General features: G+C 59.3%; 50 protein-coding genes (2 of these 50 only partly in view). 38 read left to right on the top strand and 12 right to left on the bottom strand.

Going from position 1 to position 57,671, the window contains the following annotated elements; translation table 11 throughout:
• From QU667_RS10055 to QU667_RS10020, 8 genes are all read left to right on the top strand, one after another.
• Nucleotides 1-8 carry the end of an FkbM family methyltransferase gene (locus QU667_RS10055; protein WP_304987039.1) on the top strand. Its footprint begins 1,129 nt before the window's first position, so only the last 8 of its 1,137 coding nucleotides appear in the window; the start codon falls outside the window, past its left edge; it ends in the stop codon at nt 6-8.
• A gap of 22 nt (nt 9-30) precedes the next feature.
• Entirely contained in the window at nt 31-1,161 is a 1,131-nt protein-coding gene (locus QU667_RS10050) for a class I SAM-dependent methyltransferase (RefSeq protein WP_304987038.1), read from the top strand.
• Nucleotides 1,161-2,051 (top strand): NAD-dependent epimerase/dehydratase family protein, encoded by an 891-nt coding sequence (locus QU667_RS10045; RefSeq protein ID WP_304987037.1) that lies wholly within the window; start codon nt 1,161-1,163, stop codon nt 2,049-2,051. The genes QU667_RS10050 and QU667_RS10045 overlap by 1 nt, the downstream gene beginning before the upstream one ends.
• A gap of 80 nt (nt 2,052-2,131) precedes the next feature.
• Nucleotides 2,132-3,409, top strand: a complete 1,278-nt coding sequence (locus QU667_RS10040; RefSeq protein WP_304987036.1) for an AAA family ATPase — start codon at nt 2,132-2,134, stop codon at nt 3,407-3,409.
• Nucleotides 3,410-3,447: 38 nt separating this feature from the next.
• Nucleotides 3,448-4,137: a hypothetical protein gene (locus tag QU667_RS10035; RefSeq protein WP_304987035.1), complete on the top strand. Its 690-nt coding sequence runs from the start codon at nt 3,448-3,450 to the stop codon at nt 4,135-4,137.
• Between the two features lie 4 nt (nt 4,138-4,141).
• Nucleotides 4,142-5,473, top strand: coding sequence for a lipopolysaccharide biosynthesis protein RfbH (gene rfbH / locus QU667_RS10030; RefSeq protein WP_304987034.1), 1,332 nt, complete (start codon nt 4,142-4,144; stop codon nt 5,471-5,473).
• 26 nt (nt 5,474-5,499) lie between these two features.
• Nucleotides 5,500-7,356 (top strand): glycosyltransferase family 2 protein, encoded by a 1,857-nt coding sequence (locus tag QU667_RS10025; protein ID WP_304987033.1) that lies wholly within the window; start codon nt 5,500-5,502, stop codon nt 7,354-7,356.
• 12 nt (nt 7,357-7,368) lie between these two features.
• Nucleotides 7,369-9,684, top strand: a complete 2,316-nt coding sequence (locus QU667_RS10020) for a glycosyltransferase family 2 protein (protein ID WP_304987032.1) — start codon at nt 7,369-7,371, stop codon at nt 9,682-9,684.
• Nucleotides 9,685-9,753: 69 nt separating this feature from the next.
• On the opposite strand, the gene QU667_RS10015 is transcribed toward QU667_RS10020, so the two are convergent.
• A complete protein-coding gene (locus tag QU667_RS10015) occupies nt 9,754-10,893 on the bottom strand; it encodes a YibE/F family protein (protein WP_304987031.1) in 1,140 nt (379 codons plus the stop codon).
• Nucleotides 10,894-11,198: 305 nt separating this feature from the next.
• Here QU667_RS10015 and QU667_RS10010 point away from each other — a divergent pair, with 305 nt between their 5' ends.
• From QU667_RS10010 to QU667_RS09880, 27 genes are all read left to right on the top strand, one after another.
• On the top strand, nt 11,199-11,399 hold the full coding sequence (locus QU667_RS10010) for a hypothetical protein (RefSeq protein ID WP_006693097.1): 201 nt from the start codon (nt 11,199-11,201) through the stop codon (nt 11,397-11,399).
• 233 nt (nt 11,400-11,632) lie between these two features.
• The gene (locus tag QU667_RS10005; RefSeq protein WP_304987030.1) at nt 11,633-11,944 is read left to right on the top strand and encodes an HMA2 domain-containing protein; all 312 of its coding nucleotides are present in this window, start codon (nt 11,633-11,635) and stop codon (nt 11,942-11,944) included.
• Nucleotides 11,941-12,801, top strand: coding sequence for an HMA2 domain-containing protein (locus QU667_RS10000; RefSeq protein WP_425541889.1), 861 nt, complete (start codon nt 11,941-11,943; stop codon nt 12,799-12,801). The genes QU667_RS10005 and QU667_RS10000 overlap by 4 nt, the downstream gene beginning before the upstream one ends.
• Nucleotides 12,798-14,912 carry a heavy metal translocating P-type ATPase gene (locus QU667_RS09995; RefSeq protein ID WP_304987029.1) on the top strand — a complete coding sequence of 705 codons (2,115 nt, stop codon included), beginning with the start codon at nt 12,798-12,800 and terminating at the stop codon, nt 14,910-14,912. Before QU667_RS10000 ends, QU667_RS09995 begins: the two co-directional genes overlap by 4 nt.
• A gap of 135 nt (nt 14,913-15,047) precedes the next feature.
• Complete coding sequence (locus QU667_RS09990) at nt 15,048-15,449, top strand: flagellar protein (RefSeq protein WP_304987028.1); 402 nt, start codon at nt 15,048-15,050, stop codon at nt 15,447-15,449.
• 148 nt (nt 15,450-15,597) lie between these two features.
• Complete coding sequence (locus QU667_RS09985) at nt 15,598-15,879, top strand: flagellar biosynthesis anti-sigma factor FlgM (protein ID WP_304988449.1); 282 nt, start codon at nt 15,598-15,600, stop codon at nt 15,877-15,879.
• 12 nt (nt 15,880-15,891) lie between these two features.
• Nucleotides 15,892-16,380 carry a flagellar protein FlgN gene (locus tag QU667_RS09980; RefSeq protein WP_304987027.1) on the top strand — a complete coding sequence of 163 codons (489 nt, stop codon included), beginning with the start codon at nt 15,892-15,894 and terminating at the stop codon, nt 16,378-16,380.
• A 6-nt stretch (nt 16,381-16,386) separates the two neighbouring features.
• Nucleotides 16,387-16,878: a hypothetical protein gene (locus tag QU667_RS09975; RefSeq protein ID WP_304987026.1), complete on the top strand. Its 492-nt coding sequence runs from the start codon at nt 16,387-16,389 to the stop codon at nt 16,876-16,878.
• A 29-nt stretch (nt 16,879-16,907) separates the two neighbouring features.
• Nucleotides 16,908-18,656, top strand: coding sequence for a flagellar hook-associated protein FlgK (gene flgK / locus QU667_RS09970; RefSeq protein ID WP_304987025.1), 1,749 nt, complete (start codon nt 16,908-16,910; stop codon nt 18,654-18,656).
• A gap of 11 nt (nt 18,657-18,667) precedes the next feature.
• Nucleotides 18,668-19,990 (top strand): flagellin N-terminal helical domain-containing protein, encoded by a 1,323-nt coding sequence (locus tag QU667_RS09965; RefSeq protein WP_304987024.1) that lies wholly within the window; start codon nt 18,668-18,670, stop codon nt 19,988-19,990.
• Between the two features lie 26 nt (nt 19,991-20,016).
• A complete protein-coding gene (locus tag QU667_RS09960; RefSeq protein WP_304987023.1) occupies nt 20,017-20,601 on the top strand; it encodes a DUF6470 family protein in 585 nt (194 codons plus the stop codon).
• A gap of 12 nt (nt 20,602-20,613) precedes the next feature.
• On the top strand, nt 20,614-21,060 hold the full coding sequence (gene fliW / locus QU667_RS09955) for a flagellar assembly protein FliW (RefSeq protein ID WP_304987022.1): 447 nt from the start codon (nt 20,614-20,616) through the stop codon (nt 21,058-21,060).
• A complete protein-coding gene (gene csrA / locus QU667_RS09950) occupies nt 21,060-21,281 on the top strand; it encodes a carbon storage regulator CsrA (protein WP_304987021.1) in 222 nt (73 codons plus the stop codon). Before fliW ends, csrA begins: the two co-directional genes overlap by 1 nt.
• A gap of 134 nt (nt 21,282-21,415) precedes the next feature.
• On the top strand, nt 21,416-21,844 hold the full coding sequence (locus QU667_RS09945) for a flagellar protein FlaG (protein ID WP_304987020.1): 429 nt from the start codon (nt 21,416-21,418) through the stop codon (nt 21,842-21,844).
• An 18-nt stretch (nt 21,845-21,862) separates the two neighbouring features.
• Nucleotides 21,863-23,497, top strand: a complete 1,635-nt coding sequence (gene fliD / locus QU667_RS09940) for a flagellar filament capping protein FliD (protein ID WP_304987019.1) — start codon at nt 21,863-21,865, stop codon at nt 23,495-23,497.
• 18 nt (nt 23,498-23,515) lie between these two features.
• A complete protein-coding gene (gene fliS, locus QU667_RS09935) occupies nt 23,516-23,932 on the top strand; it encodes a flagellar export chaperone FliS (protein WP_304987018.1) in 417 nt (138 codons plus the stop codon).
• Nucleotides 23,922-24,266 (top strand): flagellar protein FliT, encoded by a 345-nt coding sequence (locus QU667_RS09930; RefSeq protein ID WP_304987017.1) that lies wholly within the window; start codon nt 23,922-23,924, stop codon nt 24,264-24,266. Before fliS ends, QU667_RS09930 begins: the two co-directional genes overlap by 11 nt.
• A 256-nt stretch (nt 24,267-24,522) precedes the next feature.
• Nucleotides 24,523-25,848 carry a flagellin N-terminal helical domain-containing protein gene (locus QU667_RS09925; protein ID WP_304987016.1) on the top strand — a complete coding sequence of 442 codons (1,326 nt, stop codon included), beginning with the start codon at nt 24,523-24,525 and terminating at the stop codon, nt 25,846-25,848.
• 128 nt (nt 25,849-25,976) lie between these two features.
• Nucleotides 25,977-29,891: a glycosyltransferase gene (locus QU667_RS09920; RefSeq protein ID WP_304987015.1), complete on the top strand. Its 3,915-nt coding sequence runs from the start codon at nt 25,977-25,979 to the stop codon at nt 29,889-29,891.
• Nucleotides 29,888-31,408, top strand: a complete 1,521-nt coding sequence (locus QU667_RS09915) for a glycosyltransferase family 2 protein (RefSeq protein WP_304987014.1) — start codon at nt 29,888-29,890, stop codon at nt 31,406-31,408. Before QU667_RS09920 ends, QU667_RS09915 begins: the two co-directional genes overlap by 4 nt.
• A gap of 38 nt (nt 31,409-31,446) precedes the next feature.
• Nucleotides 31,447-34,155, top strand: a complete 2,709-nt coding sequence (locus QU667_RS09910) for an O-linked N-acetylglucosamine transferase, SPINDLY family protein (RefSeq protein ID WP_304987013.1) — start codon at nt 31,447-31,449, stop codon at nt 34,153-34,155.
• Nucleotides 34,142-35,083: a tetratricopeptide repeat protein gene (locus QU667_RS09905; RefSeq protein ID WP_304987012.1), complete on the top strand. Its 942-nt coding sequence runs from the start codon at nt 34,142-34,144 to the stop codon at nt 35,081-35,083. The genes QU667_RS09910 and QU667_RS09905 overlap by 14 nt, the downstream gene beginning before the upstream one ends.
• Nucleotides 35,080-37,818 carry a glycosyltransferase gene (locus QU667_RS09900; protein WP_304987011.1) on the top strand — a complete coding sequence of 913 codons (2,739 nt, stop codon included), beginning with the start codon at nt 35,080-35,082 and terminating at the stop codon, nt 37,816-37,818. The genes QU667_RS09905 and QU667_RS09900 overlap by 4 nt, the downstream gene beginning before the upstream one ends.
• 137 nt (nt 37,819-37,955) lie before the next feature.
• The gene (locus QU667_RS09895; protein ID WP_304987010.1) at nt 37,956-38,156 is read left to right on the top strand and encodes a cold shock domain-containing protein; all 201 of its coding nucleotides are present in this window, start codon (nt 37,956-37,958) and stop codon (nt 38,154-38,156) included.
• Nucleotides 38,157-38,362: 206 nt separating this feature from the next.
• Nucleotides 38,363-38,908: a ribosome hibernation-promoting factor, HPF/YfiA family gene (gene hpf, locus QU667_RS09890; RefSeq protein ID WP_304987009.1), complete on the top strand. Its 546-nt coding sequence runs from the start codon at nt 38,363-38,365 to the stop codon at nt 38,906-38,908.
• A gap of 120 nt (nt 38,909-39,028) precedes the next feature.
• Nucleotides 39,029-40,321 carry a PepSY-associated TM helix domain-containing protein gene (locus tag QU667_RS09885; RefSeq protein WP_304987008.1) on the top strand — a complete coding sequence of 431 codons (1,293 nt, stop codon included), beginning with the start codon at nt 39,029-39,031 and terminating at the stop codon, nt 40,319-40,321.
• An 18-nt stretch (nt 40,322-40,339) separates the two neighbouring features.
• On the top strand, nt 40,340-43,003 hold the full coding sequence (locus QU667_RS09880; RefSeq protein WP_304987007.1) for a cation-translocating P-type ATPase: 2,664 nt from the start codon (nt 40,340-40,342) through the stop codon (nt 43,001-43,003).
• A 263-nt stretch (nt 43,004-43,266) separates the two neighbouring features.
• On the opposite strand, the gene QU667_RS09875 is transcribed toward QU667_RS09880, so the two are convergent.
• From QU667_RS09875 to QU667_RS09865, 3 genes are all read right to left on the bottom strand, one after another.
• Nucleotides 43,267-44,160, bottom strand: a complete 894-nt coding sequence (locus tag QU667_RS09875) for a radical SAM protein (protein ID WP_304987006.1) — start codon at nt 44,158-44,160, stop codon at nt 43,267-43,269.
• 95 nt (nt 44,161-44,255) lie between these two features.
• Nucleotides 44,256-45,023: a DeoR/GlpR family DNA-binding transcription regulator gene (locus QU667_RS09870; RefSeq protein WP_304987005.1), complete on the bottom strand. Its 768-nt coding sequence runs from the start codon at nt 45,021-45,023 to the stop codon at nt 44,256-44,258.
• A 382-nt stretch (nt 45,024-45,405) separates the two neighbouring features.
• On the bottom strand, nt 45,406-45,789 hold the full coding sequence (locus QU667_RS09865; RefSeq protein ID WP_304987004.1) for a GtrA family protein: 384 nt from the start codon (nt 45,787-45,789) through the stop codon (nt 45,406-45,408).
• Between QU667_RS09865 and QU667_RS09860 the strand changes: the two genes are divergently transcribed.
• Nucleotides 45,788-45,940 (top strand): hypothetical protein, encoded by a 153-nt coding sequence (locus QU667_RS09860; protein WP_304987003.1) that lies wholly within the window; start codon nt 45,788-45,790, stop codon nt 45,938-45,940. The genes QU667_RS09865 and QU667_RS09860 overlap by 2 nt on opposite strands.
• Nucleotides 45,912-46,946, top strand: coding sequence for an FAD:protein FMN transferase (locus tag QU667_RS09855; protein ID WP_304987002.1), 1,035 nt, complete (start codon nt 45,912-45,914; stop codon nt 46,944-46,946). Before QU667_RS09860 ends, QU667_RS09855 begins: the two co-directional genes overlap by 29 nt.
• A 79-nt stretch (nt 46,947-47,025) precedes the next feature.
• Here the strand turns inward: QU667_RS09855 and QU667_RS09850 are convergent, their stop codons facing one another.
• A complete protein-coding gene (locus tag QU667_RS09850; protein WP_304987001.1) occupies nt 47,026-47,670 on the bottom strand; it encodes a CBS domain-containing protein in 645 nt (214 codons plus the stop codon).
• A gap of 231 nt (nt 47,671-47,901) precedes the next feature.
• Here QU667_RS09850 and QU667_RS09845 point away from each other — a divergent pair, with 231 nt between their 5' ends.
• The gene (locus QU667_RS09845; protein ID WP_304987000.1) at nt 47,902-49,161 is read left to right on the top strand and encodes a diaminopimelate decarboxylase family protein; all 1,260 of its coding nucleotides are present in this window, start codon (nt 47,902-47,904) and stop codon (nt 49,159-49,161) included.
• 56 nt (nt 49,162-49,217) lie between these two features.
• On the opposite strand, the gene QU667_RS09840 is transcribed toward QU667_RS09845, so the two are convergent.
• From QU667_RS09840 to QU667_RS09810, 7 genes are all read right to left on the bottom strand, one after another.
• Nucleotides 49,218-49,454, bottom strand: a complete 237-nt coding sequence (locus QU667_RS09840; protein WP_304986999.1) for a glutaredoxin family protein — start codon at nt 49,452-49,454, stop codon at nt 49,218-49,220.
• Nucleotides 49,455-49,466: 12 nt separating this feature from the next.
• Nucleotides 49,467-49,697 (bottom strand): glutaredoxin family protein, encoded by a 231-nt coding sequence (locus QU667_RS09835; protein WP_304986998.1) that lies wholly within the window; start codon nt 49,695-49,697, stop codon nt 49,467-49,469.
• Nucleotides 49,698-49,716: 19 nt separating this feature from the next.
• Nucleotides 49,717-50,649 carry an NAD(P)/FAD-dependent oxidoreductase gene (locus QU667_RS09830; protein WP_304986997.1) on the bottom strand — a complete coding sequence of 311 codons (933 nt, stop codon included), beginning with the start codon at nt 50,647-50,649 and terminating at the stop codon, nt 49,717-49,719.
• A gap of 333 nt (nt 50,650-50,982) precedes the next feature.
• Entirely contained in the window at nt 50,983-56,001 is a 5,019-nt protein-coding gene (locus QU667_RS09825) for a TonB-dependent receptor plug domain-containing protein (protein ID WP_304986996.1), read from the bottom strand.
• Nucleotides 56,002-56,283: 282 nt separating this feature from the next.
• A complete protein-coding gene (gene tsaA / locus QU667_RS09820) occupies nt 56,284-56,685 on the bottom strand; it encodes a tRNA (N6-threonylcarbamoyladenosine(37)-N6)-methyltransferase TrmO (RefSeq protein ID WP_304986995.1) in 402 nt (133 codons plus the stop codon).
• Nucleotides 56,686-56,868: 183 nt separating this feature from the next.
• Complete coding sequence (locus tag QU667_RS09815) at nt 56,869-57,237, bottom strand: PBECR3 domain-containing polyvalent protein (RefSeq protein WP_304986994.1); 369 nt, start codon at nt 57,235-57,237, stop codon at nt 56,869-56,871.
• Between the two features lie 28 nt (nt 57,238-57,265).
• On the bottom strand, nt 57,266-57,671 hold the final stretch of the coding sequence (locus QU667_RS09810) for an asparaginase (RefSeq protein ID WP_304986993.1). The gene runs 527 nt beyond the window's last position; 406 of the gene's 933 nt are visible here — the last part of the coding sequence; its start codon lies beyond the right edge, outside the window; the stop codon is at nt 57,266-57,268.

The following is a 57,671-nucleotide window of genomic DNA, read 5'->3' as shown; positions in this document are numbered from 1 at the left end:
TGATTTGATTTGTCATAGGAGGGATTTGTGTTGCACTGCCGCGTCTGTGCGCAGGAGATTACGGGGACATCCCTGCTCGAATATCATAATATGCCGAAATCGGCGCAGTTCTTCCCCGCCCCGTCCGAGGTGGATACGGAGCGGGGCGTAGATCTGCGTCTTTTTATGTGCCCGTACTGCGGCATGATTCAGCTGGATGGGGAGCCTGTTCCCTACTACCGCGAGGTGATTCGTGCGACGCGTGTCTCTCCTGAGATGCGTGCTTTTCGCGTGCAGCAGTTCCGCGACTGGATGGATCGGTATGCTCTGCACGGAAAACGCATCGTCGAGATCGGCTGCGGCGGCGGCGAGTTCCTCTCCATGATGGAGGAGGCGGGGGCGGATGTGGCGGGCATCGAATTCTCCGAGGAGCTTGTGCGTCGGGCGCGTGCCGAGGGGCTGCGCGTTCATCGCCAATATTTGGAGGAGGGGACGGAGGAGATTCCGGGCGCGCCCTACGATGCGTTCTTCATTCTGAGCTTTCTTGAGCACAACCCCGAACCGTGCGCCTATCTGCGCCGTATCGCGCAGAATCTGACGGAGGGTGCCGTTGGCATTGTGGAGGTGCCGGATGTCGATATGATCCTGCGCGAGCATCTTTACTCGGAGTTCATACAGGATCATCTGCTCTACTTCACGGAGGATACGCTGCGCCGCACACTCGAACACTGCGGGTTTGAGGTGCTGTCCTGCGCCTCCATTTGGTATGGCTATGTGCTCTCTGCCGAGGTGCGAAAGCGACGGCGGATGGATGTGAGCGGTTTTCTCGCGCAGCAGGAAAAGGTGCGCCGGAGCGTCGATGAATTTCTGTCGGAGATGGAGGGACGCGGCCTTCGTACGGCGGTCTGGGGGGCGGGGCATCAGGCGCTCGCCGATCTCTCGCTGCTCGATATGGCAGGGCGCGTTGAGGTGGTGCTGGACTCGGCGGATTTCAAGCAGAACAAACTTACGCCTGCGACCCATATCCCCATCGTTTCTCCGTCTGTTCTCGCAGAGGGGGCGATTGGCGCGGTGCTCGTGATTGCGGGAAGCTACTCGGCGGAGATCGTGCGTCTGCTCGCGGCGCAGTATCCCGATGTTGTGCGCGCCGTGCTCGAACACGACGGTGTGCGGAGGGCATGATGGAGCGTGTTCTTGTTACAGGTGCAGCAGGGTTTCTGGGTTGGAATCTCGTGGAGTACCTTCTTTCGCATGATTTTTTTGTTGAGGCGGTGGTGCGCCCGAACTCGTCGAGCAATGTGCGCCTCCTCCCCCATCCACATCTGCGTATTGTGCCGCTTGCGATGGAGGAGGTTGTTCATCTGCCGGAGTATGTTACCGAACCGTGTGACTACGCCGTACATCTGGCATGGGATGCGCGCCGCATGGATTTTACGGCGCAGCGTGCAAGTCTTTCTTCGGCGTTGGATTTGGTCGGAGCACTGGGGGAGATCGGCTGCCGCCGTTTCCTCGGCATCGGTTCACAGGCGGAGTACGGCGTGACCAATGAGCTTATGGAGGAAACGCGTGCGCCGCAGCCCGTAACGCCCTACGGCGCGGCAAAGGTCGCCGCACTCCACATGACACGACAGCAGACGGCGCAGCTCGGCATGGACTGGGTCTGGGGGCGCGTGTTCAGCGTGTATGGGACGTATGAGCCGGAGACGACACTGCTCTCCTATCTTGCGCGTACGCTGCGCAGAGGAGAGACACCGCAAATGACCGAGGGCGCACAGCTCTGGGACTATCTTCACGCATCGGATGCGGCGGCGGCGATGGCTGCGCTCCTCCTGCGCGGCAGAAACGGAGAGGTCTATAACATCGCGCACGGCGGTGTGCGCCCCCTGCGCAGTTTTTCCGAGGAAATGCGGGCAGCACTCGCGCCGATGCAGCAGATTTCCTACGGCGCATCCGAGCGTCCTCCGACATCGATGCGCCCGTCGGTTGAGAAGATACAGACGCATACGGGATGGCGGGCGTGTGTGAAATTTGCAGATGGCGTGAAAATAATGTATCAAAATAGAAGATTATAGGGGGAAAATGCGTGATTCACGCAAATATGGTTGACAAATTGAATGAAAGACTCTATTCTCGTTGAGAGGAGGAATGATTTATGCTGTTGCAGTTTTCATGCAGTAACTACAAGTCGATCAAAGATAAAATAGATTTTTCGATGTGGGCTTCGAGTGACGCGACGATGTTAGAGCGCACAAAAGAATATAACGGAGCGCATATCCTGCGTATGGCGGCAATTTATGGGGCGAATGGTTCGGGGAAAAGCAATTTTATTTCTGCTATGGCATTTGTGCGGGGCATGATCGTCAACAGCCTTCATCATCAGCCGGGAGAGCCGATTCCTTTGCGTCCGCACAAACTAAGTCCGGAGGATAGGCCGAGCAGTTTTGATGTTCAATTTGTGATTGCGGGTGTTCGTTATGCCTATGGATTCTCGATTCTCAGGGGGGAGATAAGCGAGGAATATCTATATCATTTTCCCAAACAGAAACAATCAAGGATTTTTGAGCGTGAGGGCATGAACTTTACGTTCGGAAGAACGTATAAAAATTCATTTACTCTTGCAATGGATGCCTTAAAAGAGAATCGCCTGTTTCTGACGTGCGCCGCGAACTTCTCGCCCGTTGAAGAAGTGGTGAGCGCATTTCGCTTTTTTCGACAGGATATTGTCGTATATAGGACGCTCACGGATGATTCGAGCATGAATAACTGGATGAGACGTTCGATTGAGATGATGAATGAGAATCCTGCCACCAAAGAAAAATTCGTTCGTATCTTACAATCTTTGGGGGTTGGGATCACAGGGGTCGAAACAAAAATGGAGGAGATTTCTCTTGAGGATATGAAGCAGAATATTCCTCCGGAGCTTCATGTACTGTTTTCATCGCCGGAGGGGCGGGCGAGTAAATTTAAGTCGGTAGAGGTGCGTCTCCTCTACGAAAAGTTTGCGACAGATCTGATGGCAGAGGAATCCACAGGCATCAAAAAATTATTTCAGATCATGTATCCGCTGATTGACAGCATCAGTTCCGGCAAGATATTGATCTGTGACGAACTGGAAATGGGGCTGCATGAAAACATTGTATCAGAGCTGATACGTTTCTTTTCCAATGCAGAAGGAGAAAAATATTCTCAGCTTATTTTTACAACGCACGACACGAACTTGCTTGATTTGGAGGTGTTCCGAAGGGATCAGATTTGGTTCACGGAGCTGAACGAGGATCGTGCAACGGATCTCTATTCCCTCGTTGAGATAAGGAATGTACGGAAAAATGAGAATCTGTCTGCACGCTACATCGAGGGAAAATATGGGGCAATCCCCATGATGAATGAGAAGATGATTGAAAATCTTATTGAGAGCGATGTGACTGCATAATGACAATGAGGCGGGACTTGTCTTTAGCTGATCGAAAAGTGAATACCAAACCGAGCAAGAAGGTGGTTGTTTTTGATATTGACGATATTGACCGCCATTTTTGGGAAAGCATCGCGTTGATTCAAAAACAACTCGATTGTGTAGATGCCATCACCAAACTGGATGCAGTTGTTGCGGAAGAGATAATAAGATCACAGATTGTGGCGTTGGATAGTGCCTTTGATTTCTACCTCCATGAGATTATCAAATTCGGGATTGTGGAAATGTACCATCAGGAAGATGGTTTTCCACAGACAAAAAGCTACAAGAAATTACTTGTTCCGATGCGCGTTCTTGAGCAGGCTGTGATACAGAGAGATAAGGACGACTGGCTGAAGGAGTGGATCAATGAGGCATATTCATGGAAGCCGTATATGTCATATGAATCCTTTAAGGAAGTGTGTCATCTCATAGACATTGGTGTCGGGAGCATTTCTGCGACCCTTTATCCACGTGGAAACGGAATAGACCCCATGCAAGAGTTGAAAGCAAGGATTGATAATTTATACAATCATCGCAATCGTATTGCACACCAATCAGACCGAGAATCTGAAGATGCGACGCGCTGTACGATAACAAAAGAAGCCGTGGGAGATTATATCTGTAATATTAGACGCATCGTCGACGAGATGAGCAAGCAGATTAGAGAAAAGCAGTCAGACAAGGGAGAACCGACATCAAAGGAGTGATAAAATGAGCGAGCAGGAGATGCGCGGAGCGATTCTTGCCTTGGTGCGGGAATATTGCGAAAAATATCATGCACCGACAGAGGGCTTTGCGCCGGGGGATCGTCTGCCGTATGCGGCACGCGTCTACGATCACGAGGAGATGGAGAACCTTGTGGAGAGTGCGCTTGAGTTCTGGCTGACGGCGGGGCATTATACGGAGGAGTTCGAGCGCGGACTTGCGGCGTATCTTGGGATAAAGCACTGCTCCCTCGTCAACTCGGGTTCGTCGGCGAATCTTCTCGCCTTTATGGCGCTCACATCCCCACTCCTCGGGGAGCGGACTGTGCGGCGCGGCGATGAGGTCATTACCGTTGCGGCGGGGTTTCCGACGACGGTCGCGCCAATCATCCAGTACGGTGCGGTACCCGTGTTCGTGGATGTGACGCTGCCGACGTACAATGTGGATGTGCGTCTCCTTGAGGGAGCACGTTCAGAGCGGACAAAGGCGGTGATGCTCGCACATACGCTCGGCAATCCGTTCGATCTTGCGGCGGTCAAGGCGTTCTGTGACCGTCATCATCTCTGGCTTGTCGAGGACAACTGCGACGCACTCGGCTCGCAGTACACGATGAATGGCAAGATGCGCTATACGGGTACGGTCGGCGACATCGGCACGTCGAGCTTCTATCCGCCGCATCATATGACGATGGGCGAGGGCGGCGCGGTCTATACGAATGATGCGTTGCTGCACCGCATCGTGCGCTCCCTGCGCGACTGGGGGCGGGACTGCATCTGTGCGTCGGGACAGGACAATCTCTGCGGGCATCGCTTTGATCGACAGGATGGGGAACTGCCGCGCGGCTACGATCACAAATACGTCTATTCGCATTTCGGCTACAATCTGAAGGCGACGGATCTGCAGGCGGCAATCGGCGTGGCGCAGCTCAAGAAGCTGCCGTCCTTTGTGGAGCGGCGGCGGCACAACTTTGCGCGGCTGCGGGCGGCACTTGCGGATATGGAGGAGTTCTTTGTCCTGCCCGAGGCGACGGAGCACGCAGCGCCGAGCTGGTTCGGCTTCCTGCTGACCTGCCGCGAAGGTGTCCGCCGCGCAGAGATTGTCCGCTTTATCGAGGAGCACGGCATCCAGACGCGGATGCTCTTTGCGGGGAATCTGACGAAACATCCCTGCTTTGATGCGATGCGTGCATCGGGGGAGGGCTACCGCATTGCGGGCGCACTGACACAGACGGATCGTATTATGAACGATACGTTCTGGCTCGGGGTCTATCCCGGGCTGACGGATGCGAAGATTGACTATATGGCGCAGATGGTGAGGGATGCTGTGCATGCACAGTAAACTGCTGACGGACGAGGGGAGAAGCGATGACACAGGAACAGATGCGGGACGTTCTCGATCTTTCGGTTGAGGCGGCAGACTATCTCGTGGCGGCGGCAGAGCGCGGCGCGGGAGATCCGATGGTGGCGGAGGTTCTTGGGAATCTCAGAGAAATTGCCGTGCTTATCGAACGAGAGTTCATCAACACGCAGGGGGGACGGCGGCAGATTTATCTGTATGCTAAAAATGTGCAGGCATCCGTTGACGATCTCCTCGCGCATCCTGCACTCTGCCGTCGGATTGTTTCTTCGGAGATTCGTCCCTTTGTTATGGAGATGCAGCGTCTTTGGATGCTTGATACAGAGGTGCTTGCGACACCGGAGGGGCGGCGTTCCTATCGACAGGATGTGATGGAGCGCACCCGTGCACTGCATCAGGCTGCGCCGAAGGAGTACAAATATGACGTGTCCATTCAGTTGCTCGCCTACAATAAGCTGGACTATACAAAACGCGCGGCAGAAAGCATCCTGCAATATACGGATTTCTCCAAGGGGAACATCGAGCTGATTCTTATCAACAACGGCTCGGAGGATGGTACGCGGGAATATTTTGAGAGCCTGCCGTATACCAAGATCATAAATCTGAGGCATAATATCCTCGGAACGTTTTCCTATATTCACCTGTTGGAAGGGAAATATTACGTCGGCTTTTCCAATGACGTGGTTGCAACGCCGCATTGGCTCGATCATCTGCTCGCGTGTATGGAGTCCGATGACCGTATTGCCATAGCGGTTCCTACCTGTAATGAGGACAGTATATCGAACTATCAGGGGATTCCCGTTCCCTATCCCAATGCGTTTGAGGGGATGGCGGCGATGCAGGCGTTTGCGGCGGAGTACAATCATCTGAATCCCGCATTTTGGGAGGAGCGCAGTCAGCTCATGCCCTTTCTCGCTATCGTTCGGACGGAACTGCAGAACATGGCGGCTGCCGATCCCGTCTTTACGCGTGCGGAGTTCGTGGACGACGATCTGTCCACCACGCTGCGGCGCAGTGGCTGGCGGCAGGTGCTCCTGAAGGATACCTTTATGCATCATTTCGGCGGGGTGACACTCGGAGAAGGGCGTAAAAACGAAGCGGGGAACGCTCTTGTTGAAATGCGGCGGGTCTACTATGAGAAATGGGGTGTGGATGCGTGGAATTCGCGCGGAGGATTTTGCGGCACGGAGATCGTCGAACGGTGGCACGCAATTTCTGCGAATGAACGCGTGCTTGTATTGGAGCCTCGCTTTGGAGACCTCGCCTGCTGCCTCTTTAATACCTATCGGCGCAGCGGGCATACGCCGCATATGACTGCGGCAGTCTTTGATGAACGCTACCTTAGGGATACGGACTATCTGTTCGATGAAACCGTTGCCGTGCAGCATATCGGGGATATTCCTGCACAGGGGCGGTACGATGTGATCTCGGCGGGGTGTTATCTGGATGAACTGCCGCTCGGAAACGTGGTCGCCGATCTGGAACGGCTCTATGAGCTCCTTGCACCGAACGGCGTTTTGCTCCTCCCCGTCCGCAATCCATCCTGCGCTTATGATCTGGATGTTGTCATGCGCACGGGGATGCGGGATGTGTACAGCGGAGCGGGAGAGGTGAAGCCCTATGTCAGTATTTCCGATCTGCAGCTTTTGCAGGCGATCCATGAGCATCCGCGTATGAACCGATATAAAATACACACAATATCATTTCGGGAAGATGCCGCCATTGCAGAGCGGATGAAGCCACTTCTGCGCGGGGATGAAAAGGCAGTGTCGGATCAGCTTGCCCGTCTTTCCATTCATATGTTCTTTCTCGGGATCTTTTGTTCGGAACAGGGCGACGGAAACTTACAGCAATCAGGGAAGTAAGGCGGAGAAATTATGACGGAAGCGGACTATCGTTCCTCACTTCAAGAGATACGTGCACGGATTGCCGGCGGCACGGCGGAGGATCTGCGTCGTGCGGAGGACGGACTTGCAAAACTGCGCTCGGTCTATCCGAAACGGCTGTCCTACATTGCGGCGGAGGTGGCTCTTATGCTGGCAAAGGGCGCAGCTCCGGAGGACTGCCGCAGGGTGATTGACTACGCCGTGCAGGAGTTCTGCCCACAGGAGGGGCTCGACGATCTCCTGGCACTGAAAGCGCAGACCTATTCCGAGGGAACTCCCGAGCGGCGTCAGCTGGACTTCTTGACAGCTTTTTATGCGACGGGAGCATTCCCGCAGTGTGAATTGACTGCTCTGGCCGAGATGAAGGCGGAACTGCGTGCGGGGACAATGGATCTGAACGGCCTGTATGAGCTCGCCGTGCAGTATTATGTGACGCGCAACACCGTTATTTCCCTCGTGCTGATGACGGCGTGGTGCTGCCTGTCCGGGCATGGGACGGAGGTGGAACGCTACGTGCTTTGGGATGCGGGACAGCCATGCGAGCATCCCGGATATAGTGGGAATCACGGATTTTTGGTGCGGATGCTGACGGACGGAGAATCCTACAGCTTTTTGCTGACTGCAGGGGCGGATGATGACAATATGCCCGTGCTCGCGATGGCACTGCGTCTGCTCGGGCATAAGGTCATCCTCTTGCGGGAGAGTGATGAAATACATACGGCGAACGATACGGATACCTATGCACAACGGTGTGTGCAGGAGGCTGAGGCGGTCGGCGGGGAAATCCACATCGTTGTTGGGAAATGCCGTATGTTGACGGGGGATGCTGTGGATGCAGTACCTGCGGTTGTACGGCTGCTCACACGCAGCATCGAGCAGGAAGCGCCGCTGATTCTCTTTGCCTCGAATGCACGTATGTCGCAGCTGCATGAACGGACATCGCTTGGCGGTGCGATTCAGCGTCTCTCTCCATGTATGCCGTCGCAGTTTTCCTATGCGTGGGCATTTGCGTGGACAGGCAGCTATCTCTCCTACGTGAGCTATCTCTATGGGGAATCTGTGCAGGACCTGCTGTCTGCGCCGCCCACCTGTGACTTTTCCATTGTCATTCCCGTACGCAATGCAGCGGAAACGCTGCGTCACACGCTCACGACATGCCTTGCCATCGACTATGAGGGGAGTTACGAGATCGTCCTGAGCGACAACTCCGACGCGGACTTTGCAGCGGTACGTGAACTCTGTGAGGAATTCGCCGATCCGCGCATCCGCTATTACAAAACACCGCTCCCGCTCGCTCTCGATAAGAGTTTTGAGTTTGCCTATCTCCACGCGCGTGGGGCGTTCATTCTTTCCATCGGCGCGGACGACGGAGTTTGTCCATGGGCATTGAACTATCTGCGGCAGGCACTGACGGATCACCCGAACGAGGAGATCTTTAGCTGGGAGAAGGAGTTCTATACATGGCCGGACTTCACCCCGTACGAACATGGGATCGTTGGCATTGACCTGTACGATGCACAGCAGCCGGAGCGCTATGTGCGGCACGCTTTGGCGATGAATGTACGGGAGATTGTGCAGCAGATCGAGCAGGTTTTTTATGCGCTGCCGCTCCTCTATATCAACGCGGGCTTTCGCCGCAGTTATCTGACGAGCGTTTTGGAAAGAACCGGAAGGCTCTTGGATGGTGCCTCACAGGACAGCTATATGGGGGCGGTCAATCTCCTGTTGAACGACTACGTTGTACATATCCTTTGCCCGCTTACGGTTGCAGGAATGTCGGGTGCCTCTACCGGGGCGAATACTGTCCTCCAAAATGAGAATCTTATCGCAGAGGCGCAGATATGCGTCAAGCCGCACAGCCTGCACACGAACTATGGGGAGTATGTCATGCGTGATCGAGAGCTTCGGGTGCCGCATCTCGATACGGCTGACAAGGTCGGATTTCATATGTCGCTGGTGCGCCTCGCGGAGCTGAATGTGACGGATTTTAAGGCAGATGCGGAGGCTGTGCTTGATTACTGTGCACGGTATACCTTTCTGACAGATGCCGCGTTTGAGCGCTCTTACGGGATTCTGCTCCATGCCGCCTCCCTGTGTGGTGAGAGGCTGTATCGAACATATCGGAAGCGCTACGAGCAGCTCTGCGCAAACCCGGAGCACTTGGAGCGCCCCGTACAGGCATTTGTTACGATGGACAAGCGCGGCTACACAGCGGAAAATCATACGCTCACCCTCGATGCAGAGCGATTTGGCTGCCGAAATGTTGCGGACGCTGTGGAACTCACGGCGCGACTGTTGAACTTGTAGGCGGAACAGGTGGCGGATGTGCGCAGCTTCGTCCATGGACGAGGGGCTGTGGCATGAAGTCTTTGTGACTTATTCTGCAGCACGGTTTTTCTTTCGAGGCTGCGGACGGATGGTGATGAGGAAGGCGGTGGCGTAGGCGGTGATGGGGATGGCGCAGAGAAGCCCGATGCTGCCGATGAGGGAGCGTGCGATCTCGGTGGCGATCATGTTGAGGTTCATGACGTGCAGCAGAGGGAGGTCGGGCTGCGCCGAGATGAGGAGGAGGAGCGGGAGTGCGCCGCCGATGTAGGCGAGGACGAGGGTGTTCGCCATCGTGCCCATGACGTCGCGCCCGACACTGAGCCCCGAGGCGACGAGGGTCTGAAAGTTCGTGCGCGGGGCGAGCTGTTTCATTTCGTACTGGGCGGAGGCGATGGAGACGGCGACATCCATGACCGCGCCGAGTGCGCCGAGGACGATGCCCGCAAAGAGCAGATCGCGAAAGTCCACGTCCTTGAGGTAGAGTGCCTTGAGCATCCCCGCCTGTTCCTCGTCGATACCTGTGAGGTAGGCGCAGTGGATGACAAGGAGGGCGAGCAGTGCTGCGATGAGGATGCCGCCGACCGTGCCGATGATCGCACCGGCAGACTTTACATTGCGTCCGTTCACGATGAGCTGGGTCGCGAGCGTGATGGCGGCGCCGATGAGGATTGTCCAGAGGAGGATGTGTGCGGGCGCGAGGAGGATGAGCGCGATCAGCCCCTTTGCGATGAGGAGGACGGCAAAGAGGAGGACGAGGAGTGCCTTTGCGCCCGTCCTGCCCCCAAAGAGGATGAGGAGCGCGGAAAAGCCGAGCAGCAGAAGAAGGATGGCGGGCAGCCGGTCATAGTCGGAAATGGCGTAGCCCGCACCCTCCGCGCGCACGATGAGGCGGTCGCCCTCCTGCGGGTGGATGTCGAATGCGGGGTTGTTCAGCGTGCGATGGACGATCACTGCCTCTGTGCCGCTGTCCGCACCGGAGTTGAGGCGGATGCGTACGTCGTATTGCTTGCTGCCGGGGGCAAACGCCTTGATCTCGTTCTCCGTCTCCGTGACGTGCAGCACCTCGGCCTTGTACGTCGGCGGATCGCCGTCCTCGCCGGCGGGCAGGCAGGTGGCGGCGTAGAGCATGGCGGCGAGAGCGAGGCAGATGCCGAGGATGCGGGTGGAATGCTGCGGATGGATCTTCATGAGAGGTGCCTTTCTTTAGGTGGGTGAATGATGAAAATTATCATACACAGTGATAATGATATTTAGATGAGTATGATGTCAATAGTTATTCCTGATTACCGCGAAACTATTGACATTGCGCTTATTCTCACATATACTGAGAACAACAAGATGATTCCGGGGAGAACGGCGGCACGGCTGTGGTTTTCACGGCGCAGGAATTGTCATCGCCGCGTGTGCAGCGCGGCGGCGGTCACTCGATATGAGGCAAAGCGCCACGATGAGAAATGCCCTGATTTGGGCGATAGAACAGAGGAGGAATTATCATGTTCTCAAAGACAGATTTCTGGATTGGTCTTGCGGTGGGCGCGGTTGCCGGTATTTTCGGCTATCGTTTCATGCAGGAGCGCACGCAGCAGCTGGCGGCACTTGAGGCAGGTCAGGCGGATCTCTCGCTGGCGGAGCTTCAGCGTCAGAAGGAGGAGCTTGAGGATCTGATTGCGGCGCAGTCTGCATCGGAGAAGTAAGACGCTTATAATGCTGTGGGGCTGCAGCGCGGTTGCGCGCGCAGCCCTTTTTTGGAAAGCACTGATAAATTCGGTACAGCCGTTTTGACGTATCTTTTTCGCCCTCTCTGCGTCGACAAATCCTTCACACAGCCTTTGCTGTGCGTTCGGTTTGTCTCCTTGACCGAAAAAATCTACGCCAATCGGACGACCTTCATTTTATCAGCGATTCCCTGAAAGGCAAGAGGAATCCGATGGGTATTTTCGATACGATAAAAAGCGCAATTCCGCAGTCGGCGATGGAAGTGTTCGTCCGCACGACGGATGTTGCGTCCTATATGCCGGGGCGCGTGCGCCTCTACAGTAGGCAGCTCGTGAACAATGCGGCTCTGGAGGCACAGGTGCAGGCGCACCTCGGTGCGCTCGCGGAGATCGAGCACGTGGATACGAACATCGCCACGGGGTCGATTCTCATTACCTATGATCCGGAGCGGCTGCGTGCGAATGCGGAGCTGCGCCGCGTGGAGGACTATATGCGGACACATGCGAGGAGGAAGGCATCATGAATTATGTTTCGGGGCTGATGCTCGGTGCGTCGCTGGTCAATATGCTGCGGCAGTCGGTCGGCGGTGCGGGCGGTATGAATGCGGGGGCTGCGCAGGGCATGGGCGGCGGACGCTCCGCGCAGGGGGGTGGCGCTTCGTCCGGTTTTGCCTCTGCCGCAGGAGGTCTTGCACTCGGCGGCGCGGCTCTTACGGGGCTGCTTGGCGGCGGGCGCGGGGGCAGATCGTCTCCGCTCACCGGGCTCCTCGGCATGACGGGGCATTCGGGCGGGGCGCAGTCCGTGCTCCCGTCGGGGCTGTTCGGCGGGACGGGACGAGCCGGCGGCTCTGCGGGGCGTCTGCCGTCTGCGGGCGGCAGGGAGGGCGCGACATCCGCGCCGCCGCAGATGAAGAGCGTCGGGGAAAAGCCGTTTGTCTGCGTCCATGCCTCGGCAGGACGCAGGCGGTACCGTACGCCGTATCTGACGGAGGCGTTCGCTAAGGTGCTTGAGGAGAGCCTTGTGCGTCTGCCGTTCGTGACGGAGGTGCGTGCCAATGCGACGGCGGGCAGCATTCTCCTGACCTACGAGCCGGAGGACGAGGCGCATATCCTCGTGCTTGCGGAGGGCATGGAGGCGATCTTTGCACAGGGGCATACCGCGCCCCCTCCTGCGACGCTGGCGCAGAGCGTGCGCCGCTCGGTGCAGGATTTCAGCGGATGGATTCAGCGGCATACGGGCGGTGCGCTCGATCTCAGTTCGGTGGTTGCGGGCGTGTTCGTCCTGCGCGGGATTCGTCAGCTCGTGCTCACGAACAATACGCCGTCCGGTTCGCAGATGCTCTGGTGGGCGCTCACGCTGATGAGAGGGTGGAAGGTATGACAAAGCTCGTGCATACGCGCATCCGTCTGCGCAGCGCTCTGCCGCGTGCGGATGCGTTGCGTCTGGCGGCGCGGATGCGTCGCTTCCCCGCCGTGACGGCGGCATCCGTGCAGGGCGATTGTGTCGATGTCTGGCACGGGGGCTCGATCCCTGCCGCACGTATGCTTGCGGCGGCGGAGCGCGCCGTGCGTGAGGCGGCGGAGAAGACCGTGACCCCTGCGGAGGAACTTGCACAGTTCCGCCGCGATGCCGTGATCTCGCTTGCGAGCTTTGCGGCGATGGAACTGCTCAGGCGCGGTGCGCCCGAGCTCTTTGCCTCGGTGAAGGTGCTGCGCTCCCTGCTCGTCCTTGCGATTTCGCGCAATTTTATCAAGACGGGGCTCGGCGGTCTGATCAGGGATCGTCAGCCGAATGCGGACACGCTGACGACGACGGCGGTCGTCGCCTCGGTGCTCGCGGGCAAGCCGGAGTCGAGCCTTATGCTGCTCGCTCTCAGCAACGGTGCGGAGATGCTGACGAGCTATGCGGCGGAGAAGGCGCGTACGCACATCTCGGGACTGCTCTCGCTCGATCAGCGTGATGTCTGGCTGGTCGAGGAGACGCCGGACGGCGAGGTCGAGCGCAAAGTACCCGTGGAGGAGATCCGTCCCGGCGACACAGTCGCCGTACACGCGGGTGAGAAAATTGTGATCGACGGCCGCGTGCTGCGCGGCGATGCGGCGGTGACACAGGCATCCATCACGGGCGAGTCCGCACCCGCGATGAAGCACGAGGGCGCGGCGGTCTATGCCGGGAGCGTGGTCGAGGCGGGCGAGATCGTCGTTGCGGTGGAGAAGGTGGGCGGCGATACCTCGCTCGCGCACATCGTCCACCTCGTCGAGGAGGCGCAGACGCGCCGCGCCCCCGTGCAGAACTTTGCCGACCAGATGGCGAACTATCTCGTCCCCGTTTCCTTCATCGGGGCGGCGATTGTCTACGGCGCGACACGCGACTGGGGACGCGTGCTGAACCTGCTCTTTATCGACTTCTCCTGCGGGCTGAAGCTCTCGACGGCGACGGCGATGTCCGCCTCCATCGCTGCGGCGGCGAAGCGCGGCATCCTCGTCAAGGGCGGCAACTACATCGAGGCGCTTGCACGTACGGATACGGTCGTCCTCGACAAGACGGGGACGCTGACGGTCGGCATCCCGGAGATTACGTTCATCCACACGGCGGCGGGGGTGGAGGAGAAGGAAGTCATACTCCTCGCCGCATCGGCGGAGGAGCACTCCGTCCATCCGCTCGCGGTGGCGATTCAGAAATATGTGGAGGAGCAGGCGTGGACAGCGCCGCAGCACCGCTCGTCCAAGACCATCGTCGCACGCGGTATGCTCGCCGAGGTGCCGGACTTTGAGGGCTATACGGGCGGCACGGTGCGTGTCGGCAGCCGCCGCTTCCTCCGGGAAAACGGCATCACCGACGCGGAGGATCTGATCGGCACGGTCAAGGGCAAGAACATCCTCTATGTGGCACGCGACACGAAGCTCATCGGCATCATCGGCATCGAGGATCCGATCCGTCCGAAGATGAAAAAGACGCTCAACCGTCTGCGCCGCTGCGGCGTGGATGAGATCGTCATGCTCACGGGGGATGCGAAGGCGGTCGCGGCGGATGTGGCACGCGAGATGGACGTGGACTCCTATCATGCGGAGATCCTGCCCGAGGACAAGTCGCGCTATGTCAATGAGCTGCGCCAGCGCGGCACGGTCATGATGGTGGGCGACGGCATCAACGATGCGCCCGCACTCGCGTTTGCGGATGTGGGGGTCTCGCTCGGCGGACGGCAGACAGACATCGCGGCGGAGTCCTCGGCGGTGACGATCCACTCCGAGGATCCGACGCGCCTCGTGGACGCGCTGCGCCTCGGACAGCGGACGATGCATCTCGTACACCAGAACTTCAAGGTGACGCTGCTCATCAACTCGGCGGCGATGCTGCTCGGTGCGCTCGGCTCGATCAGCCCGCTCGCGGCGGCGGCGATCCACAACACGGCGACGCTCGGCGTGGTGCTGAACAGCTGCCGCATCCTGACCCCCGAGGGCAGCATCTTCGCGCGGCGCACACAGGCGTGAACGGGCAGACGTATGCTTCTATGTTGACGTATTGCATTTTTTGCTGTCCTGTTGTAAAATACAGACATTACAGCGCAAAAAACTAGGTTCGGGGAACACAATACCGATCCGCTATTCGAGAGGAGAGTTTTGCCAATGGCAGGAAAGATGAAGAACTGCTCAAGCTGCGGGAAGGTATTCGTCTCGATCAACAACGCCCGTATCTGCATGGACTGCCGCGAGAAGGAAGAACAGTGGGAGCGCACGATTGTCGAGTTTGTACGCGACCATCCGAAGAGCACGATCGCGGAGATCGTGGAGGCGACCGGCGTACAGGAGCCTGTGATCCGCCGCATGATCCGCGAGGGGCGCTTCGTCTCGACGGGGATCGAGCTCTACTATCCGTGCGAGAAGTGCGGATCGCCCATCGACAAGGGACAGTACTGCGACAAGTGCCAGAAGGAGATGCGCGACGAGCTGACTGCAGCGATTGCGAAAAAGAGCAGCGCGGGCGACGGATCGTCGAGCCGGCGCAGCTATCTTACGATCGACAAATAAGAAACAGGACGATTTTCCCCGGCAATTTTTCGTCTGACATGGGATGCGTACTTAGGAAAATATTCTTAAGTACGTGTCTTTTTTTTTCGATAAAGAATTTGAAAGGACTCCGACCATTTTTGGAGCCAAACTACAGGTGGTGAAGATTATGTGGATCAGCAATCATACAGTCTCGGCGGTGAGCCGTATCTATGCGGGCAGCCCGGCAGTGGGGACGCACCGCACGGAGCCGGCGGGTGCTTTGCAGCGTCCGGATGCGCTCGAACTCTCGGGCGAGGCACAGAGCTTTGGCGATATTCTGCAAAAACTGCGCGGTATGGACGATGTGCGTCCGGCACGCGTGGAGGCGCTTCGTGCGCACACGGAGGACGGCAGCTATGCGCCGGCCTCTGCGGACATTGCGGCAAAAATGCTCGCGATGCGCTACTGATCGGAGCATATCATGTGGAACTCGTTCACGGCGACGCTGCAGCAGCTTCAACAGCAGTACGAAAAGATTCGTGCGCTTCAGGACAAGAAGCGCGGCGTTCTTGTCGCGCTCGATATGGTGGGGCTTGAGGCGCTGACGGCACAGGAGGAACTTCTGGCGACCTCCGTACAGGCGTTGGAGCAGCAGCGTCTTGCCCTGCTCGCACGGATCGCCGAGACGACCCCCGGGGTCACGGTGCAGACGACGATGGAGGAGCTTGCCCTCCTCGCCCCGACCGAGGCGGTTCATCGCAGCGTTCTTGGCGCGAGCCGGAGCCTCAGTCGGATCGTCAAGGAGACGAAGGAGCGGAGCGAGGCAAACGCCCTCCTCATGGAGGGGCTGCTCCGCGCGGTGAACCGCCAGCTTGGCAAAATCGGCGGCGCGGTCGTCGATCCCGTCTACGGGAACACAGGCGGCGAGCAGGTGCGGCACCTTAGAAAAAATCTCGACTATAAGGCGTGAACGGCGATGACGAATGAAACGCGCGAAGCGCTTGTCCTCCTCAAGGCGCAGCTGAGTGCCGCAGAGGAGGCGGCGCTTCGCTTTACCGCACTTCGGGAGGTGCTCTGCGGGAGCGCGTCGGGCGGCGGACTGCCGCAGGCGACGGCGGAGGCGGAGCACAGTCTGGCGGCGGTGCGTGCGCTCGCGCGGCGGCAGACGGAACTCCTGACACAGACGCAGACGGAATGTCTTGCGGATCTCGTCGGGCGTGAGCCGAACCTGCGTGAACGGCTTGCCGCAGAGCGCGTCCTGCGTACCGTATCCCTGCGGCAGGAACAGCTGCAGGAGCGCGTGCGGATCTGCGGCGAACTCCTGCAAAAGAGTGCGGCGTTCGTCAGCTATCAGCTCAACGTCGTTTCGGGCACGGTCGCCGACGATACCTACGGGAACCCGCAGCCGGTCGCGGGACCCGCACCGGGCGTGAACCGTGCGGTTGCGATGTTTGATGCGGATGTATAGGAAGCAAATAGGGAAAGAGTGAGGGATCTATGCGGTCAACATTTGCCGGACTCAATACCATGGTGCGGGGCATCCAGAACAATCAGCTCTCGCTCGACACCACGGGTCACAACATCACGAACGCCTCGACGGAGGGCTACTCGCGTCAGCGCGTGGACTCGGCGGCGACGAACTACCAGGAGCGCCCGTCGCTCTACGGCGGGGTCTACGTCGGCGGCGGCGTGGATGTCGTCGCGCTGAACCGCGCACGCAACATCTATGCGGACAAGCAATACTGGTCGGAGAACTCGGCGCAGAACCTCTACAAGACGTACAAGACGAACTTCGACAAGGTGGAGACGATCTTCAACGACTCGAAGAAAACGGGTATTTTGGACGCGATGCAGCAGTTCTACTCCTCCTGGGTCAACCTCTCGGACTACGCGAGCGATGCCGCTTCGCGCACCTCGGTTCTCACGAAGGGCAACAACCTCGTTGACCGCATCAAGACGGCGGCAAAGCAGCTGCAGGGGCAGATCGAGGCGCAGTACAACGAGATCGGCATCCAGCTCGGCAAACTCAACAACCTCACGAAGGAAATCGCACAGCTCAACAAGAACATCACCCTCGCCGAGACGAACGGCGGCAAGGCGAACGATCTGCGCGACCAGCGCGACCTCCTCGTTGACAAGCTCTCCGAGATCACGAACGTCAATGTTTACGAGGAGGCGAACGGGCAGTACACCGTCGTTTCGAACGGGATGTCGCTCGTGCAGCGCGAGAACTCGCTGACGCTCGAACTGAGCGAGCCGATGAACAATATGCAGTACGGCATCTCCGATTTTTCCATCCGCGTGCGGGAGGCGGGCGGCATCGGCTACGTCCCGCAGAGCGGCATCCTCAAGGCACTGTCCGATACGATTGTGCAGGACAAGGGGCATATCGACCAGCTTGCGGACATCTCCGCGACCCTTCTTACCACATTCAACGACGTGCACAAGCTCGGCGTCGGCATCGACAAGGAACAGACTTCGTGGATGAACTTCTTCGGACAGAATGCGTTCACTTCCCCGACGGGCACGGCCTACGACCAGATGCAGTACACATGGCACGTGGACAACAATACGGGCGAGCGTTGGATGGAGGCGGTCGGCGCGACCGTGACCCGCACCAAGACGCCGGGACCGCCCGCGCAGACCACGGTGACGACGGCGGCGTCTGCGGCGACCCCGCAGGATCGGCTGCGCTCCATGCAGATCATCAACGCGCTCAAGGTGAGCGACGAGCTGACCGCCCCCGGCGGGCAGAACCTCGTCGCCGCGCGGCAGATCGTGAACAAGACGACGGGGAACAGGGTCACTCCGAGCCTGAGCGCCTCCGGCTCGACCTACACCTACAATGACGAATGGGTCAACGGCACGGGCGACGGCACGATGGCAGTCGAGTTGAGCAAGCTGTTCAACATCGACCAGGCGACTGCGGAGAACCCGCGCGGATCGCTGAACCCGCGCGGCACGACGCGCCCCGTCAGCACAATCTCGATCAACCAGTACTACAACGGCATGATGAGCAAGCTCGGCGCGAATGCCGAGAACATCGACAAGACGATGAAACAGCAGGACGATCTCATGACGCAGATCTCCCAGTGGCGCCAGTCCACCTCGGGCGTGGACTGGAACGAGGAACTGACGAATATGCTCAAGTTCCAGACGGGCTACGGCGCGTGCTCGCGCGTTCTGACGTCGATGGATGAGATGCTCGACAAGCTGATCAACGGCACTGGCATGGTCGGAAGGTAAGAGGTGACATCATGATACGCATCAGCAGCAACTACTCCGTACAGCGTTACCAGCGCGATCTGAACGCGCTCGACTACGCGAAAACGCGCCTCATGGAGCAGGGCGACGGCAGCAAGCTCCACCGTCCCTCCGACGACTCCGTCGGCTACTCGCGCTACCTGCGCTACAGCGTCTCCGAGGGGGAGAACGACCGCTATCAGGACAGCGTCAAGGCGGGCGTTTCGTGGATGAACTCGACGGAGAGCTCGCTCACGGCGATGGAGGACATCCAAAAGACCTTCAAGGCAAAGACCCTCCAAGCGGCGAACGACGACAAGGACGAAAAGGGCGGCGACTGGCCCGCGATCGCACGCGAGATGAAGGCGGGCATCGAGCAGATCGTATCGCTCGCCAACACCCAGCTCGGCGACCGTTACATCTTCGGCGGGCAGGCGGATCTGCGCGAACCGTTCAAGCTATCGAACCCGAACGATCTGAAGTACCGCGGTGTGGCAAAGACCCTCGACGACCGTCAGGCGGCATTTTTCAACGATGCGAGCAACAACAAGAGCGCCGACTTCCTGCACCAGATGCTCTCGCTCGACGGGGACGACGGCAAGACCTACTATCTGAACACCCTCACGGGCGATGTCTATACGAAACAATTCGTGCAGGAAGGTTACAAGGACGTGATCACGAACGGGCGCAAAACCGTATCGGCAGTGGATCGCGTCGGCAACATCGCGACGGGGCCGAACTTTATCAAGAACAACTTTAAGAACACCGGCGAGGTGACGGCGGCGGGTAGTGCATGGTCACAAAATGTAGGCGTTGTCAACCTCAAATTCTCCACCGTCCGTCAGCAGCTCGTCACCTACAGCGGCGATATGCGCTACATCTCGATGGTCAAGCAGAACGGATCGACCGAACCCACGGCGGATACGGTGAACAAGACGGGGGCGGACGTGTTCGGCCGCGATCTCTTCGACGACAAGAACTCCGGCAACGAGCCGTCGGGGACGGCGATGCTCAACAATATGCTCACCGTCCACGCCAAGACAAAGGCGTGCGATTCCCACTGGCTGAGCTCCGACGGCGTGACCCTCGCCGATGTCGCGAACCAGGTGACACTGCAGGCGCACACGGAAACGGGCGCACGCTCGCACCTCTACACCGACATGAAGGAAGTGCTCACGAACTACAAGGAGAACATCACGCGTGATATTACGGACGTCTCCAGCACGGATGTCGCGGAGCTCGCGATGAAGATGATGCAGCAGCAGACCATCATGAGTATGTCGCTCGCGATGGGCTCGCGCATCCTGCCGCTCTCGCTCGTGGACTATCTGCACTGATCCCCCGATAGGAAAGGATGCTCCGCATGGCAATGCTCTATCTTAACACACGCCACACCCTGCCCACGATCGGGCTGCGGATTCAGCACAACACCGTGGATACGGGCATCATCCAGCCGCGCTACACGCAGGAAACACAGCAGGCGCGTTCAAATCGGGGCTTTACGCAGGCGCGGATCTCGATCGACAGCTATCCGAGCCGGCACAGCTACGGCGCGACGAACAACACGGACTTTGCCCGCGAGAACATGGAGCGCGGCTATGCCGAGGTCGGCAAGGGCACGTCGAAGCACACGCAGATGGCGTGGGCGCTCGCCGAGGACGGCCCGAAGGCAGGACGGCAGGTCGGCATTGAGTTTGCAAAGCGCGATATGGAGAACCGCGTCACGCGTCAGCGGACACTGGTCGCGGCGGCGATCCCCGATCCGATCATCACGGTCGACACGGGGCAGATGCACGGCACGCCGACTCCCGCCAAGACCACGCCGCATTGGGATACAAAGGGGATGGCGAACATCCGCTACAACCGCGGCAGCGTCGAGACCTATCTCGCGCAGAAGGGCGACATCCACAGCTGGGTCAGCGAGGGGAAATATGACATATATGCGTAACAGGAGTCATTGATGAAGAAGATTATGACGAGCCGCTTCGGTGAAATCGAGGCGGCGGAGGAGTCCATCATCCACTTTGCCGCGGGGATTCCCGCCTTTGAGGAGGAGCGTGAGTTCATCCTCATTCCGTACGAGGAGGACAGTCCGTACGTCTTTCTGCAGTCGGTCAAAACGCCCGACCTTGCCTTTCTCATGGCGATGCCGCTCGTGTTCTTCCCGGACTATGAAGTCACCATCGACGACGACGTGGAAAAGGAACTGGGGCTCACCTCCCCCGAGGAGGTGGTGATCTACGCGATCCTCACGCTTGCAGGCACGGAGATCCGGGATCTCACGGCGAATCTCATGGCGCCGATCGTCGTCAATGCGGCGACGCGCCGTGCCAAGCAGATCGTGCTCGACCGCAGCCCGTATACGACGAAGCACCGCCTGTTCCCCCATGCGAAGGAGGACAGGTAATGCTCGTACTGACACGCAAACCAAGACAGCAGATCATGATCGGCGACAACATTGTCGTCAACATCGTGGAGGTGCAGGGCGACAACGTGCGCATTGCCATTGATGCGCCGCGCAGCGTCAAGATCTACCGCGGTGAGATCTATCGGGCGATCCAGGAGGAGAACCGGCGGGCGGCGGCAGCCCCCGCGCATTTCGACCTCAGCGCATTGCCCGGAAAATAAAGGAATCGCTGATAGAAAGATATGCCGCAACGGCACGGGTAAATGTATCAGTGTTTCCCCAACATTGGAAACCGTCAAGGAAGAACGGAGAGGATGCACACGCGTGCATCCGAGGACACACGGAGGGGTGCCTTATGACCGTAAAAAATGTTCAGGATGTCATGTCGGCGGCGGTCGCCGTCGGCGGGAGAAAGGGCGCGGATGCGCCCGAGCAGCGCACGCCGGAGACGGCACAGCAGGAGATCGGTGCTGCGAAGAACGGGAACGTCCCTGCGGCAGCCGGCCCGCAGACGGCGGATGAGAACGCCGAGAGCGAACACTTGCAGCACGAGCCGCTCTCCGAGGAGCAGACCGCATTCATCACGGATCAGCTCAACGAAATCATGCGCAGCATCAACGTGGATCTCCAGTTCCAGTACCACAAAGAGGTCAACGTGATGTCCGTGCGGATGCTCGACAAGAAAACAGGCGAGGTGCTGCGCGAGATTCCGCCCGAGTCGATGGTGGAGCACATGATCAAGGTACACGATTGGATCGGTGCTTTCCTGGACAAGACGGCGTAAGGGAATTGAGGAGGAACTATGTCAGGAGCAAAAGGAATCTACGGGCTTTCCGGCTCGGGGCTCGACGTCGAGTCGCTGGTCAAGGTCGGAATGATCTCGCAGCAGAAAAAATACGATCGCATTTATAAGAAGGAAGTCGAGACGGAGTGGCGCAAAGAAGCATATGCGAACGTCTATGACAAGGTCAACACGTTCAAGAGCCGGATGTCGGACTACCGTCTGAGCTCGACGACGAATCCGATGACGACAACGAGCACGAATGCCGACGCGGTCACGGCGGCGGCGGATGCGACGGCGGGCGTGATGACCCACAACGTCGAGGTCACGCAGGCGGCATCGAACGCCTATCTGATGACGGCGGCGGGACAGAAGATCGCACGCAATAATACAGGCGCACAGACGAGCGTCATGCTCAAGGACGTGGCGTTCGGCGGCACGATGCCCCCAGGTATGTCCCCCGGGGATACGGCGCTCAAGTTCAAGATCTCGAACGGCACGGGCAGCGCCGAGGTTTCCTTTACGGCGGAGGAGGTCTTTACGAAGAACCTCACGCTCAACGATCTGGCGAACCGCATCAACAACGCGCGCTTTACCGGATCGGACGGCAAGAAAACATCGCTCGACATCCGTGCGAACTATGACTCCGTCTCGGACGGATTCTCCCTCGTCAACAGCAAGACGGGCGACTCGAACAAGATCGATCTGTCCGTCAAGACCACGGATCCGTCGGCGGCACGCACGGCGGATCTGCTGAACAATCTGAAGCTCGGACGGGTCGCGGGCGGCAGCATCGGTCCCGCTGCGACCATGACGACCTCCGGCACAACCTCCTCGCTCACGGCGGCGGGGACGAACGCCACGGTCAAGATCGACGGCCGTACCTACAGCAACCTGCAGGAGAACAAGCTGAAGGTGAACGGTGTCGCCTATACATTTAAGAAGGCGACGACGGGCACGGCTCAGATCAACGTCGCGCAGGATCAGGACAAACTCGTCGAGAACGTCAAGAAGTTCGTCGAGGAGTACAACGCGCTCCTCGACGATCTCAACAAGCAGTACGGCGACAAGGGGCACAAGGACTACGGCCCACTGACGAAATCGCAGGAAGACGGCATGACGAAGGAGCAGGTCGAGAAGTGGAACGCGAAGGCAAAGCAGGGGCTGCTCTACCGCGACTCCTTCCTGCGCTCCATCGTCGGCGACCTGCGCGATGTGGCAATCAACCGCGTGGAGTCCGTGCCGGGACGCTACAGCACGCTCTCGTCCATCGGCATCACGGTCAGGGATCAGTCGGGACATCTGCAGATCGACGAGACGAAGCTGAAGAACGCGATCGCAGCGGAACCCGATGCCGTCAACCGTCTTATCTCTCACAGCGATGAGAACGACGACTACGGCAAAAGCGGCATCGCCTCGCGCCTGTTCAACAAGCTCGGCGGACGGCTCAAGGAACTGGAGCGGCACTCCGGCGTCGCCTCGGACAAGACCGACCGCAGCGAACTCGGCAAGCTCATCCAGAACTATGAGAAGCAGATGAGCGACTTCAAGAAGATCATGTCGTCGTTCGAGAGCAAACTCTACAAGAAATACAATGCGATGGAGGAAGCGATCGCGCGTCTATCGACGCAGTTCAGCTTCTTCAGCGGACAGTGATACAGGGAGGAATCCCCTATGGTAAACAGTGCTGCGGAGGCGTATAAGAGGCAGCAGATCATGACGGCGACCCCGGAGGCGCTGACCCTCATGCTCTACAACGGCTGCCTCAAGTTCATCAAGGAGGGGGTCGAATACCTCGCGGAGAAGAACTACGAGGCATCGAACATCTCGCTTCAAAAGGCGCAGAACATCATCTCCGAGTTCCGCATCACCCTCAACATGGACTACGAGATCTCACATCAACTCATGCCGCTCTACAACTATGCGTACGATCGGCTGGTCGAGGGCAACATGAAGAGCAGCCCCGAGATCATCCGGGAGGCGACTGACATCATGACCGAGCTCCGCGATGCGTGGGCGCAGGCGATGAAGAAGGCACGCGAGGAAAAAGGGGCGCAGGGCATGGAAGGGAGCGGCGTCTATGCCGGATGAGAGCTATGCAGCGGCACGCGCCCTCTGGGAGAAGTACCGTATGCTCACGCACGAGATGATGAAATTCGTGGATGCGGATGAGATCGACACCTTCATTGATCTCGTCGATCAGCGCGAACGGATCGTAACTCTCCTGCGGGCGCTCCCCGCCGATCCCTATCGGGGCGGCGCGGAGTGGTCGGCACTGGAGGCGGAGCTGACACCGCTTGAGATGCAGATCCAATACAAGGCGCGCGCGTGGCTGAACCGCTCGCGCCGGCAGAACGCCGCCGTACACAGCTATGACCTCGCGGGGGCGAGTCCGCTTGGCTCGCATCTGAACCGCAGGTACTGAGCGAGGGGCGGAAATCGCTTGACAAACGGTGCAAAAAAAAGTAAAATATTTGCAGTCAATTACTTAAGTATGTCCTCTGCATGACGATATACTTTATGTAAGGCGATAATAAGCAAGCGGGGCGGCTGCCATGGACGGCTAGCTAGCAGCCGGTCAGGATAGACGCGTCACTTGCCTATTATACAGCGGGCACGGATGTCCGCACATACATTCAACTTCCGGAAGAACCGGAACCACACCAGGGAGGAATTTACACATGGCAATGGTAGTTAAGAACAACATGCCGGCGGTCAACACGCTCAACATCCTGAACAAGAACCAGTCGGCACTCAGCAAGAGCCTCCAGAAGGTCTCCTCGGGCATGAAGATCAACAGCGCGGGCGACGATGCGTCCGGGTATGCGATCTCCGAGCGTATGCGCGTCCAGATCCGTTCGCTCGATCAGGACAACCAGAACACGCAGAACGGCAACAGCATGATGCGCACCGCTGAGGGCGCTGTCTCCAGCACGGTCGAGATCCTCAAGACCCTCAAGGAGAAGGCGATCAACGCAGCGAACGACACGAACACGGATGAGGATCGCCGCACGATCCAGAAAGAGATCAACCAGATGGTTGACCAGATCGACGACAACGCGCTTGCAACGTACAACGGCAAGTACCTCGTCGACGGCTCGCGCAACAGCGAGGGTACGGCGACCTGCACGGCGCTGACGAACACGGCGCTGAGCACGTCCTCCGCGTGGGGTTCTGCTCTGACGCAGCTCAAGAGCCGCACGGATGAGAGCCTCAACATCCAGGCAACGGACAACGTCACGGTGTCCTATGTCCGTGAGGGCAGAACCTACTCGACGACGATCAAGGTTGGCACCAATTCGCTCTCTGAAATCCTCGGGAATGTAGCATTCAACGGGACGGAGTCGGTAAAGGGCACGGATCTCGTCAAGACCACGCAGAACTCGTCGACGGTCGGCCTTGACAAGGCGGGCAACACGGTCTACACAGCGGACAACAAGACGGCGCTCACGCTCACCGCTGCAGACTCCGGGACGACTGCGCAGATCTCGTCCTTCACGATCTCGATCACGGACAACACGGGCGCGATCCGCAAGACGGCGAACACGGCGCTTGACGCGTTCAACGAGCGCATCCGCGCAGAGAACAAGTCCACTGACAACTCCCTCGTCCTCCAGACGGGTGTCAAGGCGAACCAGGCGATCAAGGTCAGCATGACGGATATGCGTTCCCTCGCCCTCGGCATCAAGGGCACGGACGGTCAGGTTCTCAGCGTTCAGACGCAGGAGAAGGCAAACGCTGCGATCAACACGCTTGAGACGGCGCTCCAGAAGGCGCTCGACGAGCAGGCGAACATCGGTGCAATCCAGGCTCGTCTGAACTACACCAGCTCCAACCTCACGACGCAGTCCGAGAACGTGCAGAACTCCGAGTCCACGATCCGCGACTCCGACATGGCGAAGGAAATGACGAACTACACGAAGAACAACGTGCTGCTCCAGGCTGCGCAGTCCATGCTCGCGCAGGCGAACCAGAACAGCTCCGCTGTCCTCTCGCTCCTCCAGTAATTCGCTTCGGCAGTTACGAACGGACGATAAGAACCTCTCCCCTCATGGGGAGGGGTTCTTTTTCTTTGCGAAAACGCCCGTAATCGCGTATAATGAACAGATACCACTGTGCAGAAAGGATGTGTCGGATGAAGATCTCCGCCTGTTGGATTGTCAAGGATGAGGCAGAGGAGCTGTGCCGTTCGCTTGCGTCCACCGCACCGGCGGCGGACGAGCGGATCGTCGTCTCGACGGCGGGGGCGCCCGCTGTCGCGGCGGCAGCCGCAGCGTATCATGCGGATCTCTACGATGTCGTGTGGCAGGATGATTTCTCCATGGCACGGAATGAGGCACTGCGCCATGCGACGGGGGACTATGTGATATTCCTTGATGCGGACGAGTATTTCTTCCATCCGGAGGAGGTGCGGGCGGGCATTGCGGACACGCTGCGAATGACACCCGATGCGGATGTTCTGATGATTTTGCTTTGCAGTTTTCTGACGGCGGAGGATCGGACGGATGCCGTCTATGAGCGCAGCCCGCGGATCTTTCGGCGGGTCGGGATGCACTATGCGGGTCCGATTCATGAGCAGATCGTTCGGGACGACGGGAAGGAGCACGTTCTCGCCTATGCGGATGCGCGTCTCGACGCAGGGCATACGGGCTATCGCAAGGAGCGCGGGCCGGAGAAGATCCGCCGCAACATTGCCCTGTTGGAACGCGATGCAGAGCTGCACGGCAGGACGGCAAGCCATGCCTTCTACCTTGCGGACTGCTATTTTGGGAAAAAGGACTATGCGCGTGCCCTCGCGCTCTCGAAGGAGGCTCTCTACAGCGATCATCGCTTCATCGGGAATGAGAGCAGGATCTATCATCAGATGATCGAGTCCATGCGTGCGCTCCACTATCCTGATGAGGAGATGCTGACACTTGCGGAGGAGGCGCTTGCGCGGTTTCCGCATCTGCCCGATTTCCATGCACAGCGCGGGATGATTCTCTGCGGGCTTGGGCGTTATGCGGAGGCGGCGGAGAACCTTGCGGCGGCGTTGGATCGCTATGCGGCGGGCGGAGCGCACGGTGCGGACGCCTCGTTTTTCAACGATGCGGTTGCAGGGCGCGTTGCGGCGCGTCTTGCGCAGATCCACGAACACATGAATATACAGGCGGAATCGCGGGCGCAGTCCTGCGGAGGGGAGAGAGATACGGTGCGGGACGATGGGCTTCGGATTACGGCGTGCTATATTGTCCGCGATGATGCGGAACATCTGAGGAAGTCCATGGAGAGTCTGTGCGATGCGGTGGATGAACGGATTGTCGTTGATACGGGCTCGGCGGACGGCTCGGCGGCGGTGGCGGCGTCCATGGGGGCGGCGGTTTATCACGTCCCATGGCAGGACGACTTTGCCGCCGCACGCAATGCGGCGCTCGCCCGTGTCACGGGAGATTGGGTCGTATTTGTCGATGCGGATGAATACTTCTCGGCAGAAACGCGTGCGCATCTGCGTGCGGTCATTGCCGAGGCGGACGCGGGGGCGGCGGATGTGCTGCTCCTCCCGTGGCATAACATTGATGAGGAGACGGGCGCGGTGCTGCTCGATTCGTATGCGCCGCGCATCTTTCGGGCGCAGAGGGGGCTGCGCTATGTGGGGCGGATTCACGAGGAGCTGCGGACGGCGGACGGTGCTGTGCCGTCCGCCTGCCGGGTCGATCCGGCGCTTCTGACGCTCGTGCATACGGGCTACTCGGCGGCGCTGACCCGCGCCAAGGGGGAGCGCAACCTGCGCCTCCTGTTGGCGGAGATGGATTCCACGGATGCGCCCGAACGCTGCTGGCGGTATCTCGCGGAGACGTATGACAATCTCGGCGACGCGGCGATGGCGGAGCGTTATGCGCTCCTCGATGTCGGACGCGGACGGCAGCCGGTCGTCTATGCGAGCTGTTCGTATCGCATTCTGCTGCGTCTTTACGCAGCGCATCCCGCGCTGCGGGACAAGCGTCTCTCACTTGCGCGGGCGGCGGCGGAGGCGTTTCCCGAGCTGCCCGAGATGCACGCGGAATATGCGGAGGCGCTTGCCGCCTGCCATCGGTATGGGGAGGCGTGCGCGGCGGCGGAGCGTGCCATGGCGGCAGGCGCACAGACGGGGCTGGAGCCGTGCTCGTTTTCCGAGGAGATGCGTGCGCAGCTGCGCGGGCGCACAGAACTCTGGCAGCGGATCGCGGCGCGGGCGGCGGCTCTGCGGATCACGGCGGCGGTCTTTGTGCGCGATGATCGGCGGGATCTGGGGACATGGCTGGACAATGCCGCCTCTTATGCCGACGAGCGCGTTGTCGTCGATACGGGTTCGCGGGACGGCTCGCGGGAACTGGCGGAGGCGGCAGGGGCGCGGGTGTCGGATTTCGCGTGGCGGGACGATTTCGCCGCCGCCCGCAATGCCGCGCTTGCCATCGCGACGGGCGACTGGGCGGCGGTTCCGGATGCGGATGAGTCCTTTTTCGATCCGACGGAGGTGCGCGGCTATCTGGCGATGGTGGATGTGACGATGCCCCATGTGGATGCGGTGCTGCTGCCGATTGTCCACATCGACGAGGATGCGGGCGGTAGGGAACTGGGGCGTGCGCCGCACATCCGCCTCCTGCGCATGGGGCGCGGGCTGTTCTACACGGGACGGGTGCATGAGGCGCTGCGGAAGGAGGGCGGGGTGCCGACGGTCTCTCATGAGCCGGTCGCGCTCCCGATCCGCCATGTCGGCTATTCGGCGGGGCGCATCCGTGCCAAGCACGAGCGCAATCTCGCGCTGATGGAGCGGCATCTTGCAGAGGAGGGGCTGCAGCCGGGGGACTGCCGCTATCTCGCGGATACCTATTACGGGCTTGGGAAATATGCCTCGGCTCTCGTCTATGCGCGTGCGGCACTGGAGGAAACGGTCACGTCCATCGGCGGGCAGAGCCATCTCCATCACCTGCTGCTCGACGCGATGGAGAAGGAGTGTGTGCCGCTTGCGGCGCAGGTTGCGGCGGCGCGGGCGGCGTGCTGCGCGTTTCCCGCGCTCCCCGATTTCCACGGTCGTCTCGGGCTACTGCTGGCGGCGGCAGGGGAGGAGGCGGATGCGCTTGCATCGCTGACACGTGCGGTCACGCTGTCGGAACGCCCTGCCGATGCGGGCGGGGAGGCGAGTGACTTCGCCGCATGGGAAGGCGAGGTACAGGCGGCGCGGGCGCGTCTGCTGTTGGCGGCGGGCGACAGGTCTGCGGCGGAGGCGGCGTGTGCGTGCGCCCTCGCCTCCGATACGGCGCGGGAGGAGGCGCTCGATGTCTATGCGGAGCTGCACGCGGCGGATGCTCCTGCACAGCTGCTCGATGCGCTCTGTGAGCGCTGCGGCACGGATGCGGCGGCGCTCTCCTACCTCGCGCGGTTTGCGGACAGCTATGGCAGATGTGCGCTGGCGGAGCAGGCGCGTGCCGTATGTTCCCGCATGACGGGAACGGCGATCCCTGCGCCCGAGATCTACGCGCGTCTGCGGGATGTGCCGCCGACTGAGGCGGGGCAGCTGCTCGTGGCGGAAATGGCGGGTCATGTGCGTGCGATGCCCGAAATCCTGCTGTGTCTGGAACGTACGCACGATATAGGGGGCATGGCGCTCTATCATCGTCTGCGCGGTCTGCTCCCAAAGAGTATGCGCGATTTCTGGCGGCACTGGGACGAACCGGATGCGGTGGAGCTTCCCCGCACGCGGGAGGGATATGATCTCGTGCGCGAGGCGTTTATCCATTATGCGGACGCGGCGCAGACGGAGCGGTTTCTGCGTGCGGCGGCGGGCTACGGCGCGGCGGTCGTGCGTGCGGCGGCGGAGGCGTTCGCGGCGGCGGAGCGCAGTGAGGGGATGCTCCGCGCGTGGGCGCTTGTCATGGAGATGGAGGGGGAGAGCGCGGAGGCGCTTTCTGCGATGGCGCTTGCCTCCCTGCGCCTCGGGGGGCGGACGGAGGCAGAGGGGTATCTCGAACGGGCGCTTGCCCTCGATGGGGCGCACCGCAGGTCAAGGGAACTGATGGAGCTGATACGATGAAGATTTCGGCGTGTGTCATCACGAAGAATGAGGCGGAAAATCTGCCGCGCTGGCTCGCCTCCATGCGCGTCTTTGCCGATGAGATGATCGTGGTCGATACGGGCTCGACGGATGCGACGGTGGAGATCGCGCGTGCGGGCGGGGCGCAGGTATTTCACTTCGACTGGATCAACGATTTTGCGGCGGCGAAGAATTTCGCGCTCGATCGGGCGTCGGGGGACTGGGTGGTCTTTCCCGATGCGGATGAGTATTTTACGGAGGAGTCCGCGCCGCGTGTGCGTCCCCTGATCGAGGAGTACCGTCAAAAAAAGAACTTTGACGGCTTTATTGTCCACCTCGTCAACATCGACATGGATACGGGGGCGCTGCTCGGAACGACGGCAGAGGTGCAGCGGATCTTCCGCCGCGCACCGCACATCCGCTTTGTGGGCAGCATTCACGAGTATGTGAAAAATCTGAGCGGCGATGCGGGGCGCGAGATGGTGTCGGCACCGGGGCTCGTGCTCTATCATACGGGATACTCGCCGCGCATCATCCGGGGGAAGGCGCGGCGCGACCTCGATCTCCTGTTGGCACGCCGCGCACGCGGGGAGTTCCGGACACTCGACGAGTATCATCTGATGGACTGTTACTATACGCTTGAGGACTATCCGCAGGCGGCACACTACGCACAGCTCGCGCGGGACAGCAGCGATCAGCCGATCGGCTCGGAGGATCGCACGCACGCCGTTCTCCTCCAGTCGCTGATCCTGATGAAGGCGGGGGATGCGGCGATCTGTGCGGCATACGGGAAGGCGCGGGCGGCGTTCCCGAAAAAGGCGGTTTTTCCGCTGATCTACGGAATGTATGCGTGGGAGGCGGGGTATTTTGCCGCTGCGTGCAGGGCATTTCGTACCGGATTGGATCTCCATGAGGAGTACGGCCGTGCGGGGGATTACGCCGGCATTCTCGCGCCGACCGCCTACGCGCATCTCGGGGAGGCGGCGGCTCTGCGCGGGGAAACGGAGGAGGCGCTGCGCCTGTATGGATGCGCTCTGTCCATGGCTCCCCGTTCGACCATGGTTCTCCGCCGCCTCATCCGTCTGCTGCACGATCTCCATGTGGACGAGGCGACGGTGGTCGAAACGCTGAACGGGTTCTTCGACCCGAAGGAGGATGCGGCGCTTCTTGCCGTCATGCTCGCGGAGGAGTTTCCGCGTGCGAGCCTTTACTATGAACGCAGGAGCACGCGGAAGTTCCCGCTGCGGCAGCGGTTTCTCCTGGTGGGGGATGCGGCGTCGGCGGCGGCATCCCTCGTTGAGGACATGGAGCGTGCGGCGGCACTGGCGGCGGCGCGGATGGCGGACTTTGCCCCCGAGAGCCAAGAGGCGCTCGCGCTCCTTCTGCCGGATGTGTGCAGGGAGCTCTCCGCCGCGCCCGAGGCACAGCGGATGCGGCGGCGCATCGGACGTCTGGCGGAGTCGCCCGAGGTGTGGGCGTCTGCACCCCTGTCCGCTAAAGCGCGTGCGGATAAATGACGATATTTGTTATAAAGCTGTAAAACAGGGGCGACGATATGAAGAAAAAAAAGACAAGGGCGCGGGCAGCCCGTGCTGCGGCGTACAGGCGCAGAAAGATCCGTCTGGGCTATCTCTCCGCAGACTTCGGGGGAGGGCGTACGCGCGATCTTCTGCCGATGTTTTTCTCCGGCTATAACGCACAGCGGTTCGAGGTCTATGCCTATCATACGGGGACGGGCGGCGATACCGAAATCTTTTCGAAGGAGGTGCCGCTGCGCGAGCTCGGGACGCTCTCTGCACAGGCGGCGGCGGAGGCGATCCGGCGGGACGGCATCGATCTCCTCGTCGATCTCTCGCTCCGCGCACCGGATGCGGCGGCACGCGCCATCATGGCACTGCGCCCCGCTCCGCACATCGTTTCGCTTGCCGCAGGCTGTCCCGCAGAGCTCGCGGCACAGCTCCCGACGGTTGCGGGGGAGCCGGTTCTTGCGCGCTGCTGTACGCCGTTTGTGCGCGTACACCGCTATACCTATCGTGCGCCGCTGCGCGATGCGGGCGTTCCTGCCGTCGGGGTCGCGGGCGCTTGTTCCGCAGAGGGGAGGGACGTGCTCATCGGGGTTCTCGCCGATGTTCTGCCGCGCCTGCCCGCCGTCCGTCTGCTGCTTCCTGCGGCGGTCGCGGCGCAGCTCGCGGAGGATGGGGTTGCACGCGTGGCAGCGGCGGGGACGGCGGCATCTGTGCTTGAGATCGTGGAGGAGCTGCCCTATGCGGAGCTGGATCTTGTGCTCGGGACGGATGTCGATTTCATGGATGTCTGCCGTGCGGCGGATCACGGCGTGCCGCTTTTGACGGCTGCGCCCTTTGTATATGACCATGCCTCTGCCTATGTCCTGACGCAGTTGGGCTGTCCTCCCGTGCACACCGTGCAGGAGATGGCGGGAGAGGTCTGCCGTCTGCTTGCGGATCCTGCGGCGCTGTCGGAGCTGCATGGCTGTCTGCATTGGCGGCTTTCCGATGTGTTCGATGCGCACACCATTCTGTTTGCCGTCGAGCGCGCCTATGACCGTCTCCTCCTGCGGGGGGACGGGCGGACGGCACAGGAGCTGACGGCGCAGATCACACGCGCGGAAGCGGCGCGGGACTGGGCGGCGGTGCTCTCTGCGGCACACGCTCTGGACGGCATGGAACGCCTCGCGCCGGAGCAGCGCATGAGCCTCGCGTGGGCGTATTTCTTTCTGGGGGAGAGGACGTATGCGGCGCGTTGGGCGCTCCTGGCGGAGGGGGTTCCCCGTGACCGTGAGGCGGCGCGTCTCTATCTGTCGGTGCTCCGTACGGAGCCGTTCGGAACGCCGCAGGAGATCTTTGCGCGGGCGCAGGAAGGACTGGCGCTCATCGCCGAGGGGCTGCCTGCCGTTCCCGAGGTGCGCGATGCACTGATCAAGGTGTGTGCGGAGTATGGGGAACTCGCCGTGGGAGGGGAGACGGCATCGGCATATGCGCGGCTGTCTGCCGACGCGGCGGACAGCGACGATCGGCGCCGCTTTTACTACGGGATCAGCCTGTTTCAGTTGAACGGGGTCGATCTTCCGGCGGCGGAGGTCTATCGGCGCAGCTGCGGATACGGGGAGCTCTTTGCCGACGTGCCGCGCTATTCCCATCGCGGGCGGCGGAACAAGGACAAGATTCGCATCGGCTACATCTCCGGGGATTTCCGCGAGCACGTCATGCAGTATTTCATCTGGCCGTTTTTTGCGGGATTTGATCGGGCGCGGTTCGAGGTCTATGTCTACAGCCTCGGCAAGGAGGATCAGTACACGGAGTTCTTTCAGACGCTGGTCACGGCATGGCGGGATCTCCGTCCGCAGCAGTGCGATATGGAGGCGATCGCGCGGGAGATCTACGCCGACGAGGTGGATATTCTCTTTGATCTCGCAGGGCATACGGCGAATTCCGGGCTTGCTGCGCTTGCATGGAAGCCCGCGCCCGTTCAGATCTCGGGGTTGGGCTACATGGCGACGACGGGGCTGCCGGCGGTGGACTACTTTGTGACGGATCATTTCTGCGACCCTGCGGCCAACGAGCAATTTTATGTGGAAAAATTGCTGCGCCTCACGAGCCAGTTCTGCTATAATGGTTATACGCATCTGCCCGCCGCACAGGGAACGCCCGCGCGCAGACGGGGTTATGTCGTGTTTGCGACGTTCAATCAGTATGTGAAGCTGCAGGATACGATGCTGTCGGCATGGCGGGAAATATTGGAACGCGTGCCGCAGTCCCGTCTGCTGCTGAAAAACAGTTCGATGGGCAAGTCCGGCTGTGCCGTGAGGCTGTGGGAACGGATGCGGCGGCTGGGCTTTGATATGAGCCGCGTCATGTTCGAGGAGGCGACGAAGGACTATATGCTCCGCTATCTGGATGTGGACATCGCGCTCGATACCTTCCCGTGGCCGGGGGGCGGGACGACCTGCGATGCGCTCTACATGGGCGTACCCGTCGTTTCCTACTATACGGAGCGGCACAGTACGCGCTTTACCTACAGTCTGCTCGCGAACATCGGGCTTGCCGAGCTTGCCTCGGAGCGGATGGAGGACTATGTGGAGACGGCGGTGGCGCTTGCGGGCAATCTTGACCTGTTGGATGCGCTGCACAGGGAACTGCGGGATCGGATGCGGGCATCGCCCGTCATGGATCAGGAGCACTATATCCGCGAGATGGAGGCGGCGTATCAGATGATATGGGAGAACTATCTCAATGAAGAAGCGTAGAGAGAGCCGCGCGGAGCGTACGCGCAGAAAGCGTACACGGCGCGAGGAAAAACGCAAGGCGAAAGGATCAAGGAACATGGCAGAGAAGACGACGGAAGCAGCGGCAAAGATCCGCGCACAGATGGAGAAGAAGGCGTATGCGGAGGTCATCAATACCTTTGCCGATATGGTCGAGCAGGGCAATCCGCCCATGGAATGCTTTGCCGATGTGGCGCGTGCCTACTTCGAGCTGGGCGACTATACGCGTGCGGCGAGCTGGGTGACGAATACGCTCACGCGCGAGCCGGACAATGTGGATGTGCGTATCCTGCTCGCGCAGATCTGCCGCCGCGAGTTGCGGTCGGAGGATGCGCTGCGCCTCTGTGAGAGCATCCTGCGCGTGTACAAGGGGACGCTCTCGTATGAGCAGCGCACGGAGATCGGTCGGATCGCAGGAGATGCGGCACGCATGGATGCTGTGCATACGCGCACAGCATATCCGCAGTTGGCGGCTCTGCTGGGGATTGCCGAGGTATCGGAGCTGTCCGTGACGACCGCCGAAGCCCCCGCTGTACCCACCGTGCCGCCCGCCGTATCCGACGCGCCTGCGGAAGCCCCCGCACGGGCGGAGGTGTCCGCGCCGCAGCAGACAGAGCTGTCCTTTGCCGCAGCACAGAAGCAGGCGGAGGAGATCCTGTCACAGGACATTCGCCCCTCTGAAAAGGTGGAGGTGTTGAACAGCTTCGCGGGAGCTGCGTACGTGGCGGGCGACCATGCGGGGGCAAAGACGCTCCTCATGGCGGCGCTGCGGCTCGATTCGGGAGATGATATGACCCTGCGGAACATGGCGCTCCTCCTGCACGATATGGGAGAAAAGGATAAGGCTCTGCAGGTGGCGGCGAAGATGCGGCGGGCGGACTTCCTGCTGCTGCGCACGCTGAAGGCATGAGTGCGCTCACGATCATCCTCGCCGGGGGCGGGGATCGGGAATATCTGCGTGAGACGGCAGAGGCAGCGGTGTCCGCTGCCTCTGCTTTGTGTGTGGAAACGGAGCTGCTCGTTCCCGCTGCGGCGGGAGAGGTGGAGCTCCTGCGGACGGAACTGCACGGGCTCACGTGCCGCGTGCTGTCCTGTGTCGGAGAATCATCAGCGGCGCAGTGGAATGTGGGGGCGGCAGCCGCCGCAGGACAGACCCTGCTCTTTTTGCGTGCGGGGGTCGTCCTCACGGCGGACGGACTGGCAAAGATGCTGGAAGTCCTTCGATCGGATGAGACGGTCGCCGCCGTCGGCCCTTTCTCCAACCGCACGGAATTCGCGTGGCAGTACATGAATGCGGAGGAGATGGCGTCGCACGGGGAGGATGCGGCTGCGTGGGTGCGCCGTCATCTGACGCAGCCGACGGACAGCCTGTTCCTTGAGGATTTTGCCCTGCTCGTGCGCCGCTCCGCCGTTCGGGCGGTGCAGGGGTTTGACGAGGCGTTCACGGGCGGCGGTGCGGATCTCGACCTCTCGTTTCGTTTCAAATACGAGGGGTTCCACCTCCTGCGCGTGCCTGTCTATTTTGCGCATCGGGGGGCGGGACACTGCGACCTCTACGATCTGGTGCGTTCCGAGGCGCGTCCGCTGCTCATGGAACGATGGGGCATCGACATCGGTCTGCCCGAGACGATCCTGCATGACACATTGGGCACGATTGCGTGGGCGCACGATCTCCCCCTCATCCGTGCGACGGCACGCACGGCACTTCTGAGGGCGCCGCTGGTCAGCATCATGATCCCGACGTACAACCGTCCGCACTACTTTCGGGAGACGCTTGCGGGGGCGCTCACACAGACCTATCCGAACATCGAGGTGATTGTCTGCGACAACTCGACGGACGACCGCACCGAGGAGCTGATGCGCTCCTATCGGGACGATGTGCGCGTGCGCTATATCCGCAACCGAGAGGCGCGGACGAAGGCGGAGAACTTTATGCCGTTCGAGCATCTGGCACAGGGTGAGTTCCTGCAATGGTGTATGGACGACGACATCCTCCTGCCGGATAAGACGACGCGGATGGTCGATGCATTCCTTTCCGAACAGGAGGTCACGCTCGTCACTTCGATACGCGGGGTCATCGACGGGGATGGCGCGTATCTCGGGCAGTGGGAGAATGCGCCGCCCATCCATGGGATGTATGTGTGCTGCGGCGGTGCGGCAGTCGGTCGCAGTACCCTCATGAACCATGATAATTTCTTGGGCGACCCTTCCGCCGTTCTCTTTCGGCGGCGGGATCTCGCGCACCACTGTTGGCGTGCGGAGGCGCGCGGCTGCCGGGTGCTCTCCGAATGTGCGATGTGGTTGGAACTCCTCGAAAAGGGGAATGCCGTTATATTCGGCAGACCGCTCAGCCTGTTCCGCATCCATGGCGGACAGGAGGGGCAGCGCCCCGAGGCGCTTGTTCGCGCCGGCATGGAGTGGCGTCATCTCATCGAGGAGTATTGGCAACGGCGTGTGTTTCTGACGGCAGAGGAGGACTATCGGGCGGCTCTTGCCAAATTGGAGAAGGACTGTAAGAACATTATCAATCCGTTGCTCTCGCAGGTATCTCCCGCACTGCGAACAAGCTACATGACCAACACGCCCTCCATTCATATTGCCGTTGTGAACCGCATTGACGGCTGTGCGCCGATGCGTCTGGATGCCCCGCTGAAGCTGCTCAACGAACGCGGTCTCATCACGCTGAGTGGGTGTGTGCAGACGGGAGATCCGGAGATGGATCTTTTCCAAGCGGCACCGCAGCATGACAGTATCCTCCTCTTGGAGCGGAAAATCATGCGGCGGATTCCCGCGATGAAACAGATGCTTTCCCGGCAAGCGGCACAGGGGAATATCATTGTGCATGAGTTCGACGATCATCCTGCGATCTTCAAGGAACTTGTGGAGAACGACTACTGCTCCTTCCGCGCCGTTTCAGCCGTGCAGGTCTCGACGCAGTATCTTGCGGACGAACTGCGGGCGTTCAACCCCTACATCTATCTCTTTGAGAATCAACTGCCGTCGCTGCCGGAGCGGCGCAGCTGCGATGTGCCCACAGACCGTGTGACGATTTTCTTCGGTGCGCTGAACCGCCGTCCGGACTGGGAGCCGCTGATGCCTGCGATCAACGAGGCGATCCGCCGTCATGGCGACCGCCTGTACTTCCGCGTGGTTTCGGATTATGGATTCTATCAGGAGCTCCAAACGGAGGCAAAGGTGTTTACGGGTGATGTGCGGGAGGTCTCTATCGTCGCCCCGTACGAGCGCTATACGGCGGAACTGCACGTCTCGGACATCGCGCTCCTGCCGCTGAACGACACAGCGTTCAACCGTGCCAAGTCCGATCTGAAGTTCATCGAGGCAGCGGGACACGGCGCGGCGGTACTCGCCGCACCGACCGTCTATGCGGCGACGGTGCGCGACGGTGAGACGGGGATGATCTATCGCAGCCCGAAGGAGTTTTCACAGAAGCTGGATCTCCTCATCAAACGTGCCGACCTGCGGCGCACGCTTGCGGAGAACGCCTATCGCTATGTGGCGGAGCACCGTCTGCTCGAACAGCATTTGGACGAGCGCATCGCCGCCTATCGCGAGATGTTTGCACGGCGCGAGGAACTTGAGCGTGCGCGTTTCCGACGGGTTGAGAAGTTTTTCCCGCAGGGCTGACAAATGTTTTCCGATCGTTTGAGAATCGCCCATTGACAGTCCTGTACACGGCTCTTATAATAAGAGAAAGCATCTATGCAAAACTGGGGGAGTGCCTGTTTGTGAGCAGGTTTCTCTGCCGTGAAAGGAGAGCCGATATGACGGGCAAAGTGAAATGGTTCAGCGCGGACAAGGGATATGGATTCATCTCCCGTGCGGACGGCGACGACGTATTCGTTCATTTTTCCTCGATCCGTGGCGAGGGCTACAAGACCCTCAGCGAGGGGCAGGAAGTCGAATTCGACATCGTCGAGGGCGCGCGCGGTCCGCAGGCGGACAACGTGGTCAAAAAGGAATAACCGCAAAGAGTTGAAAAGCCCGGCTTACACAGCGGGCTTTTTCATTTGCACAATTCCATAGGAGCTCGTCAGTTCGGAATATAAAAAATCAGAATTTAGGGAAAGTACAATTCTTTTGCAGGTTTTTCTTTGTCCGTGTCGAAATACATAGGCAAAGGGGGAGCGGAGAGAATGACGCTCCTGTGAATAGAAAGGGGCTGTGTTTCATGGCTGTATTCACGATTCGGGGAAAGAATGTCGAGGTCACACCGGCGCTGCGCGACTATGTGGAGAAGCGGGTCGGCAAGATTACGAAGTATTTTGAAAACGTCGGGGACATCTCGGTGCTGCTCTCGGTGGAGGGGAAGCGGCACAAGGTCGAGGTGACTGCGCCGATTGTGCGCGGCGTGCTGCTGCGCGGCGAGGAGCGCTCCGAGGATATGTACAGCTCCATTGATCTCGTGATCGAGAAGTTGGAACGCCAGATCCGCAAGCAGAAAACGAAGCTGGAGCGGCGTTTCCGTCACGGCGGGTTCAAGGCAGAGGCGGTCGAGACGTTTGCCCAGCCCGTGCCGGAGGAGGATGATGTATTCCCCGTCGTCAAGACGAAACGGTTCAGCTTGCAGCCGATGGATGTGCAGGAGGCGATCATGCAGATGAATCTGCTGAACCACCGATTCTTCGTGTTTCGCAATGCGGAGACGGAGGAGGTCAACGTGGTTTACGGTCGAAACGATGGAAAGTATGCTCTGATCGAGGTCGAAGAGGGCTGATTGAGGAGATTGGGGGACGGTTGCGCCGGGGAGCGCGGCCGTCCTCTTTTTTCCCCAATTCCATTCGTTTTATGTTATGATAGGGGACGGTAACATTTGTGTATGGAATCGGGGAAAATCATGCGAAAAATCTATCTCATTCATCAGTGGGTGAGCCTTGCTTGCGCACTCTTTTTGCTGCTGCTGACGCTGACGGGGCTGCCGCTGCTCTTTCGCGGGGAGATCAACGCGTGGAACACGGTGAATCTGCCGCCGCGCGGGGAACCCATGGCACTGCGTGGGATCTGGGCGGGTCTGCCCGAGGGGACGGCGGCGGTGACGCAGGCGTTCCCGACGAAGGAGATTCTGGCGGTCACACCGGACGGGGAGGATGGGACGCTGTACTTCCGCGTCAAGGAGCGCGGCGGGAAGGCAGGGCGCTCCCATATGCGCATGGGCGGCGAGCAAATCATGTACGATGTGCGTACAGGTACGCTCTTTAACCGGCAGGAGCGCGTCTACCGCTCCGAGGCGGTGCAGGAGTTCATGCACACGATGCACATTCTGCACGTCCGTCTGGGGATGGAGGAGGGCGGCCGCGACTTTCTCGCCGCGATGTGCGTGCTCTCCGTGATCTCCATTGTGAGCGGTGTCTATCTCTACCTGCCGATGATGAAAACGCTCGCCTTCGGCACACGGCGGCGGCGAAGCAGCCGCCTGTTCCGGTCGGACTGGCACAAGCTCACGTCGGTCTTTGCGGGCACGTGGGCAACTCTCATGTGCGTGAGCGGTATCTTTATCGTCCTCTACTCCATTGGTATGCGGGACTATCAGCGCACGGCGCAGGGGCTTGCGGCAGAGCATTTTGCCGTTCAGGAACAGCGTGCGGCATTGCTTCCGCCGGAGGAAGCATTGGCGCGGATACAGGAAGCATTTCCTGCAAAGGACGTTATTTCGATGCGTCTGCCCACGGCGGAGAGTGCGCTCTATGTGTTTCAGATCGCAGAGCCGACGGTACGCGCGACGGATTTTGCACTGGGGACGCAGGTCTATCTCGCAGCGGGTGGCGGGGAGCCGCTTCCTGTACCCGTGCCCGCATGGCTGCAGGTGGCGCCGTTCTTTTTGAATCTGCACATCCACAACCATGAGATGATGGCGGAAAAGCTCTTTTGGGCGCTGCTCATCCTCATGACGGCGGCGATGATCGTCACGGGGATTGCACTCTGGCTGACGCGCTGGCAGAGGCGCATCTCCAAGGCGGTGGAGGCGGCGCAGCGCAGACGTACCAATGCCGCATGGGAGGAGCCCGTGCGCATCGCCGTGCTGACCTTGATCGTGTTGACTGCGCCGATGTACGGCAGTCTCGGGGATGGGATCGCCCTCGCCGTCAGCGCCTATCTCATCTATTACTTTGTGCGTGCGGTGCGCGGTTGAGGGGAAAGGGGAGCGTTCTTGAAATTTACGGGACTGACATCGGCACAGGCGGAGGAATCACGCGCGAAATACGGCGCGAACGCCATTCCGGAGCCGGCGTGGACGACGTTCGGACAGGCGTTTCTGGCGACGTTCCGCGATCCGATGATCCGTATCCTGCTCGTGATGGTTGCGCTCATGATCGCGATGTACTTTGCGGGTCACGCGGAGATCTATGAGCCGGTGGGGACGATCGTGACCGTTATCATCGTCGCGACGGTGACGGCGCGGACGAATGTTGCGAGCGATACGGAGTATCGCGCCCTGCGTGCGCGTACGGCAAAGGATACGGCGAAGGTCTGCCGTGACGGCGGGCTTCTCGTTCTGCCTGTGGATGAGATCGTGGTCGGCGACCATGTCATTTTGCAGGGCGGCAACAAGATTCCCGCCGACGGTATGCTGATCGCGGGGGAACTGCGCGTGAGCAATGCGGCACTCAACGGGGAGACGGAGGAGTGCCCGAAGACACCCGCAGACAGTCACTATGTATTCCCCGCCGAGATCACAGGCGATACCTTCGTGGGCGATGCGACACTCTTTCGCGGGAGCGTGGTCTTTGACGGCGAGGGCGTGATGGAGGTGCGCCGCGTCGGCGTGCGGACGATGATGGGGCGGATGGCGGCGGAGATGCAGGTGCGCGAGCCGGCATCCCCCTTGCAGGTGAAGCTCGCGAAGCTCGCTGATCAGATCTCGGCGTTCGGCTACATCTCGGGGATTGTCATTATATCGCTCTACATGATGTTCTTTGCCATCGGCGCGGGCGGCATGGAGGCGTATGTCGCGCTCGGGTGGAGCCACATCCTCGTGGACGCGATTCAGGCGGTCTCACTCGCGATCCTCATCATCGTCTGTGCCGTGCCCGAGGGGCTGCCGCTCATGATCTCGCTCGTGCTGATGCAGAATACGAGCCGGATGCTCGCACGCGGCGTGCTCGTGCGCCGCGCGGTCGGCATCGAGACAGCGGGCTCGCTGAACATCCTCTTCAGTGACAAGACGGGGACGATTACGGGCGGCCGGCTGGCGGTGGTGGACTTCTTTACGGCGGACGGTCAGGTGGTTGCGCCGGAGGAGCATCCCGTTCTTCACGAAAAGCTGAAGCTTGCCATCGGCAGGAACTCCGCCACCATGTATGACGATACGGGCGCGGTCATCGGCGGCAATCCGACCGATCAGGCGGTCATGCGCTTCCTCGGCGCACAGACGTATTGCGCCATGCAGGAGAATGAAGCCTGCCGCGTCGGCAAGCGGCAGACCTTTAACTCGACGAACAAATTCAGTCAGGCGGAGCTGTCCGTACGCGGCACGGTGGTCTACAAGGGTACGCCCGAGGCACTGCTCGCGCGTGCAGCGTATGCGCTCCGTGCGGACGGCACCGTTGTCCCGTTCGATGCGGCGGCGCTGAACGAAAGGATCAACGCCTATGCGGAGCGGGCGATGCGCGTGCTCGCATTCGGATACTCCAAGCAGCCCTTTCGGAAAAATGAGATCAACGCCGATGTGGTTCTCATCGGGTTTGCCGCGATCCGTGACGATGTGCGCCCCGAGGCACGCGAGGCGATTGCGGAGGTGCTGGCGGCGGGCGTGCAGGTCGTCATGGTGACGGGCGACCGCCGCGAGACTGCTGTTGCGATTGCCCGCGATGCGGGGCTGCTGCGTGCGGACGGCGAGCTCGTGCTCACGAGCAGCGACCTCGCACAGATGCGGGACGAGGAGGTACAGCGCATCCTGCCGCAGCTGCGCGTCATCGCGCGTGCGCTGCCGACGGACAAGTCGCGCATCGTGCGCCTCGCGCAGAAGATGAACCTCGTCGTCGGCATGACGGGCGACGGCGTGAACGACTCGCCCGCGCTGCGCCGTGCGGATGTCGGCTTTGCGATGGGCAGCGGCACAGAGGCGGCGCGGGACGCGGGGGACATCGTTATCCTCGACGATAATTTCCGCTCCATCAAGGATGCGATTCTCTACGGGCGCACGATCTACAACAACATCTTGAAATTCTGCCGCTTCCAGCTCGTTATCAACATCGCGGCGGTCGTTGTGAGCGCCACTGCGCCGTTCTTCGGCATCATCGAGCCGCTGCGCGTGACGCATCTCCTCTTTATCAACCTCGTCATGGACAGCCTCGGCGCGATCATGCTCGGCAACGAGCCGGCGCACGAGAGTTATATGCGCGAGAAGCCGCGCCGCCGCGACGCGGGGCTCATCAGCCCAGCGATGAGCGTGCAGATTGTCTGTATGGGGACGTGGCTCGTCCTCCTCAGCTTCTTCTTTCTCACCGATGCACGCATTGCCGCGTGTTTCGATGGAAAGGCGGAGCACTATACGGCGTACTTTCTGATCTTCGTCCTCGCTTCGCTCATGAACGGATTCAACGTACGTTCCACGGGCTTCGGCATCTTTCGCAGGCTTGGTGAAAATCTCGGCTTTGTCAAGGTATGGGCGATGATTGTGCTCATCATGGCGGCAATCATCAACGCGCCCTACCTCCCGCACGATGTCGGCGCATGGATCGGCGGGATGTTCAGCACAACGCCGATTCACGCGGGCGGCTGGGGGCTTGTGTTCCTCCTTGCCGCGACCATGATCCCTGCGGATCTGCTGCGAAAAGCAGTGTGGAAGGGATTTGTGCGGGCGAGAGGGTGAATCGCTCTGTGTGAGTCCCACGCGAACGCATCGTTGCGCAAGGGTTCGCACGCTTGTATGCTCAAATACCGGCGGACTTCTTAAACGCGCTTCGCTTGAACGAAAGAAATCCGCCGGGGCATACCGCGTGCTTTACCCCCTTGCTTCACTATGGTTCGCTTAGGGACATCACACCTCGCAAGCGGTGGTAGGGCGCTTTGAGGGGCTTGGGTGTAACGAGAGGGGCGAGGGTCTTGCTCCGCTGTGTCAAGACATAAAATATCTCACGCAAAATCCGGCACATACTGCGCCCCCACAGCCTCCGCCCCCTGCACATAGACGCGCTCCATCCCGAGCTCGCGCGCCGCCGCGACCACGCTCTCATACTCAAACGTTGTGAGCCGCCGATGCAGCGGCGGGAATTCGGCGGCACGGTAGAGCGGCGTATACTGCCGCATCAGACTGAGCTGCACGGCATCGCCGAACGCCGTCCACAGCCGCCGCACGAGCGCAATGCTCTCGTGGCGGTGTCCCGGCAGTACGAGATGGCGCACCAGTACGCCGCGCATGAGCTGCCCGTCTGCGGCAAACTGCACCGCTCCCACCTGCGCGACCATCGCCGCAAGGGCATCCCATGCCGCCGCCGCATAGTCGGGCGCGGCGGAGTAGAGCCGTCCGCTCTCCTCATTTGCGTATTTCAGATCGGGCAGATAGATGTCCACCGCACCCGCCAGACGTGTGATGTTCTCTACCGTCTCATAGCCGCTCGTGTTCCAGACCACAGGGAGCGTCAGCCCCTCCGCCCGTGCCTGCGTGAGCGCGGCGAGAATCTGCGGCGTGTAGTGCGTCGGGGTCACGAGATCGAGTGTCGCCGCACCCTCCCGTTGGAGCGTGAGAAAGCGGGCGGCAAGCTCCTCCGTACGCATCTCCGTGCCGCTGCCCTCATGACTGATTGCGTGATTCTGACAGTAAATGCAGCGCAGCGTACAGTGGGCGAAGAACACCGCCCCCGCGCCGTGTGCGCCGACCAGGCACGGTTCCTCCCATCGGTGCAGCATCGTCCGCGCAACGCGCACCTCCCGCCCCGCGCCGCAGAACCCGCGCACGCCCGCACGCCGATTCACACCGCATCGGCGCGGGCAGAGCGTGCAGTGCGCGAGAAGATCGTCCACATCCATTCCCCCTTTTTTGGTATTTTCGCACAAGAAAACCGAGACGGCAAGAGTCCGTCTCGGTTTTGTTCCGACCATTCCGATGAGATTGTGCTGCGCTGTTACGGCAGTACGATCTCGATGCCCAGCTCCGCCGCTGCCGCACGGATGTCCGAGGGCGGCTCCGTGTCCGTCACAAGCCCTGCGAGGGCATTGAGCGGCGTGTAGTCGTAGTTGCCGTCCGTCGACAGCTTGCGTGCCTCTGCGACGACATAGGCGCGTTTGCTGCGTGTGATGATGCGTGCCTTGTTGAGACCGTCGTCGATGTCGTAGGTGGACACGCTGTTGCCCTTGACATCCACGCCGACCGCGCCGACGAATGCGATGTCGGGCTTGAGCCTGCCGATGAAGTCCTGCGTCATGCCGCCCCAGAACCCGTCGCGTCCGCGGTTGATCTGCCCGCCGGCAAAGATCAGCTCGATGCGCGGGTTGCGTGCGAGTACGCCAAGGACATCGACCATGTTCGTCACGACCGTGAGATCACGGTCGCTCTTCATGAGCAGTTCTGCGATGGCAAGATTGCTCGTCGAAACATCCAGGAAAACCATATCCTTCTCCTGAATGAGAGAAACGGCGGCCTGTGCGATGCGGCGTTTTGCCTCAATATCCATGTGACGGTGACGGCTGACCTCGATCATGTGAACGCTCTGCGTCAGTTTCACGGCGCCGCCGTAGGTGCGCTTCAGCCGCCCCTGCCGTTCGAGCGAGCCGAGATCCTTGCGGATACAATCTTCGGTCACTTTGAATTTGGCGCTGAGCTCTTTGACCTTGACCTTACCGTCACGCTCCACCATGCGGACGATGAGCTCTTGGCGCTCCTCCAGAAACATGATATTCACTCCCTTTGCGCAGATGATAATGACAACGCTCATATATCTGCTGTCAATGAGCCGTCCATCCTTTTTTTTTAGTGTACCGCATAATTGCAAAAATAGCAAGACAATTTTATCTATTGAAGCAAATTTATAAGAGTGTATTCATTGAGTATATTCTATTATAATAGACAATATCCTCTATTTGATTTCGTTAAATTGCAATTATAGGAAAATAAATAGCAAAGAATCTGTTATTTTATCCGTTCTGTCACAAAAATATGCTGTTTTTGGCAATTTTTGACGCATATGCGCCGCGCGTCTGCACGGAACGTGGAGCGGGGATGAAACTCTGCACGAGGATGTGTTTGCACGGCGCGGCCGTGCGTGTTAGAATGTGTTACGCACCGAGGACGGCGCGGCGTTTGAGGATGTAGTTCCACACCATGACGATGCCGGCGGCGATGAGTTTGGCGATCATGTAGTAAATCCCTGCGAGATCGACGAGCATCCACATGAGGAGCTGATTGAGCCCGAGCCCTGCGATGCTTGAGCCGAAAAAGAGCATCTTCGCGCGTCTTGTCTGCGCGTTTGCGCCGCGAAAGACGCAGACGAGGCAGAGATAGTAGTTGACGAGGACGGAGACGGTGAAGGAGATGCCGGCGGAGATGAGATAGTGGATGCCGCCGTATTCGGTGAGGATGTAGAGCAGTCCGTAGTCGAGAAGGAAGCACGCGCCGCCGACGAGGACGAAGCGGGCGATTTCATAAAGTCTGGGTGACATGGAATACCTCGCATTAGATGAAGCGTTTTTGCGGCGCAAAGCCCTGCGCGAACGTTTTGCTCCACTAGGGGGCGCTTTAGGGCATCGTGCCGCTCCGATTCCCCTCATGGAAAGGAATACATATGATAAAAAGATTCTTCACGTTGTATAAAATTCCTGCTGCCCTTCTTTTCTGCGCCGCGCTTCTTCTCGGTGGATGCGGGGGGGATGTGACGGCGGAGGATACCAAGCTCATGATGGGGACGGTGGCGCATCTTACGGTGCGCACGGATGAGATCGCGTCGCAGGCGGCTCTGCGCGACGGGCTTGCCGTGCTCACGCAGACGGAGCGCGATGCGGACGGGGCGACGCTCGCCGCGATGGAGGCGGCTGCGGGGACGGGGGCGTGGACGGAGGTGTCGCCCGCGCTCTATGAAACGCTGCGCCTTGCACAGGAGGTCGCGCACCGCTCGGGCGGGGCGTTCGATGTGACGGCGGGCGCACTGACGGAACTTTGGGAGCGGGCGCGCGCGGAGAAGCTGCCGCCGTCCGCCGAGGAGATCGCTGCGGCGCGTGCGCGTGTCGGCTGTGCGGCACTTGAACTGCGTGCGGTGGAGGAGGGCGGTCAGACGCGATATGAAGCACGTCTGATGAAAGCGGGGATGAAGATGGATCGCGGTGCGCTCATCAAGGGGCTTGCGCTCGACGGCATCCGCAGCACATGGCAAAACGAGGGCATCACAAACGCGCTTGCCGATCTCGGGACGAGCTCGATCCTCGGCATGGGCGTGAATGCGGAGGGCGCACCGTGGCAGATCGGCATCCGCAATCCGCGCGGGGAGGGGCGTGCGGATCTTCTCACCGTTGTATCGCTCTCCAATGAAGTCCTCTCCTCCTCGGGCGACGATGAGCGGTTCTTCCTCTGCGAGGGACGGCGCTATCATCATCTGATCGACCCGCGCACGGGGAATCCCGCAGAGAGGGGGCTTGCCTCGGCGACCGTCGTGCTGCCGATGGAGGGCGCGGGGGAATGGCAGGGACACATGGGACTGCTCTCGGATATGCTCTCGACGGCGATCTTTGTCCTCGGTGCAGAGGAGGGGCGGAAGCTGCTTGCGGATTTCGCGGGCGCACGCCTTATTTTGGTCGGGACAGATGGACAGCTCATAGAGGAATAAATTTGTTTGCGTAGATATGTATGGAAAGGAAAAGCAGCCGCACACAATGTACGGCTGCTTTTTTGTGGCAATGAGGGGGTCAGCCGATTCGGGTGACGTGGCTGACGGTGAACCCCTTTGCCCAGAGGCGTTTCTTGACCGTGTCCACGTCGTCGATGTCGGCACGGATGATGATTTGATAGGTGCCGTTCGGCTGCGGGAGCGTGACCATGCTGTCGATGTTGATGTCGAGATTGGCAAGGATGGTCGAGATGTCGCGCAGTACCCCCATTTGGTCGGCGACGTCGATGGTAAGGCGCGTCTTGCCGGTGTCGAGACCCATGACGACGGTGAACGCGCGGAAGATGTCTGTGGAGGAGATGATGCCGACGAGGTCGCCTCCCTCGGAGAGGACGGGCAGACCGCCGATCTTCTTGCGCTCCAGGATGAGCGCCGCTTCCTCGATCGTCATTGTGTCCGTGACGGAGATGACGTTCTTCTGCATGACATCCGCGACCTTGATCTTGGCGAGCAGGGTGCGAACCTCATGGCGGTCGGACGTGGTCGCCGACGAGGGCGAGGCGCGCAGGAGATCGCGGTTTGTGAAAAAGCCGACGAGCTTCCCGTCCTCCACAACGGGCAGACGGCGGAAATGCCCCTCGTCCATGAGCTTTTCCGCCTCGTCCATGCCCGCGTCCGGACGGATCGTGACGGGATTCTTGGTCATACAGTCGGCAACAAACATAAATGCATCCTCCTTGCCAATGAAACCGTGATGGAGATATATATGTTTTTCATATTCGCGTTTTCGGTGGATTTTCCTTCTTTTGCGGGGCGGCTCCACGTACGTATTCCACGCAAATGCCCGTGGTGCAAACAGGCGTGGCCGGCTTCGTCAAGGCATCCCTTGTTGACAGCGGTGTTTTTTCGTTGCTATAATGGGACAACTTGTTTGCGGGTTTTGAGGGAGGACATTATGAACGAAAAGACATTTCCGCTCAGCATCGAGGAGACACACGCGCTGATCGAGCGATACCCGACCCCGTTCCACATCTACGACGAGGCGACCATCCGTGCGAATTTCCGCCGTCTGCGCGATGCCTTTGCATGGGCGCCGGGCTTTCGTGAGCACTTCGCCGTGAAGGCGCTGCCGAACCCGCGCATCGTGCAGATCCTCCACGAGGAAGGCGCGGGGACGGACTGCAGCAGCCTCGCCGAACTCCTCATCTCCGAGGCGGCGGGCGTGACGGGCGAGGAGATCATGCTCACCTCGAACGATACCCCCGCCGACGAGTTCCAAAAGGCACGCGACCTCGGCGCGGTCATCAACCTTGACGACATCACGCATCTGGACTATCTGGCAAAGAATGCAGGTCTGCCCGAAGTGCTGAGCTTTCGCTATAACCCGGGCGACCTCATCGAGGGCAACGACATTATCGGCAAGCCGATGGAGGCGAAATACGGGCTGACGCGCCCGCAGCTCTTTGAGGCATATGCGCGTGCGCGGGAGATGGGCGTACAGCACTTCGGGCTGCATACGATGGTGATTTCGGCAGAGCGGCGCACGGGTGCGTTCCTCCTCACGGCGCGGATCATGTTCGAGCTGGCGGTGGAGATGAAGGCGCGGCTCGGCATTCACCCCGCGTTCATCAACCTCGGTGGCGGTTTCGGCATCCCGTACCGCCCCGAGGAAAGCCCCGTCAACTACACCGCCGTCGGCGCGGGCATTCGGCGGCTCTACAACGAGATCCTTGCACCCGTCGGACTGGATGATGTCGCGCTTCGAACGGAGAGCGGGCGTGCCATGACGGGGGATGCGGGCTGGCTCGTCTCCACCGCGATCCATCGGAAGGACACCTATAAACACTACATCGGGCTTGACTCCTGCATGGCGAACCTCATGCGCCCCGCCATGTACGGCGCATATCACCACATCACTGTGCTCGGCAAGGAGAACGCGCCCGCCGACCACATTTATGACATCACGGGCTCGCTCTGTGAGAACAATGACAAATTCGCCATCGACCGCGCCCTCCCGCAGATCGACATCGGCGATGTGGTCATCATCCACGATACGGGCGCACACGGCAGCGCGATGGGGTTCAACTACAACGGCAAACTCCACTGCGCCGAACTCCTGCGCCGCACGGACGGCAGCATCGAACTGATCCGCCGCGCCCAGACGATTGACGATTACTTTGCCACACTGAAATACGATGGCGGGCTGATGCAATAGAAAACGAAAAACGGTGTCTCCACAAGGATGTGTAGAGACACCGTTTTCAAATTCAATTATGTTGTAATCCCGAGAATCTTGTCCAGTTTTGCGCGGTCATAGCTGACAGCGAACTCTTTGCCGTCCACCGTTGTCACGGGAACGATGGTATCGCCCGAGAGACGGCGGCACTCCTCGCGCGCCGCCGCGTCCTGCTCGATGTTGAACTCCTCGTAGGGGATGCCGCGATATTTGAGGTACTTCTTGACCTTGACACACCACGGGCAGACCGTGATGGAGTAGACCTTGACCATAGCCGTTCCTCCTTAGATGCCGAGGAGGCGGTCGATGGCGGGCTGATCGAAGCCGCGCACATACTCGCCGCTGTCCGCGAGAATGACGGGACACGCGCCCTCGCCCGTGAGCTTTACGAGATCATCGTAGGCGGCGGGCTCCTTCTCGATGTCGCGCACCGTGTAGGTGACACCCTTCTTGTCGAGATACTTCTTTGCCTTCGTGCACCACGGGCACGCGTCGAACGAAAAAACCTGAATCATGGGAATGTCCTCCTCTATATCACTTCTTCAAACCTGCAAGATACTTCTCCGCATGGAGCGCGGCGGTTGTGCCGTCGGCGGCGGCGGTTGTGAGCTGATGAATCTCCTTCACGCGGATATCGCCCGCGACAAAGACCCCCGGAATCTCCGTGCGGCAGTTCTCGTCCGCTGCGATGTAGCCCGTCTCCGTGAGCTTCAGCTGCCCTACAAAGAGGTCGGTGTTCGGGAGAACACCGATGTTGACGAAGATGCTGTCCACAGGCAGCGTCTCCGTCTTGCCCGTGTCCTTGTGCATGAGGTCAACGGACGTGAGCCGATCCTCGCCGTTTAGATGCGTGATCTCCGTTTCGAGCATGACCGTCACCTTCGGATTTGCATAGAGCGCATCCTGCGAGGACTTGTCCGCACGCAGCTGTGAGCGGTGGATGAGGTAGAGATGCGATGCGTACTTCGTGAGGAAGTTCGCCGCATCCACCGCCGCATTGCCGCCGCCCATGACCGAGATTACCTTGTCTTGGTACGTGTGGCCGTCGCAGAGTTCACAGTAGTGTACGCCTCGGTTGAAGTAATGCGGCTCCTGCGGCAGCGGCAGCTTGCGGCGGTTCATGCCCGAGGCGATGATAATTACGGGCGTTTCGTAGATGTACGTTTCCGTTTCCACGATCTTCGGCGTGCTCTTCAGGTCGACGCGCTCGATGCGGTCGAACTCGTCGATCTCCGCGCCGAAATTCGTCGCCTGCTTTTCGAGTGTGCCGATCAGCTCCATCCCGCTCACGCGCTCAAAGCCCGGATAGTTCTCGATGTCCGCCGCCGTCGCGATCTGTCCGCCGACGAGCGAGTTCTCAAGCACGAGCGTCCCGAGGTTCATGCGCCCGCAGTAGAGGGCGGCGGTCAGCCCCGCCATGCCCGCACCGATGATGACGACATCCTTTTGAATGTGTTCCTTTGCCATGGACTCATCTCCTTTTGCCCCTCCCTTGCGGAACGGGCGAAAATACATATCTGTCGGAAGGTTTTGCAGTTATATTGACCTTTTGATTTATTATAACACGTCTGTCAAGTAATTTTAGATGTTTATGGATAAAAACTATGAAATAAAGCACAAAAATAGCCCACACTCCACTGTGGACTATCTTTGCTGTGTATTATATTTTAGGAGAGCTTTGGAAACATCCGAGGACATTCCCTAACGAAAGCCTGAATAAAATATAGCACATCTGAGAGTGAAAATCAATAGGCGTTTGAGAAAAATTTTCAGCGAAATGTGGAGTGCGGAAAATTTTTCTTAGAACCGGTAGGTCACCTGCGCACGCGTATAGTTTCCGAGCTTGAACTTCTCTGAGCCGTGGAGTGTGTCGCGGCGGTTCGTGCCCTTCGCGTCGAAGGTGTAGAACAGCTCGACGAGCCAGTTCTCCGCGGGGACGTAGCCGCCGCCGATCGTAAAGCTCTGGATGCCGTCGAGGTAGCGGTCGGGGAGATAGCCCGTGCCGTTGCCGCCGAAGAACGAGCCGTGCTCGAAGTGCTTGTAGTCCACGAATGCGTTCCACGTTCCGGCGATGTCCGTGTCCGCGCGTCCGATGTCGAGGCGAACCGTCCAGAACTTTGGTGCGCTGCCCATGCTGCGTCCCTTCGGGGTGAAGATGTCGGTACGTGCAGGGTGGTCGTACATCGTTACGCCGTTCATGTACTTGCCGAAGCGCGTGAAGTTGTAGCCGTAGTCGAAGGAAGCAGTTGTTTTCCGCCCTACCTGCCACTGTGCGCCAAGAGCAAAGACGTTTGCAAGCTGACGGAAGGTATGCGTGTCATTGCCCCTGCCGTTTGCTATGCACGTCGTGTAGTTTTTGTCGCCGATGGAGCGCAGATACCACGCCGTCACGCCGAGATCGGGGCGCAGCTGCTTGCGGTACTGGATGAAGAGTGCCTTGTCGATCGGCGGGATATTGTCCTTCTCAAGAATTTTCCCCTCTGTTTTGATGAGGTTGCCGACAATATCGCCAAGGGAAGAACGCGGCTGCTTGTTGCCGGACTCTGCATTTTCGACCACCTTTTGCAGTGCCGCCCAATATGCGCCGGCAACGGTGCTCAGCTTTAGCCGTTGAGAGCTTTCAACGTTCGCGTCGATGTTCGTATAGTTGGTCTCGTAGGTGTTCTGTACGAGATTCGACGCATTCTTGTATGTGACCGGGTAGCCGGGCTCTTTTTTGACGATGGAAACAATACGGTTAAAGTGATAGTTTGCTGCGGGCGAAGAATCGGCGTGTCTTGTCCATGTATCGCCGGACTGTGTCCACGTTTTGCCCCCATAACCATCATCGCCAATTGCCGCGCCGTCATGTTTCAGCTGATCCAACTGGTATCTTGCCCACGCCTCTGCAACTTTCGTATAGGCTCCGCTCAGATGGGATTCTCCCATTGCGGTGAGATAGGAGCTGTCAGAGCGCAGTGAGGAGGCGTCGCCTAGGGAGAATGTAAGATCTTTTTTGACTTCTTCCTTTAACTGCTGGATTCTGGCGTTCTCTGCGGGATCGTGCGCGTTGACCTGTGCAAGCGAACTGTTCAGCTCTTGGTCGTCTGAGCCAATGAGTTTTACATATTTTTTGTTGCCGAAATTATCCTCCACCTCATAGATTGTGGTGATGCCCTTACTCGGTGTCAGCGTAAAGGTCTCCTTATTCAGATCTGCCCCGTAAGCCGTCTTGACAATTTTGTGCATACGTCTGAGGATGTCAAGTCCTTTCTCCAGCTTTTGTGCGTCGGTCAGACTGGGATCGTCGGCAACCTCTTTGAGCTGTTGGTAGAACGAGAGGTTTTTGGTCTTTGCCTCATCATTTTCTGCCTTGGCTTTGGCGTAGTCGTCGTTGCCCTGTGCCGTCGTCTGATCCAAGTCATAGGGATCTGTTACATCCTTGTTAATGCCAAGGAACTCCGCAGCTGTCGGCGGACGGTAGAAGGTTCCGTATTTGAGATGTGTATATGCCGTGTCCGCGACACCGGTCGATTGTTTGAACGTACCAAAACCGAGACGCACCTGTGAGCTCTTACCGGTATAGACGCCGCGTACGCCGTCGTACTCGCGCCCGAACCAGTAGCCCGTGACGCCCATCGGCTCCGTGAGACGTCCGAGGGAGAGATCCCATTTCTTCATACGCTGTGTCACGTCAGCCTGTTCAAGGCGTGCCTTGCCGAGCCCCTTGCTGTCCGGCTGACTGTGCGCGGGGTCGATGCCCTGTGTGCCGGAGAGACTGCCGAGGATGCGGACATTCGTATTCTCGCCGACACGTGCATCCGCGCCGACGCGCAGACGCTGCTCAAAGCCGTGCTCATCCGCATCATGCATATTGCGTACAGCTGCCGCACTGACGGAGGAATCCATCGTATAGGTGGACTGCGGTCTGTTCGTGCCGCCGTGCGCCGTCCAACGCCACTGATAGTCGCCGATGAGGGAGACTCCCATCGCCTTGCTCTCGTCGAACGGGCGCATGATGAATTTGCTGAGAAGCGCCGCTTCCTGCTCGCCCATCTCCGTTGCGCCGTTCGTGAGGAGGCTCTTTTTGGGACCTGACGTGTCGAACTTGAAGTTTGCGCCGATGCGGTAGACGCGTTCCTGCGTTGCGCGATCGTCGTCGCGGTGGTTGAAGATGTTGTTCACGCCGACGTAGACCATGGCGTCTTCGCTGAGTTTTTTCTGCACCATGAAGTTCCAGATGCCGAAGGTCTTTTCCTGATACTCCTGCTTCTTGTTCACCGCGAGTGAGCCGTCCAGATAGTCCGTCCAGTAGTTCGCACCGTTTGCAAGGGTGTTGCTGTCGAGCATACGGACGTAGTAGTCCCCCCAGAGCTGTGCGAACCAGCCCGTTTTCTTGTCCTCATAGGAGATGCCGATGTCGATCTTGTGTGTCGGGCGGTCGAGCAGGCGATTCGGCATGAGCGGGTCGCTCTTGTTGAGTGCGTGGAGATAGGTGTAGCCGAGCCGTGCGTTCCAGTGCGGCCCGATCTTCTGCCGCACCTCTGCCTCAAGCCCCGTGATCTCTGCGCGTCCGATGTTCTTGAAGCTGTAGATCAGATCGGGGGCACGCATCCACTTGTCCTCATCTTTTAGCTGCGGTGCAAAGTCTATGACCTTGCCCGTATAGTAGACAGTCATGTAGTCGCGGATGCGGTTGTGGAAGATGCCGACGCGTGCATAGGTATTCTTCGTCTCTCCCTCGACGCTCATATCGAGATTGACGGACTTTTCGGGTCTTAGATTGGGATTGCCTGCCCACCACCAGCCCATCTTTGCCTCGCCGATGCCGACGGGATTGCTGCCGTACATTTCCCAGTTGTACCAGAGCTCGCCCATGCCCGGCTCTGCGTAGCTCGTGCCGACGTTCGTCTTGAAGCGGAGATGCGAATTGCCGCCGACGTTGTGCGTCATGCCGATGCTGCCGGAGAGATTCGTGCCGAAGAGGTTGCTGTGATCGACGCGCAGAATGGGGAAGAGCATCGTATTCTTCGAGATCTGCCATGTATCGCCGACGAAGAAATTCTGCTTGTTGATCGTGCCGCTGCCAACGGTAATGCGCTGGTCGCGCTCCCAATATTCTTCGAGGAACATCTTTCCGTTCAGCGTTGGCGTATATTGGTCGTTCTTATCGGCGCGCTCAATGCCCTTTTTGAAATAATCGCCGACAATGTTGCCGCCCGGATAGCTTGTCCCGCCATGCCGCAGTTTGTACTCGTTCTCAAGTTTGCTCTTAAAGTCGTCGTAGTCAGCCTTTAGATTCGCCCGCGCAATGCTGTGAATATTGTGCGTTCCCACATGGAGTTCATATTCGAATGTTTCATAATTCATCTGATAATCGAGCATACCGTTTTGGAACTGGTACTTTGTAAAATCCTCGTAGGTGATCTTCGGATTGATGCTTCCTGCATCTCCAAAATTATAGTATTCACGTTCCTTATCCCATTCCGGTATGCGGGAACTTCCCGTTTTCCACGCATAGTCATGGATGTGCGACCACACATAGTTTTTGTCGTCTTCCCCACGGGACAGGCGATCCTGTTTGTCCACGAGCAGACTCTTGTCGTAGTCCCACGGATCGATGTGCCGCGTCGTTGTATTCGGGGAGCTTTTGAGACGGCTGCCCTCACCGGACTCGTTTGTAATGCCAAAACCAAAGCTGAGCAGATGCTTGTCACTCAGCTGGGTATTCATCGACGCTTTGAAATCCGTCTGTTTGTGCTCGACATTGTCCACGTAGCGCAGTTCGTTTTTGCCCTCGTAGGCGCTATGTCCTTCATAGTTGATGAGGGACACATCGTTTTCTTTGATATTTGTGGAGTTCAGTTCGACCGTCCAGTCGCTCACATTGTTGTAGCCGCTCCACCCGATGTTATAGGCGTTGCGGTTCGCCTGCCGCTTGAAATGCTGCTGCGGTTCGAGGTCGGAGTCCGAGTGCTTGACATCGCGGATGAGATCCTCGGCATAGTGATCGAGGCGGAACTCAAATGTGTTCCGCGTGTCCGGCTCGTATGTTCCGACAAGACCAACGTTCGCCGTATCGCCATAGTAGCGCAGGGCGTTCGGTTTGAAATTGCGTGTTCCATAGTCGAAGCTCAGTCCGCTTTTCCGCCGTGCGACACTCGCGTATACGGGCATGATCTCGCGCTTGCTGCCCGAGAGTCCGACACGGAACTTGCCCATCTGCCCCGAGTCCGCACGCAGGAAGAAGTTCGAGAACGGCAGACCGTCGTCGTTCTCGGTCTTCAGCCCCTCCCAGTTGAACTGAAGCCCCGGCTCCTTCGTCGCCTTCTTTGTGATGATGTTGACGACCCCGCCGATCGCATCCGAGCCGAACTTCGAGCTTGCCGCTCCCTGGATGATCTCGATGCGCTCGACGTTCTCCGTACCGAGGCGCATAACCTCGTCTGCTGCGCCTGAATACTTTGCAAGATCACCAAGCACGGGCTGCCCGTCCACGAGGATCAGCGTGTGACGCGGCTCTGCGCCACGAATCGAAACACCGACGCGGCCCATCGCATCCACTGTGCGCGAGACACCCGTCTCGCTGAAGATGATGTCCTCGACGGACTTCGCCTGTTTCTTCTCGATGTCCTCCTTGGTGATGATGGTCTTTTGCTGGGACTCCATCTTCGCCTCTTCCTGCGCGGCATCCACCTCAACGTGAATGTCAGCAGTAGAAACACTGCCCCCCCCCTGTGTACCATCGTCCGCCCATGCGGTATAGGCGGGCAGGGCGAGCCATGCCGAGATTGCGTAAGAGAGCAGGCGCAGGGAGCGCTGACTCTTTTTCCGAACCATGTGATCCTCCTTCGTACAGAAACAAACCTGTTCCGATCCATCGGAACTCTGTCATGTGACCGCAAATATATTCATGAAAATCTTTTGATCGCATCGTGCTAAATGAAAAAGATAATCGAGTTTAATTTGCGCATGAGTATTATAATGGTGAATGGGATTCATTACAAGTACCTAAAAAATAATTTTTGAATTTTCTTTTCTGATGAAGCAGGCAAAATGAACTTCATATCAAAAATAAACGCCCCGTTTCGTAAAAAACGGGGCGTTTACCATATATGATTTTTATGATAACGATATAACATCCATCTGCGTATAGGGCTTGATGTCAATGACGGCACTGCCCGAGAGGGCATCCAGTCCCCTCACGCGGAGGGTGCTGCCGCTGCGCTCGATCAGTTCGACGATGCAGAGGGACAGCGGATTCGGACGGCCGGGGGAGCGGCTGGCAAAGACCCCGTGGAGCTCCTTGGCGGCGGGCGGGATGGTCTTGAGGATGTCTCGCTTCGCCAGATGCGCCCAGTAGAGGACGATGAGGTATTGGTTCTGTTCGATCTTTAAGAGGCCGTCCGCGAATGTGGGATGGATCTCGATCTCCGAGATCTCCTCGCTCATGCGTCCCTGCCGAGGGATGTCCGTGAGATTTTTGTAGGCGTTGTGAACGACGCCGATTTCTTGTAGCTGCATGATGTACTCCTTTTTTAAGAGAGAATAAAAATGGAGCTACATCGCTGTAGCCCCACTTCCTGTCCTGAGAATAGGCAGGGTGACATTCCTGCATCTCCGATTCAGGTCATTCGACCATCTGGCGACGGCTGCCCGTTCCGTCCTCTGATCCTCATTTCTTGGTTACAGTATAAAGGTTTTTGCTTATACTGTCAAACGTTTTAATGTGCCTCGTTGGATAAAGTTATGAACCCGATTGGGATTCAATACATAGAGCGTCCGTGCATAGTACCTTCCCGAGAGAGATACCCGAACAGCGACCTTTACATACTCGTGTGCATCAATCTGAAACGCGCGAACATATTCAATTGATTGATCGCTCGGGTTTACGCCAACGTACTCGGGCTCAGTTAGGATTAGACCTATGTACTCTTGATACTTCTGATAGTCTTGTGGGTGCCTTGACTGCATATGTGCTCTGTTTGTTTGCCCCAGATAGATCGGCGTGTTGCCTTGGCACGGGAGTCCCAGTAAATCAATGATCTCTTGGGTAATGTGGGCAATGGGCTGCATATGATTTCACCTCAATATCAGCGATTTCCTAAAGAAGTGTTTTTACCGTCTCCCCCTCGGGGGTTTCTGCAAGACGCTGCATGAGGAGGGGATAAAGTGCCTCGATGGGGAGTGTGCCGCCCGAGAGTGCGCCGAGCTCGGCGGCGCGTACGCCGACCTCGTAGCGCGTGATGTCTGCGCCGTCATAGATGCACTGCGTTGTGAGGACGATGGTGCAGGCACGTGTCCGTGCGCGGTCGAGCGTGGGGAGAAAGCTCTCCTCGGCATCGTCGCCGGGGACGCTGCCGAGCCCATAGCCCTCCAGGATGATGCCGCGATAGCCCGCAGCGATGTGCGCGTCAACGGCGACGGGATTCATGCCGGGGTAGAGCCGCAGGACGGCGACGCGCGTGTCGAGTGCGTCATGCAGGCGAAAGGGGGCGGTCAGTGCGACA

The sequence above is a fragment of the Selenomonas dianae genome (assembly GCF_030644225.1).
GTDB lineage: Bacteria > Bacillota > Negativicutes > Selenomonadales > Selenomonadaceae > Centipeda > Centipeda dianae.
The sequence above is the reverse complement of the archived record's forward strand: the minus strand, read 5'-3'. Positions and strand labels throughout refer to the sequence as shown.

Coding starts and splice junctions, on each gene's coding strand:
- QU667_RS10045 (WP_304987037.1), top strand. CDS start 1,161: ATGGAGCGTGTTCTTGTTACAGGTGCAGCAGGGTTTCTGGGTTGGAAT.
- QU667_RS09995 (WP_304987029.1), top strand. CDS start 12,798: ATGACAAAGCTCGTGCATACGCGCATCCGTCTGCGCAGCGCTCTGCCG.
- QU667_RS10020 (WP_304987032.1), top strand. CDS start 7,369: ATGACGGAAGCGGACTATCGTTCCTCACTTCAAGAGATACGTGCACGG.
- hpf (WP_304987009.1), top strand. CDS start 38,363: ATGGCTGTATTCACGATTCGGGGAAAGAATGTCGAGGTCACACCGGCG.
- QU667_RS10005 (WP_304987030.1), top strand. CDS start 11,633: ATGGGTATTTTCGATACGATAAAAAGCGCAATTCCGCAGTCGGCGATG.
- QU667_RS09860 (WP_304987003.1), top strand. CDS start 45,788: ATGGAATACCTCGCATTAGATGAAGCGTTTTTGCGGCGCAAAGCCCTG.
- QU667_RS09895 (WP_304987010.1), top strand. CDS start 37,956: ATGACGGGCAAAGTGAAATGGTTCAGCGCGGACAAGGGATATGGATTC.
- QU667_RS09980 (WP_304987027.1), top strand. CDS start 15,892: ATGTGGAACTCGTTCACGGCGACGCTGCAGCAGCTTCAACAGCAGTAC.
- QU667_RS10015 (WP_304987031.1), bottom strand. CDS start 10,893: ATGAAGATCCATCCGCAGCATTCCACCCGCATCCTCGGCATCTGCCTC.
- QU667_RS09920 (WP_304987015.1), top strand. CDS start 25,977: ATGAAGATCTCCGCCTGTTGGATTGTCAAGGATGAGGCAGAGGAGCTG.
- QU667_RS09990 (WP_304987028.1), top strand. CDS start 15,048: ATGGCAGGAAAGATGAAGAACTGCTCAAGCTGCGGGAAGGTATTCGTC.
- QU667_RS09885 (WP_304987008.1), top strand. CDS start 39,029: ATGCGAAAAATCTATCTCATTCATCAGTGGGTGAGCCTTGCTTGCGCA.
- QU667_RS09915 (WP_304987014.1), top strand. CDS start 29,888: ATGAAGATTTCGGCGTGTGTCATCACGAAGAATGAGGCGGAAAATCTG.
- QU667_RS09835 (WP_304986998.1), bottom strand. CDS start 49,697: ATGATTCAGGTTTTTTCGTTCGACGCGTGCCCGTGGTGCACGAAGGCA.
- QU667_RS09815 (WP_304986994.1), bottom strand. CDS start 57,237: ATGCAGCCCATTGCCCACATTACCCAAGAGATCATTGATTTACTGGGA.
- fliW (WP_304987022.1), top strand. CDS start 20,614: ATGAAGAAGATTATGACGAGCCGCTTCGGTGAAATCGAGGCGGCGGAG.
- QU667_RS09930 (WP_304987017.1), top strand. CDS start 23,922: ATGCCGGATGAGAGCTATGCAGCGGCACGCGCCCTCTGGGAGAAGTAC.
- QU667_RS10040 (WP_304987036.1), top strand. CDS start 2,132: ATGCTGTTGCAGTTTTCATGCAGTAACTACAAGTCGATCAAAGATAAA.
- QU667_RS09900 (WP_304987011.1), top strand. CDS start 35,080: ATGAGTGCGCTCACGATCATCCTCGCCGGGGGCGGGGATCGGGAATAT.
- QU667_RS09945 (WP_304987020.1), top strand. CDS start 21,416: ATGACCGTAAAAAATGTTCAGGATGTCATGTCGGCGGCGGTCGCCGTC.
- QU667_RS10000 (WP_425541889.1), top strand. CDS start 11,941: ATGAATTATGTTTCGGGGCTGATGCTCGGTGCGTCGCTGGTCAATATG.
- QU667_RS09985 (WP_304988449.1), top strand. CDS start 15,598: ATGTGGATCAGCAATCATACAGTCTCGGCGGTGAGCCGTATCTATGCG.
- QU667_RS09965 (WP_304987024.1), top strand. CDS start 18,668: ATGATACGCATCAGCAGCAACTACTCCGTACAGCGTTACCAGCGCGAT.
- QU667_RS09855 (WP_304987002.1), top strand. CDS start 45,912: ATGATAAAAAGATTCTTCACGTTGTATAAAATTCCTGCTGCCCTTCTT.
- QU667_RS09870 (WP_304987005.1), bottom strand. CDS start 45,023: ATGTTTCTGGAGGAGCGCCAAGAGCTCATCGTCCGCATGGTGGAGCGT.
- QU667_RS09865 (WP_304987004.1), bottom strand. CDS start 45,789: ATGTCACCCAGACTTTATGAAATCGCCCGCTTCGTCCTCGTCGGCGGC.
- QU667_RS09925 (WP_304987016.1), top strand. CDS start 24,523: ATGGCAATGGTAGTTAAGAACAACATGCCGGCGGTCAACACGCTCAAC.
- tsaA (WP_304986995.1), bottom strand. CDS start 56,685: ATGCAGCTACAAGAAATCGGCGTCGTTCACAACGCCTACAAAAATCTC.
- QU667_RS10010 (WP_006693097.1), top strand. CDS start 11,199: ATGTTCTCAAAGACAGATTTCTGGATTGGTCTTGCGGTGGGCGCGGTT.
- QU667_RS09840 (WP_304986999.1), bottom strand. CDS start 49,454: ATGGTCAAGGTCTACTCCATCACGGTCTGCCCGTGGTGTGTCAAGGTC.
- QU667_RS09975 (WP_304987026.1), top strand. CDS start 16,387: ATGACGAATGAAACGCGCGAAGCGCTTGTCCTCCTCAAGGCGCAGCTG.
- fliD (WP_304987019.1), top strand. CDS start 21,863: ATGTCAGGAGCAAAAGGAATCTACGGGCTTTCCGGCTCGGGGCTCGAC.
- QU667_RS10025 (WP_304987033.1), top strand. CDS start 5,500: ATGACACAGGAACAGATGCGGGACGTTCTCGATCTTTCGGTTGAGGCG.
- QU667_RS09910 (WP_304987013.1), top strand. CDS start 31,447: ATGAAGAAAAAAAAGACAAGGGCGCGGGCAGCCCGTGCTGCGGCGTAC.
- rfbH (WP_304987034.1), top strand. CDS start 4,142: ATGAGCGAGCAGGAGATGCGCGGAGCGATTCTTGCCTTGGTGCGGGAA.
- QU667_RS09875 (WP_304987006.1), bottom strand. CDS start 44,160: ATGGATGTGGACGATCTTCTCGCGCACTGCACGCTCTGCCCGCGCCGA.
- csrA (WP_304987021.1), top strand. CDS start 21,060: ATGCTCGTACTGACACGCAAACCAAGACAGCAGATCATGATCGGCGAC.
- QU667_RS09830 (WP_304986997.1), bottom strand. CDS start 50,649: ATGGCAAAGGAACACATTCAAAAGGATGTCGTCATCATCGGTGCGGGC.
- QU667_RS09845 (WP_304987000.1), top strand. CDS start 47,902: ATGAACGAAAAGACATTTCCGCTCAGCATCGAGGAGACACACGCGCTG.
- QU667_RS09960 (WP_304987023.1), top strand. CDS start 20,017: ATGGCAATGCTCTATCTTAACACACGCCACACCCTGCCCACGATCGGG.
- QU667_RS09905 (WP_304987012.1), top strand. CDS start 34,142: ATGAAGAAGCGTAGAGAGAGCCGCGCGGAGCGTACGCGCAGAAAGCGT.
- QU667_RS09850 (WP_304987001.1), bottom strand. CDS start 47,670: ATGTTTGTTGCCGACTGTATGACCAAGAATCCCGTCACGATCCGTCCG.
- flgK (WP_304987025.1), top strand. CDS start 16,908: ATGCGGTCAACATTTGCCGGACTCAATACCATGGTGCGGGGCATCCAG.
- QU667_RS09825 (WP_304986996.1), bottom strand. CDS start 56,001: ATGGTTCGGAAAAAGAGTCAGCGCTCCCTGCGCCTGCTCTCTTACGCA.
- fliS (WP_304987018.1), top strand. CDS start 23,516: ATGGTAAACAGTGCTGCGGAGGCGTATAAGAGGCAGCAGATCATGACG.